The sequence below is a fragment of the Microbispora rosea genome (assembly GCF_900156315.1).
Taxonomy (GTDB): Bacteria; Actinomycetota; Actinomycetes; order Streptosporangiales; family Streptosporangiaceae; genus Microbispora; species Microbispora rosea.
In genome coordinates this window covers 171897-228954 of sequence record NZ_FTNI01000008.1, presented here as the reverse complement: position 1 = coordinate 228954, position 57058 = coordinate 171897, and the positions used below count along the sequence as shown (strand labels likewise).

Here is a 57058-nt window from a genome sequence, read left to right as displayed (position 1 = left end):
ATGGCGTCGTCGTTGCCCGGGATCGGGTAGTCGACCTCGTCCGGGTCGCAGTTGGTGTCCAGGATCGCGACGACCGGGATGCCGAGCTTCTTGGCCTCGTTGATCGCGATGTGCTCCTTCTTGGTGTCCACGACCCAGACCGCGCTCGGGACGCGGGCCATGTCACGGATACCGCCGAGGGTGCGCTCCAGCTTCTCCTTCTCGCGGCGGCGCATCAGGAGCTCCTTCTTGGTGAGCCCGGAGCCGGCCACGTTGTCGAAGTCGAGCTCCTCGAGCTCCTTCAGCCGCTGGAGCCTCTTGTGCACGGTGGAGAAGTTGGTGAGCATGCCGCCCAGCCAGCGCTGGTTCACGTACGGCATGCCGACGCGCGACGCCTGCTCGACGATCGACTCCTGCGCCTGCTTCTTCGTGCCGATGAACATGATGGTGCCGCCGTGCGCGACGGTCTCCTTCACGAAGTCGTAGGCACGGTCGATGAACGACAGCGACTTCTGCAGGTCGATGATGTAGATGCCGTTGCGCTCGGTGAAGATGAAGCGCTTCATCTTCGGGTTCCACCGGCGCGTCTGGTGGCCGAAGTGGACGCCGCTCTCCAGCAGCTGCCGCATGGTTACGACAGGGGCCATGGTGATGGTCCTCCATGGTCGTGTGCCCTCGGGCACGGTCTCGGTTGGTCACGCGGGCGTCTTGCCCGCGCCCTGACGCCCCGGGCCGCTTTCGCCGGACGTGGTCCGGACCGAGAAGGCGGCTCGTGAGTGGGCGTGCGAATTCGGCCCGCCTAGCAGGCCGTCGAACAGTCTACCCGGATCCGCCCCTTCAGTTGACCCTTGCCGGATCAGCACGCCGCCACACCACCACGCCCACCGCCGGACACCCCGCCTTCGAGAGCCGCCCCACCCAGCTGCGGGGAGGCGCCGGCCAGCGCCTCCTGCGCGGCACCCGCCTTCGAGAGCCGCCCCACCCAGCACCCCATCGAGCTCCCCCCATGCAGCGCCCCGCCCAGCGCCGCGGTCAGGAGCGAGCACCGCAACAGCAGGGCCCGACCGGCGGCGGCCGTCAGGAGGACGGAGCCCACGCCGCGGGGTGCTCCCCCTGGCGGGGAGGCGGGCTCGTCCAGCGCGGACGCGTCCCGTCGATGGCGCCGGGCGGCGTGACATAGGTGAGCGTGCCGAAGGGACTGTCCATCGTCGCCAGCAGATCCTCCACCCGGGGCTGCGGCACCCCCGCCCCATCGATCCTGCCGAGGTCGTCGAGCCAGGCGGCGGTCCTCGCCAACGACACCTCGACGTGCCAGGAGCCGCCCTCGGCCACCCGCCGCAGCAGCGCCGCGACCGCGCCTAATGCGGCCAGGTAGCCGGTGCCGTGATCCAGGGCCTGTGCGGGCAGCGGGCTCGGCCGCAGCCCGTCGCCGTTCTCGTGCGCGATCCCGCACGCCATCTGGACGAGGCTGTCGAATCCCCTCCTCGAGGCCCACGGCCCGCGCGCGCCATAGGCGGAGATGTCGACGCAGACGATGCCGGGCCGCAGGGCGGCGAGGTCGTCCGGCCCGAAGCCCTTGGCCCGCAGGGCCCCGGGCCGGTAAGCCTGGACGACCACGTCGGCCTGACGGACCAGCTCCCTTAGCCTGTCCGCCTCCGAACGCAGGTCGATGCGGCACGACCGCTTGCCGAACGCGGTCTCCACCACGAGCCCCGGCACCTCGGGCAGATGCGCGGCGCCCACACGCAGCACGTCCGCGCCGTACGCCGCGAGTGCCCGCGCGGCCACCGGCCCGGCGATCACGCGGGTCAGGTCGAGCACCCGCACACCACCGAGAGGCCTCTCGATCCCGGCCGGAAGCCCAGTCCCGAGGTCGCCGAGCACGCCGCCCCTACCGGACAGCCGGGAGACGCCGACGAGCGGAAGGCCGGCCAGCGCCCGCGCCTGGGGGTGCGCGAGCCATTCGGCCCTGCTCCGCATCGCCGCCGCGCACCCCCCCTCGCGGATCACCGCGTCCTCGATCTCCACCGCCGTACGGCCGGCGCACGCCCTGCCGACGTCCTCCTTGCCCGAGCCGGGCGGCAGCCCGAGCGCGCGCACGGCGGCATCACGGTGATGGTCGAAGTTGCAGTGGAGCCGGATCCAGCCGTCCGAGGTGCGGTAGTCCCCCGACAACTCGGCCCAGACGTCCATGGCCTTCCCGTCGGTGCGGAAATGCCTCTCGCTCTGGAAGGCCACGGCGGCGTGCCGGACATCGATCGTCACGTCCGGATCGCCGTACGCCCCGCGAACCGGTTGCCGGCCGCCGGACCCTTCCTCGTCGCTCCTCCCGATGCGGCCGGCGTACGCCGCGACGGCGGCGGTCAAGGCGCCGGCCGCGGCCGCGGCCATCGTGCCGAGGGGGAAGACGGACGGCAGGACGGGGTCCTCGCCGACGACCCGGACCTCGGGCAGGGCGATTCCGACGCCCGCGCCCAACTCCCTGATCAGTTTCGCGGTCACTGCCGGCTCCTCACTGCCGATGCCCTGCGGCGCCCGATGCCCGGCCGCGTGCTCCGCAACGGCAGAGCCGTCTTCCGGGAACCGGGGAAAGTATCCATGCCGGTCGCAGTCGGCTCGCGGCCGACCTCCCCCCAGCCCCGGCTGTGGACCCCGGTTGTGGACGACGAGAGCCTTGTTCGCAGTCGTGCGAGCAGGCCGGCGACACGCCACGCGAGGGCCCCGCCGGATGGGCCGTGACGACGCATGCTGCCGTTCATTCGCGCGCGGCAGGCCGCAGCCGCCACCCTCGGTCCACGTTCTCGACGAATCCCGCGGCGGCCAGAGCGCCGAGGCAGGCGAGCGCCGTCCCGATGTCCACCCCGGCGGCGACGGCGATGACGGCGGGGCCGGTGGCGCCGCGTGCGGGGATCGCTTCGAGCACACGTCTGGTCTCGTCGTTCAGCCCGTCGCGAGGCCGGACGGGCCCGCGTTGCTCCGGTGCGAGATCGTCACCGATGGAGCCGACCAACTCGACGATCTCCTCAGCCGAGGTGACGCAGACGGCCTTGCCCTGGCGGATCAGGACGTGGCAGCCCGCGGAGACCTCCGTGGTGATCGGACCGGGCACGGCCATCAGCTGCCGGTTCAGGCCCCAGGCATGCGTCGCCGTGTTGAGCGCACCGCTGCGCGCGGCCGCCTGCACGACGACGGTCCCCCGGGACAGAGCGGCGATCACCCGGTTGCGGATGAGGAACCGCAGCCGGGTGGGGTGCGCCCCCGGCGGCCACTCGCTGATCACCACGCCCTGCCGGCGCACGGCGCCGAACAGGTCCTCGTGCGCGCTTGGGTAACACACGTCCGTCCCGCAGGCGAGCACGACGACCGTCGGCGTTCCGGACGCCAGCGCGCCCCGGTGGGCGGCGCCGTCGATCCCGTAGGCGCCACCGCTGATCACCGTCCACCCTCTTCCGCCGAGACTCATGGCGAACTCGGCCGCCACCGTCGTGCCGTACGCGGTCGCGGCCCTGGCCCCGACGACGGAGACCGAGCGCAGACAGGAGAAGCGCAGGTTCGCCTGTCCGTCCACCCACAGTCCGAACGGCCGTGCCTGCCCGAGGTCGTCGAGCTGCGTGGGCCATTCGACGTCGCCCGGGACGACGAGCCGGGCTCCTCGCCGCATGCCTTGCTCCAGGTCGCACGCAGGGTCCGTGTATCGGGCCGCCCAGGCCGCCGCATGCCGGCCGAGATCCAGGTGGCGCCTGGAAGCCTCGGCGCGCTCCTTCTCGTCACGGGCGAAGTCAGGGTCGAGCACGCCGCGCCTCGCCTGCTCCATCGCGCCGACCGGACCAAAGCGGGCGATCAGCCGGCTCATCACCGCGTCGCCCGCCTCGGCCATCCGCATGATCGCCACCCGGGCCAGCCGGTCCGCCCTTCCCGGACCGGTCGCGTCACCGGTCGCGCCGCCGACCTCCCCGTTCGCGCCCTCGGCGTCCCCGATGGGGGTCGAGGTGCCCGCTGCCTGCGAGATGGCATCGCGGGCCGGCGCGTCGCCGCCGGTGGAGAACTCAGTCGTTTCCATCAGTCCACTCCGAGCCACAGTGCGAGGGCGGCCGACGTCTCGGCCTGATCCGGACGATCCTTGAAAGAGAGATCCGCGAGTGTCCAGGAGACCAGCAGGACAGATTTTTAGCGGATGTCCTCGAAACCCGGCCGGAGGACGCCGTAGAGGCACGAACTTGTGTCGGACGGAGAGGGTAGCTTGGCGAGCAATCGTCTCCCCGCGAACAGGGTTGGTTGCCCATGGAACAAGAGCTCAGAGCGCGTCTTGGCGAACTGTCTGACGACGCCAGGAAGATCAGCGAACACGCGCGCCAAGCCCTCGAACATCTCGACCGTGGTGAACTCAAGGCCGTCTCGCAAGTGATCGCGGTCATGCACCACAAGATCAGTGCCGTGAGCAGCGACCGGGAAGGCGTCCTCAAGTTGCTTGAGGAGCACGGCGTCCGGCCCGGAGACTGACCGCCACGAGTGCCCCCGTCTGAAGATCGGCGGGGGCACTCGCATGTCCGGCGCCCGCCCGCGCTCGTGACCGCGCGTATGTGACGCAGAGTGCAAGGCTCAAGGCTCAAGGCTCACGCCGTGCGGAATACGCCATGCACGCAGGCGCGCACGCGCGCGCGTAGGCAAGATCCAATTGACTCTCAAGACTCAGGCAAGGCTCACGGTCCGTTGTCACTCAACGTGACGAAGACGGCCCCCGGACCCGCCGAGAGGACCCTTACCGGAGCAGGGTGCCGGTCAAGATCACTCGCTCAGGGCTTCCTGTAGAACTTCGATCATGCTTCCGCGCCGCTGACGATCAGAGCCCACACGTCCATCGTGTGCCGATAGAGCCCGCGCGCCGTCTCGTGGACCTTGACCGCGCTCCGGTGTCGATCCGTCCGGCGAATCACGTACGACCCACCTTCGAGACAGAGCTCATATTCGACCGCGCCGCGTGTGACGATCTCCCGAACCTTCGAGCGCGTCCCGTGGGAGTTGTACGGCCTCCACTCAAGCGCCACGCTCTTCGGCCTTCCGCCTCAAGCGGATCCATCGCGGATCACGCACGTGGGGGCTCCGGCACCGGGGACAGGGGAACGGGCACGAGAACATCGCGCCGCACGAGCCGCATGTGTTGATCAGGATCACCGGCCGTCGCGGGACCTCCGGCGCGCTCACTGGCCGTGGCTCCACGCCCGGCGATATGAGGCGATCACCCGCACGCCGCACGCCATGGCTTCGAGTTCGATCCACGATCGCGCGATGATCTCGTTACCGGTCGGCTTGTGCTTCCCGTGCCACCGGCCGTCAGGGTCACGCCGGACGTCGAACTCTGGGATGTCCGGGGCTTGCTCAGTGCTCTCCGGCATGGCGGTGACCGCGTGCCGTCCCTCGTGGGGTACCTCGTCAGTGGTTGCCATGGGGTCAAGGGTAGGGATAGCGCGCTAGGTGCGCTAGGTGCGTCGCTATCGCCTGCCTGAGCTGTAGTCCTTAGCGTGACACCGTGGCAAAGATCGAAACTGACCCTCCGGCGTGGCGGAAGGTCCACGCGGAGATGAGTCGCCGGATCCGCTCCGGAGAGCTCAAGGTCGGAGAGCGCGTTCCGTCGCTCGTGGCTCTGACGGCTGAATTCGGGATCGCGAGCGCGACCGGCATGAAAGTCATGCGCCAGCTTCGAGAGGACGGCTTGATCCGGACAGAGCCGGGAGTCGGCTCGAAGGTCGCCGATCCGGAGGACTGGGAGCCGGAAGAGGCTCCCTAGCGCGCCTAGCGCGCTCTGTAGGCCACGCTGACGGCCGTTCGGGTGACTCCCCCTCCCTCCGGAAGGCTCCGGAGCTCTCAGAGCCACTGAGACGGCTTAGACCCCCTGCCGGATGTCATCTATCCGACCGGCCGGAGATCCTCGATTACATCGGCGCGGACGACCCCCTTCCTTCCGGGAGATCGCAACCGATCGGAAGCAGACATGCGAGAGCCCTCCGGGGACGACTACCGGAGGGCTCTCGTGCCGCCTCTCGCGCCATCGGACGCGGTCGGCACTTCTGGAAGTGGTCTGAGGCTACGCCGGACGTGACGAGACCCCCGGCCGGGACACGGGAGTGACGGACCGACCGGGGGTCTCACCTCACCCCCACGAGAGGACGCTGTCACGGTACGGCGACGCCGGAGCACATCGCGACCGGAAGACGGCCGGACACGACGAAGCCCCCGGGACCCTCTCCGGGGGCTTCGCGATCGTCGGGGCTCTTGCAAGATTCCCCGGGGATCATGAGCGGGATAACCCGCGTCCACGGTACGGCGACGCCGGACGGCATCGCGACCAGAAGACCTATCGCGCGTGCTCCCAACATGTGGCCTGCCGTGAGCACTTCGGGCAGGTCTCCCACCGCGCCCGAACGCGGGAGACCTCCCGGATCTCGCGGCCGGTCGGAGCCGACAGGACCGGAGCCGTGAACGCGAAGGCGTGCTCCGCACGGACGGCCCGGGGGTCCGCTGGCACCGGTACGGCACTGATCTCCGCGAGGTCGTAGAACGCCGTCTTGTTGATCTGCTCAGGGTTGAGACCCCGCCAATCGCCGACCGGCGAGCCGTCCGCCGTGACGAAGTCGAAGCCGACCGACAGGGCGTTGAGGAAGCCTCCGCGATACTTCCGCTCCACGTCCGCCGCGAAGGGGTCGGCTGGATCGAACGTGATCCGCGCGATGAGCCCCTCCGCCTCCATGCTCACGTCGGCCCGGCCGATCGGGGGTCGATGATCGTCGTGCATCCACAGCACGACCGGGTTACGCCGGAAGTTGTCCAGCCGCCACCCGGAGCGCCGGAGGCTGAATCCGTAGCGGTTGGTCCCCTCCGCCGACGCGACGAACCGAAGCGGGTCCCCGGACGTGCCGGGAGCCGACAGACGCGCGAACGTGAGCCCGCGCCGGTCCGCAGAGACGGCCGGAGGGGGAAGCGTCATCGCGGACAGGACCACGTCCGCCGCGTGTCTCGTGATCTGGGTCATCTGTCCTTCGTCTCCCATCCGTTGGTCTTCACGAGAGCCGCGTCCGGCGTGTAACCGCGATCGGTCCACGAGCGATAGATCCGCTCGCTGCGCTCGTTCTCCGCCCGCTCCGCCTGTGCGTCTCGCGCCGCCTTCGCCATGTCCCCGGCCCGCTTGCGAGCCCGCTCGCGCTGCCAGTGCGCTTCCACCTCGCGGACCACGCGCGCCGCGTCCTGGACCGTGACCACGTGCTGGCCTGACCAGTCCGTGGTCACGGTGACGCCGTACCGCTCGCGCTGCGCCCACAGAGAGCCCGCTGTGAGGTTGAGCCGCCGTTCTACCTCCCGGCACGGGATCATCCCGGGCTCCGTGGCGTAAGGGACCTTCGGGTCTGCCTTCGTGTAACCGATCATGGTGTGTCGTCCTCTCATCGTCCGTAGATGTACGGAAGGCTGTTGAACTGTGCGGAGGTGGGGTCTCCCAGGGCTCGCGCGAGCGCCCGGGAAGGGTGACGGGTGCCGGACGGGAGGGGGAGCCCCTGACTCCGGAGCGCCCGGTGGACGAGCCGGAGGACGTCACCGGGGCCGGTGATCTCGCCGTGCTCCGTGGGGTGGTCGAGGATCTCCCACAACCACGGGCCGTCGATCTCGTCCCGCGTGATCTCGATGTCCAGCTCTCCGGCGCGGATCAGCACGCGGTCAACCTCGCGTACCGTCATGCCGTCGTGTGGGTCGAGTTGCCCGCGATCGTGGACGATCACGTCACTCACTCCGGTCTCCGTCCGCCGTGCCGCTTGTGCGACCTCTGTGATCGTCATGGTCACGTGATCACCTCTCTGATCGTCGTGGTCAGTGTGCGCTCTTCGATGCTGGTCAAGCGAACGGAAACAGCCGGACGCGATGAGATCGGCTGACGCTTACGTGTCACCTCGTGTCGCTCACGCTCGCCGGAGGTCGCGAGGGGGGATATGAGGTCAAAAGTCACAACGATCATGGCCTAGTTCATCGACCCCCAATCCTGCCTTCCATACCTGGCACCAAACGGACGGCATTTTTGGAGAGCTTGATCTTTTTTGTGGTCACGTCCGGCCACGTCCCGGCCGGAAGCCGCGTTATGACCCGGCTCACGGCGAGGTCGGCCGGGATGGCTTCCGCTTCCGCTCTTTCGAGCGTCGCCGATGCTCCCGGATGCTCTCCGGGTGATCTTCGGCCCATCGGCGGACGAACTCCCGCTGACGCTCCGGGTGATCCATGACCACGGGCGAGCCCGCTCCCGTTCGCGCTCCCGGTACGCCTCTCAGAGTTCACACGGGCACTTCGCGCGTGCCAACGTGTGAGCGCCGTGCCATGGCTTCGGTCCTGGCATGGGGACTCCGTTCCATCGGTGGTGCCGTACCGGCACGGGACAAAGTCCGGCGTGCCAGTACGGAACGTGCGAGCGATCACTTCGTGTGGGTTCCGTTCCATGACGGGAGCGGGATTGGTACGGAGACCGGCCGGAGCGTCTCCGGCGTGCCACTGGCACGGAACGCCGTCGTGAGGCTCCGGAGGGAGCTCGTCAGGCGTGCCACTTCGCTCCGCTGATCGCGTGCCATCCGGAGACCGGTCTCCGCGTGCTCTCGCGCTGCTCTGACCTCGCTGACGCTCATGCGTCACCCCATCCGGTACAGGGTGACGAGCGCGATCACGAGCCCGGCAAGGATCGCAGGTCGCCACCAGTAGGCCGTTAGCCACAGCCACGCGAGAGCCGGAGCACGGAGCGGCGTGATGACCCTCACCCATCGGTCCTGAATCGGACATCCGGTCTCCGGGGGCCGGAGCGCCAGGTAATCCGGCGTGCCGTTCGCGTGCCACGTGCCACCGGAGCCGATGTACGGCGCGAAGTCATCCGGCTCGTCGTAAGGCCGGATCGCTGCGGGTGCCACTTTGGTACGTGACCCCGTGTCATGCTGGGGACCGGGGACCGGGCGGCTACGATCCGCCCGGTCCATCTTGGTACGGAACATGATCACTCTCCTTTGCTGTGTTGGTACGGATGGCTCCGGCCGGTACGTCTGGCACGTGCCGGAGCCGGTTGGTACGTCTGTCGTTCACGTACGGGGGTCGGTGGGGTCGTCTCCGGCGCGGAGGGTCGCGTCCCGCCACGGCGGAGCTGGGACGCCGGATCACGGGGAGCTCTTCGCGGGTCATGATCCGGCTCCGGACTCGCCGTACTCGAAGCGAGCCGATCGCGCGGCGGTAAGCGCGTCGCAGTAGGGGTCACACCCACGGGACGTAGACCAGTAGTGATCACCGGTACACCACGCCCACGCTTCGTGGAGAGGTGAGGTGACCCACTCGTCCTCTTGGAGGGTCCATGCCGTGGGGGTGTCGAATGCGACGCTCGCGAGGGGGACCGGGATATCCCCACCGAGGATGATCATGTCCCCGCCGTGCTTCTGGCAGGCTCGCGCGACTTCGGCGCACCGGTCGAGAGCGCGAGGAGTGGGATCGGCACCCTTGACCTCGATGATCAGGCGGTAATCCGGTATCCGGAAGTCCGGGAGGTACGGTCCGGCCGCCGTCATGAAGCCCTTCGGCTCGTACTCCCACCGGATGCCCTGGTGATCGAAGAACACAGCCCATCGGGCTTCGAGCCGGGACCGGAAGCGGCACCCGGCATACCGGGTCTCGATTGCTGTGATGGTCATGATCACTTCTCCTCTGGTGATGGGGTGGGGCGGCTAGTTGATCTTGGCTCTGATGGGGTTGTGGGGGTGTTTCTCGGCTGTGTGGAGTGTGTGGAGAACCCTTAAAGGGTTCTCCACACTCCACACTCCGCGTGGAGGACTGTGGAGTGATCTTCTCTCCACACCCTCCATATGCTTTGACCTGGGGGAATGTGCCCCTCCGCGTGTGGAGTGGAGTGAGCGTGGAGTGATCTTCCTCCACACTCTGGAAAACCAAGATCACTCCACACTCTGACCGCGATCATTCGGACCCCTCCCCGTCCGCGCCCGGAGCGGCGTCGGCAGGCTTCGGCCCTAGGTGCCAGTGCTGCGCAGTCCCCTTGCCGGGGGTGGTGTGGATCTTCCCCGCGCTGATCAGGTGGTTGGAGGCTTCCTTGAACTCCGGCCCGGGGAGCCCGGCCGCCGCCCTGATATCCCGGGTGACCGCTCCCGGCTTGTCCGTGATCGCTTTCATGATCGCGTCTCGTGCGGCGGAAGTCTTGACATCCTTCCGGCTGACCGTCCCCCCGAAGGGGTCTCCGTCGATCGAGAGCCTCCGGTCCCGGGAGTCGAAGGCGAGCATGGCCTCTGGCCCGTAGACGTCCCGGCCGAAGGCGGAGAAGAACACCGACCGGCCGCCGTCCGGGTTGTCACCCCATGCCATCTTCCATTCCGCGTCCGGCCAGTCACCCAGCTTCGACGCTCCCCGGCTCCGCTCCCCGTTGTGACCCATGTGGTGCGTGATCAGCAGTTCCGAGAGCCCGCCGTCCATGGCGAGCTGATCGAACGCGGCGAGAACGCGGCTCACTTCGCTGTTGCTGTTCTCGTCCGCGTCATGCGCGCTCAACACCGGGTTGAAGGGGTCCACGATCGCGACCTGAGCGTTCACCGCTCGGAGCTGTGCCGCCCAGTGCTCCCGGATCTTGGGGTCCAGGATCTTGAACGCCCCTAGCCGTCCCCGGAGCGGTACGGCGTGGACGCGGTCCACGTTGCGGACTCCGGCGTCCTTGAGCCACCCCCGGAGCTGCATCGTGGACATCTCCAGATCGAAGACCACGACGGACTCCCCTTCCGCGAGGGGGGTCACCTCGTACTGACCGAGGAACGGCGAACCGTCCACGATCGACCGGACGAAGTTGATCATCATGGTCGTCTTGCCGGTCTTCTTTGCCGCCGCGAGAATCACGCGATGCCCGATCACGAGTAGGTCCCTGATCCGGTACTTGACCGGCTCGTCCGGCATGGCCAGAAGATCGGCGAGAGAGAGCAGTGGAGGAAGCTCGACCGGAGCCGCTTCGCCGGACTCTTCCGCGAGCTCCCGGAGGGCTTCGCGCCGGTTCGCCTCTTCCTGCTTGAAGAACTCCTTCGATCGCGGGGCGCGGGACGTCGAGCCGTTGACCATTGCCGTGGCGTTGGCCCGGTGCTCGTCACACAGTCCCGTGCCGTCCGCCGTCCCGGTGCAACCGGGACGGACGCACATGTCCTCCCATGTCGTCTCGCTCACGCTGCCGCTCCCAGCATCACGCGGGCGAATCGCTGACGGCTGATCCACTTCTTTCCGCCGAACACGTCACGGAGCGAGCCGTGGAGCTGCAACGGCAGAGAGTCAGCGTTGTTGGAGAACGTCGGGCACCCGTAGACGTGGAGAGTAATCGCGTTGTCCCGGTGAGGGCTGGGGTCCACCCACAGCTCACAGTCCCCGATGATCGGGATCTTCCGTACGAGTGCGCGGGGGTCCTTCCCGTCCGGCACCCTCACCCGTCCGCGCCGGTCCACCTCGTAGCCCAGCCGCTCGAACAGACGACGTGTCGCCTTACGGCACTCGCCGTAGCCCTGGAGCTCGTAGCCGATCACCCGGAGCATGTCGCGGGCTCGATCGTCTTCGAGGGGGCTGTACGTCTCCGGCCGGTACTGAGCCCACGCGGCATAGAGCGCGTCGAACGCCTCCGGGATCGCGTGGCACTTCGAGAGATAGCCGTCATAGACCGCGAGATCCCCGGAAGCGGGGAAATCGGGGTCATGCGCCGCGTCATAGGCGAGGTGACCAACCGGGCTCGATTCGTTCTCGCGCTCGATCAGCCATTCCCGGAAGCTTTGACTTGCAGGCAAGGAATGGACCGACTTATCCTGAAAGTGAGCTGAGTTCGTGTTCCCGGGAGAGCCGCCCCTTGAGCAAGGGCGGCTTTTCTGTGTCTCGCTCATCGGTCCGCGCCACCTCGAAGCAGGTTGGCGAGCCGGTCCCGCTGCTCCGGCCGGAGCGGAGGCGCTTCGGCCACGATCGATCGGATGTAATCGGCGATCTTCACTTCCGCGAGCTCGCGCCGGAGCTCCGTCGTGTCCGTGTTCGGGTGGTGCCTGGTAGCCGCGCCGATCTGGGCTCGAAGCCGAAGGCGCTCAGGACTGGCGTTCGCCATGATGCAGACTCCGTGTCTCGGATCTGCGGTGCCGCCTCCGGTGGTGAGCCGGATTCCGCTGAAACGGCGCTCATGGCGTACGTGGGGAGTCCCCCGAAGGTGCGGGAAACCATCCCGCTTGCCGAACCTTCGTGATCCACGTTATGCCACTGCAATTGGCATAACAAACGGGAAATGGTGACGGGTTACTTACTTGTCCTGCTGGCAAATCAGGCTGGATTCATGACGCTTAAACGTCAGCACCCGGACAACAGAGAAAGCCCCCGGGAAACCGGGGGCTTTCTCTGTGACGCTTAAGCGTCACTTCCATTCAATGCGGACCGTCTCCGGCCGGAAGACGCTGACGCCCCGGCCCGGGGAGTCAAGCCGGACGATCATCAGTGTGTCGATCACGAGCCGTTGCCGCGCGGTCCCCAGCGTCTCCCAGACGGCAGCCACGTCATCGGCCTTGACCAATGGTCCGAGAACGTCCACACGCCCCGCGTCGGCTAGCTGGCTCTCGATCACGTTGAGCTTCATCGTGAGCCGCTCATTGGCCGTCCGCATCTGGGACTTCGTCAGCGTGCCGTCCGCGTAATCAATCGCGAGGTTTTCCAGCCGCTCCCGGAGCGCCACTGCTTCGGCTCTCAGCGCGCCCGTGTCCGGCCGCTTCCGGTCGATCAAGAGCTCTGCCGCATCCGGCTGTGACAGGCGCTCGATCACCACGCGAGAGACGAAGTCCTCGATCGGGAGCGCCTTCCGATGGACGTGCCGGACGGAGGGGTCCGCCTTACCTCCCGGACTCTTCGTGTACCCGCCACAGCGGTACATCGGGTAGGTACTGAATGCACCCCCGGCATGCACGGTCGCGTCACAGCCTCCGCACCGGCCGATCGCGGTGAGGAGACGCCTGGCCCCGCGAGGGGTCGTCATCGCTGCCCGCTTCTCGAAGATGTCCTGAGCCGCGCGCCAGGTCTCCTCACTCACGACGGCAGGCCAGACGGCCCGGCCGACGATCTCTCCGCTGTGAGCGCGAAGTCCGGCGTATCGGGGATTGGCGAGGACGTGCCGGACACTGCCCCACTTCCACTCCCGGGACTGGCCAGAGAAACCCCGCGCGTTCCACTCTCGGGCGATCTCCGCGAGCGGGACGCCAGAAAGCACGGAGTCAAAGCCCCACCGGACCGCGTCGGCTTCCTCCGGGACGATCGTGACTCCGTCCGGCTGATACCCGAAGGGCTTCCGGCCGGACACCCATCGGCCATCTTGTGCCGCTTGCAGCATCGCGCGCCGCTGACGGTCGCTCTTCTGGTCGATCTCGTGACGCGCCACGCCGGACAGGACGTCAGCCACGAGCCGACCGGCCGGGGTCGAGAGGTCGATGTCCGCACCTCTGACGAAGGCGAGCGTCACGCCGTGCTTCTGGCACGTCTCGATCAGGCGGAGCCCGTCCCGCCGGTTGCGCTCCAGACGTGTCCAGTCCCATGCGATCACGGCTTGCGCTTCGCCGCGCTCAAGCGCCTGTAGGAGCGCCTCGAAGCCCTCCCGGGGCTTCCGGCCTGCCGCGCTCCGGTCGTTGTCCGTCAGCGTCCTGACGGCCGTCCAGCCACGCAGCTTGGCGAGTTGCTCCGCGTCCTCACGCTGCCGAGTGACCCCCAGCTCTTCGCCGGTCCGGTCCATACTCTGACGGGTGTAGATGATCACTCTTCGGTCATCCGTGCTTGCCATGTAGTCAAGGATGAACGTCCGCTAAAAGTATGTCTAGGCCACGCGGAGCACACGATCCAGACCGCGTGCGCTGAGCGTGCCCACGTCGAGACCTCGATGGAGCGGGGCCATCGCGGCGTCGGGCAGGCGGAAGTCACGGTGCAACACAGATGACGACACCTCCGCGTTGGTGCGCCAAGGAGTGCCGGCCAACCGTCTGGCGGCCCGTTCGCGCGCCAGTCTCACCCGCTCGGCCACGGTCGCGCTGGTCTCCATGAAGTGCCGGTCCGCGAGCAACTCGGCGCGGGTGGCCCGGCCGATCTTCACCTTCACGTCGACGCGATCCAGCAGCGGCCCGGAGAGCCGGTCGAGATACCGGCGCCGGCCCGCGGGGGTGCACTTGCAGGGGTGCCCGACCGTTCCCTGCAGACCGCACGGACACGGATTGGCCGCCATGACGAGCATGAACCGGGCGGGGAAGGTGACCGCGCCGACGGCTCGCGCGATGGTCACCGTGCCCGACTCGAGGGGTTGCCGCAGGGAGTCGAGCACGGTCGTCGCGAACTCCGGTGCCTCGTCGAGGAAGAGCACGCCTCGGTGTGCCAGCGACACCGCTCCGGGTCTCACGACGCCTCCGCTCCCGCCGCCCACGACGGCCGCCATCGTGGCGCTGTGATGCGGGGCCATGAAAGGCGGCCGGGTGAGCAGCGGACGCCCCGGCGGCAGCGTTCCCGCCACCGAGTGGATGGCCGACACCTCCAGGGCCTTCTCCTGGTCCAGTCGGGGCAGAAGGGTCGGCAGGCGCTCGGCGAGCATGGTCTTGCCGCTCCCCGGCGGGCCCAGCATCCAGAGGTTGTGCCCTCCGGCGGCGCACACCTCCAATGCCTTGCGGCCCATCGGCTGCCCGGCCACGTCGCACAGGTCCGGTCCCGGCACCCCCCGGTCGCCGGCGTACGGGCCTGCCGGACGCGGTGCGTCCACGACGCGACGAGCGTCACCGCCACGCTCGGCGTAAGCGCCATGGCCGGCCTGCCCGCCCTGCCCGGCCTGCCCGGCCTGCCGGCCACACTCGCCGCGCTCGGCCTGTTCATCGTGCTCGGCCTGTTCGCGGGGCTCGCCGTGCTCGGTGTGCTCTATGTGCCCGCTGTGTCCGGCGTGCTCGGCATCCTGGGCGAGCGAGGCGGCGTCGTCCACCACCGGAAGCCGGTGCAGGTCGCCCGAGCGCAGCCACCCGACCAACTCGCCGAGAGTGGCGACGGGAACCACGGTGAGATCGGGCACGAGAGCGGCCTCGGCGGCGTTGAGCGCGGGCACCACGACCGTGCGCACGCCCGCCTCCGCGGCGGCGAGCGCGGCCGGCAGCACGCCTCTGATCGGCCGGACCCGCCCGTCGAGACCGAGCTCGCCGACGAACATCGGCGCCGCGATCCGCTGCGCGGGGACGGCGCCGGCCGCACCGAGCACCGCGATCGCGATGGCCAAGTCGAAGATCGATCCTCGCTTGGGCAAGGTGGCCGGGAACAGGCTCACGGTGACCCGTGCGTCGGGCCAGGCGAACCTGCTGTTGATCAGCGCGGATCGCACGCGGCCCCGCGCTTCGCTGATCGCGGTGTCGAGAAGCCCGATGAAGTGCGTTCCGGCGATGCCGGGGCCCACATCGGCCTCGACCTCCACGAGGCGTCCGGTGACGCCCACGAGGCCGACGCAATGGGTCCGGGCGACGGGCATCTCAGACCACCCCGCGTTCGTGCCTGAGCGAGAAGTCGCCCGCGAACCGCTCGATGGCGATCACGTCGATCCGTATGGTGTCGAAACGCTCCGTGTGCGTGGTGAGCCACTTGACGGCCAGCGTCCGCAGGCGCAGCAGTTTCTCCCCGGTCACCGCCTCGAAGGCGGTGCCGTGGCTGCGCCCGGAGCGGGTCTTCACCTCCACGATCACCAGCGCGTCGCCGTCGCGGGCGACGATGTCGATCTCGCCCTCCGCGCAGCGCCAGTTGCGGTCGAGTATTCGAATGCCCTTCGCCGTCAGAAAGGTCACGGCGAGTTGTTCACCCTGTCTGCCCAGCCGATCTTTCGCCGCCATGGGACCACCTCCGCCGCAGACATTCGCCGAAGCGGCCCCCGGCCCGTGCCGCCGAACCTCTTTCTGTGGATAAGTCCGCCGCATCATTCGACGGCTGTGGACGGACGAGGGAGATCGCAGAAACGGGCCTGATGAGGTGCACACCGCGCTGGTAGCCGGATCGCCACGCCGTCCCGCCGGCAAAGGGCCCGTACGCCGGGCGGTACGGCGTGCGCCCCCCGCCCGGGCGCCGTCCCGTGAGTGCCACCACACCCCCCGGGCGGCCCGGCCTACCGGAATGAGACCGCGTGCCGGAATGAGACCGGTGGGTAGCATGCGGATCGTGGCAGCGGGCGAAGAGCGGGAAGCCGGGGAGTTCGGCGCCGTCCTTGAGCAGTTCGAGCGGCATCTGCGTCTCGAACGGGACCTTTCGCCCCACACGCTGAGGGCGTATCTCGGCGACGTTTCCTCGCTGTTCGCGCACATGAAGGCCGCCGGGCACGACGACCTGTCCGGTCTTGACGTCGTCGTCCTGCGCGACTGGCTGGGGGACCAGCACCAGGCCGGACGATCGAGGGCGACGCTCGCCCGCCGGTCCGCCTGCGCCCGCGTCTTCACCGCCTTCTGCCATCGGCGCGGATGGCTGGCGAGCGACCCCGGGCTGCTCCTCGGCACGGCGAAGGTAGAACGCCGGCTGCCGAAGGTGCTGGACCAGGCCGAGGCCGAGGCCGTCCTGTCCGCGCAGGGGCCGGGCGACGCCAGGGACCTGCGCGATCGGGCGATGCTGGAGCTGCTGTACGCGACCGGCATGCGGGTGGGCGAGTTGTGCGGCCTCGACGTGGACGACGTGGACCGGGATCGCCGGACGGTCCGCGTGCTGGGCAAGGGACGCAAGGAGCGGACTGTCCCCTTCGGGCTGCCCGCCCTGCACGCTCTGGACGCGTGGTGCGTGCGCGGCAGGCCCCTGTGGATCCGCGAAGGAAGCGGCCCCGCGCTGTTCCTCGGCGTGCGGGGAGGCCGGATCGACCAGGGCACCGTCCGGCGTGTGGTGCACGCCCACCTGGCCCAGGTCGAGGGAACCCCCGACATGGGCCCGCACGGGCTGCGTCACACCGCCGCCACCCATCTCCTCGAAGGCGGGGCCGACCTGCGATCCGTGCAGGAGATGCTCGGGCACGCCTCACTGGCCACCACGCAGATCTACACGCACGTGTCCATCGAGCGGCTGCGGGCCGCCTATCGCCAGGCCCATCCCCGCGCCTGAGCACCGCGGCCCCGGCCCGGGCTTCGCCACGAGCCTCACGGTCGTCGTGACGCCCGGCGGGCTTCGCCGGCGGCCCAGCGCGGCAGAAGACGGACCTGCCCCCGGCCGAACAGCAGGAGCGGGTCCAGGTAGAGACGTCCGCGCAGGAGCCCCCAGTGCAGGCAGGGGGCGGTGCAGTGAGCGGCGGCGTCCTCCTCGACGACGCCGATGACCTGACCGGCCGCGACGGCGTCACCAGGCCTGACCAGGGCTCGGACCGGCAGATAGGTGGTGCGCAGGCCGTCGGGGTGCGAGATCGTCACGACTCCCCGGCCTGCGACCCGCTCCGCCAGGCCGACCGTTCCCGGTCCTGCGGCCACGACCTTCTCCCCGGGCCGCGCGGCCAGGTCCACGCCCCGGTGACCGGCCAGCCACCGCTGTGGGGGCGGATCGAAGCGCCTCATCGGACGTGCGGGCCCGGAAAGCGGCCAGCGCCAGCCGGACGCCTCCCCAGGCGGCCCCATCGGGCCCGGTCCGGCCGTCCCTGCCCCCGCGGATCGTGATGCCCGCGTCGGCGACGCCCCCGTCGGCGTCGTCTCCGCGGGCCGGGACGCCTCCGCCGACGACGGGTGCGCGGACCGGGGCCCACTCCCCGTCGCGTACGGCTCCACGGAGCTTCTGGCGGCCACGGGCCGGACCGCGCCGGATGGCCGGCCGGGAGCCGCGGTCAGCAGGACCAGCAGGACCAGTACGAGCACGTACGCGACGAGACGCATGCCACGACGATGCGCCCCGAAGGCTCGCGCCGAGCGGCCGAACGCCGTTCTGGGGACAGACCGCGCACGATCAGCTCGAGAAGCCCTCCTTGGGCATCTCGAGGTCGGGCTTGGCCAGTTCCTCGACGTTGACGTCCTTGAAGGTCACCACCCGCACGTTCTTCACGAAGCGGGCCGGGCGATACATGTCCCAGACCCAGGCGTCCTGCATCTTCACGTCGAAGAAGACATCGCCGTTCTCGGCGGTGCGGACGTCGAGATCGACGGAGTTCGTCAGATAGAAGCGCCGCTCGGTCTCGACCACGTAGGTGAACAGGCCGACCACATCGCGGTACTCCCGGTAGAGCTGCAGCTCCATCTCGGTCTCGTACTTTTCGAGATCTTCCGCGCTCATCCCGGTCCTCCTCTTCCACTCCCCGTCGGGATCCCACCGTCGAGGCCGACCCGTTCAGACGACACCGGTTCCAACCTCATTCTCGCGCATGTCCTCATCCTGCCCCGTCCACAGGCCCCCGGCCGGGATCCTTGTCCCACGAGTCACCCTGGCCACCGTCACGAACGAGAACCGATGGTGCGGACTCGGCCCGTGCCGCGCCAGCGCCCGCCGATGACCGGGAGTCACGTAGCCCTTGTGCAGAGCGAAGCCGTACTGCGGGTAGACCTCGTCGAGGCCGTGCATCAGCCGGTCCCTCGTCACCTTCGCCACGATCGAGGCCGCCGCCATGCACGCGGCGACCTGGTCGCCCTTCCACACGGCCAGCGACGGCGCGGGCAGCCCCGCCACCGGGAAGCCGTCCACGAGGACGTAACCGGGGACGAGCCCCAGCCCGGCGACGGCCCGCCGCATTCCCGCGACGTTGCACTTGTGCAGGCCGCGCGAGTCGATCTCCTCGGGCGGGATCACGACCACGCTCACGGCCCGGGCGGTCGCCGTGATCCGCTCGTAGAGACGCTCGCGCACGGCCTCGGTCAGAAGCTTGGAGTCGCTCAGCCCGTCGATCTCCCGCCCCAGCACGACCGCGGCGACGACCAGCGGTCCGGCGCAGGCGCCGCGACCGGCCTCGTCCACCCCGGCGACCGGCGTGAACCCCCGCCGGGCCAGGGCCCGCTCGTAGCCGTAGAGTCCGGAGTCCCGTCGTACGACACTCGGGCGCGGGCGATAGGCAGCTGTCATGACGACAAGCAGATTACGCCCCATTCGGGACCGGCGATACGGCCGGAACCACCGCCGACAGCAAAGCCGCAGGTGAGATCAGCGTACGGCGGAGAAAGTGCCGGGCCGGGAAAGCAGCGAGATCCGGTTCAGCGGCCAGTAGCGCAGGAACGCCCGCCCGGTCACGTCGTCCTCGGAGATCGTGCCCTCGTGCCCGTCGTCGGTGTAGAAGCGGGAGTCCGCCGAGTTGTTCCGGTGGTCGCCCATCAGCCACAGGCGCCCCTTGGGGACCGTCACGTCGAATTTAAGGTCGGAGGGCTTGGCCCCCGGGTAGAGGTACTTGCCCTCCTCGTCCAGCGGCGTCCCGTTCACGGTGATGCGGCGCTTGGCGTCGCAGCACTTCACGTGGTCGCCGCCCACCCCGATCACCCGCTTGATCGTGTCCTCGCCGTTCCAGCCCTTGAAGACCACGATGTCGCCGCGCTCCACCGGCCCGAGCTTGTACGCGAGCTTGTTGACCACCACGTAGTCGTTCACCAGGAGCGTGTTCTGCATCGACTCCGACGGAATCCAGAACGACTGCAGCAGGAAGGTGTGGACCAGCAGGGCGACGACGACCCCGCCGAGCACGTACATGAGGGTCTCGAGAAAACCGGAGCGCTTCCTCTTCGCGGGCCGGCCCTTCTTCCCACCGGCGGCCGGCGCGTTCTCGCCCGCCTCGCCCGCCTGGCCCCCGGCCGCCGCCTCCGACGGCTCCACCGGTACCTCCGGTTCCGCCGGCTCTCCGGGGACGCGGTCCGCGGACTCGACCGGCCCCGCGGTGCCTAAGCGACCCTCGTCGGACTCTCCCACGGCTGCCTCCTCCGGCTCTGTCACGTCCTACCGTCGCCTCACCAGCCGCCGGCGCAGGGCCACCAGCGGCACGGCCCCCGCGAAGCCCGCGACGAAGGGTGCGGCCCCGAGGGCCGCCTGGAGCGCCGGCTGCGTGAACGTCTCCGGAATCGGCAGGATCTTGGCCCGGTTGAACGGCCAGACGATGACGAACGCGCGGCCGATCACCTTGTCGGCCGGAATGGTGCCGCCGCCCGGGTCACCCATGTGCAGACGAGAGTCCCAGGACACCGAGCGGTGGTCGCCCATCACCCACAGGCGGTCCGGCGGGACGGTGACCTCGAACTCGCGCCCGGACGGCTCGTCGCCGGGATACAGGTACGACTTCTCGTTCAGCGGCACGCCGTTCACCGTGACCCGGCCCTGCTCGTCGCAGCATTTGACCTTGTCGCCCGGCACGCCGATGACCCGCTTGATGTAGTCCTTCTCCCCCGGCACGACCCCGAACGCGGTGCCGAGCCAGCGCAGCCCGGCCGCGATGGGGTTGGACGGCTCCTCGAGCTGCACCTCGGGGTCCCAGGAGTCCACGCCGGAGAACACCACGATGTCGCCGCGCTCGATGTCGCGTACGTGGTAGACCAGCTTGTTCACCAGCACCCGGTCGTTGATGAGGAGCGTGTCCTCCATCGACTCGGACGGGATGTAGAACGCCTGGACCACGAAAGACTTGATCAGCAGGGCCAGAGCGAGGGCGACCACGATCAGGACGGGCAACTCCCGCCAGAACGAGCCTTTCTTCTTCCCGTCCTCGGCGTTCTGCTTGACGTCTTCGGCGACCACGTCCACCCCGTCCTCGGCGGGGCGGCGCGTGCCCGGCCCCTGTCCCTCGCTAGCCATCGCTGCTGAGCCTAGATGATGTCCGCGACGGCGAGCGCCGGGGACACCGCATCACCGGCAAAAAGAAAGTGGCCCGCGCCTGGGGCACGGACCACGATCTCCAAAGCCTTACTTGGCGGCCGGCTGCGCCTCGCGCTTCTCGCGGATGCGCGCGGCCTTTCCGCGCAGGTCGCGCATGTAGTACAGCTTGGCCCGGCGGACGTCGCCGCGGGTCACCACGGTGATCTTCTCGATCACGGGGCTGTGAACCGGGAAGGTGCGCTCGACGCCGACGCCGTAGCTGACCTTGCGGACCGTGAACGTCTCACGGATGCCACCGCCCTGGCGGCGCAGGACGAAGCCCTTGAACACCTGGATGCGGGACCGGTTGCCCTCGACGACGCGGACGTGGACCTCCAGCGTGTCACCCGGGCGGAAAGCCGGTACGTCGCTGCGAAGGGCAGCCTTCTCGATCTCCTGGATCTGCGTGTGCATGGCGGCGGTTCCTCATTGACAGGGGCACGCGGAGGTCCACCCGGCCGGCCCGAGGGCCCGGCGACGAGGGGGACACGCGTGCTTGGCTTGATACGTCTTGTCTGCGTTCAGCCGGGCGCACCCGGCCATGCCGAAGTAGGCAGCAGCGATTCAGTCTGCCATATCTTCGGGCCCCGCGCGAAACGCGCTGTGAACCTCGGGGGGAAACCCGGTGGGAGACGCGGCGGCGGGACGGCGTTCATCGACACGTTCCTCGAACTCCTCGATGACGCGCCGGTCGTGCTTGTCGAGGCCGTCACGGTCGAGCCTGGCGACCAGTTCGGGCCTCCGGTCCAGGGTGCGGCGCAGCGCCTCGTCGCGCCGCCAGCGGGCGATCCTGCCGTGATGTCCCGACAGCAGGACCTCCGGCACCTCGTGCCCCCGCCACACGGGCGGCTTGGTGTAGACGGGGCCTTCCAGCAGATTGGCCATGGCCCCCGGCGCGAAGGAGTCGTCGGCGACGGAGCGCGCGTTGCCGAGGACCCCCGGCAGCAGCCTCCCCACGGCCTCGACCATCACCAGGACGGCCGCCTCTCCCCCGGCTAAGACGTAGTCGCCGATGCTCACCTCGTCGGCGCGCAGACGCTCGCCGTACTCGGCGACGACGCGGGAGTCGATGCCCTCGTAACGCGCCGGGGCGAACAGCAGCCACGGCTCCTCGGCGTACTCCAGCGCCACTTCCTGGGTGAACGGCCGGCCGCTAGGCGTGGGGACGACCAGCCGGGGCAGCGCGTCCGCCCCGCGGGCCGCGCGTCCGCCCTCGATCACCGCGTCGACGGCCTCGCCCCAGACCTCCGGCTTCATCACCATGCCGGGGCCCCCGCCGTACGGCGTGTCGTCCACGGTCTTGTGGACGTCGTGCGTCCAGTCGCGCAGTTGGTGAAGGTGGATGTCGAGGATGCCGCGCTCGCGGGCCTTGCCCATGAGGGAGACGTCGAGCGGGGCGAAGTACTCCGGGAAGATCGAGATGATGTCGACGCGCATCGGCGGCCCCCTACTCCGCCTCGGCGTCGAGCAGGCCGGGTGGGGCGTCGACGACGAGAATCCCCTTGCCCAGGTCGATCTCGGGCACGAGCGCCTTGACGAACGGAACGTACGCCTCGTCGCGGGAGGGACGGGCAACCACCAGCAGGTCCTGCCCGTGGTGGAGGACGTCGCTGACCTCGCCGACCCGCTCGCCCTCGGTGGTGACCACCGTCAGGCCGATCAGCTCGTGGTCGTGGAACTCGTCGGGGTCCTCGATCGGCGGCAGGTCCGCGGAGTCCACGACGAGCAGCGTGTCGCGCAACGCCTCCGCGGCCTCCCTGCCCTCCACACCGGCCAGGGTCAGCAGCAGGATCCCCTTGTGCCACCGGGCCCGCTCCACCGTCAGCGGACCGGCCGAGGCCGGGTCGGTGACCAGCGTCGCCCCCGGAGCGAAGCGCAGATCGGGCTCGTCGGTGCGCACCTCGACCGTGACCTCGCCCCGCACACCGTGCGGGCGGCCGATCCTGCCCACGACTAGCTGCACTTGTCGCCTACCTCCGCTACCGCTGCAACGCGACTTCTACACGACTTGATCGCCACGGTTCGAACGTCGCCGCCCGAACCGGTCTGTCACTGCGAACCACCTGGAACAGACCGGTTCGAGCCCGGAAAACACGCCGGGGGACCCCGTTGCGGGGCCCCCCGGACGCGTCGTTCGGCTCAGCGCGCCTCTTCCAGGTCGACCAGGTCGATCCGCACGTACTTGCCGTTCGACAACGCGTTGAGCACAGTGCGCAACGCCTTCGCCGTACGGCCGCCACGGCCGATGACCTTGCCGAGGTCGTCGGGGTGTACCCGGACCTCGAGAACGCGCCCGGTGCGGATGCGCCGTGCGCGGACCCGGACGTCGTCCGGATGCTCGACGATGCCCTTGACCAGGTGCTCGAGGGCCTCCTCGAGCACCTCAGGCCTCGCCTTCCGGCTTCTCCTCCGCGGCCGGGGCCTCGGTGGTCTCTTCGGCCTTCACGGTCTTCTTGGCCTTCTTCGGCGTGGTGGCGGCGGCGCCGGTGTCACCCGCCAGCGACTCCTTGGCGGCCGCCTCGTACGCCGCGTGCCGGTCCGGCTTGGGCTCGGCGACCAGGAGCGGCGTGGTGGGGGCGGGCTCGCCCTTGAACTTCTGCCAGTCGCCGGTCAGCTTGAAGATCTTCAGGACCGGGTCGGTCGGCTGCGCGCCGACGCCCAGCCAGTACTGCACCCGCTCGGAGTTCACCTCGATGCGCGAGGGGTTCTCCTTCGGGTGGTACAGGCCGATCTCCTCGATGGCACGGCCGTCCCGCTTGCTCCGGGCGTCGGCGACGACGATGCGGTACTGCGGGTTGCGGATCATGCCGAGCCGCTTGAGCTTGATCTTGACTGCCACGGGTGTGGTCTCTCCTGCATTAGAGCGTGGGTGAGCGGTGTCTCATCGAGTGGGGCACGATGGGAGCCCGCCCGAGGGACAGGCGCGACCGGCGGGGGTGAGAGGGCACCCGCCAGGTCACGATGTTCCAGCCTGACATTCTGCCAGATGATTCCCCATGCTCCGCAAAGGACGGTCCCTTCGCCGCCCTGATTTCGGCACGGATGCACCCATGCCTGCGGAAGGGGCGTGCGAACTGATCGCGCGAACAGGCCGTCCAATGGTCATGCGAATGACGGACACAACCCTCACGGCCGGAGCGGCGGTTCTCGCCCTGCTGGCCGCGGGCTGCGGCACGGTCACGACGCCCTCCGCGGCCTCCGCTCCCCCGGCCAGGACGACGACCGCGCACACGACGGCACCGCACACGACGACCGCGCACACGACGGCAGCGTCCGCCGCGGACACGGGACGGGCCACCGCCGCGGGCGCCGCGTCCGCCCGGTACGGCGCCGCGGCGCGAACCACAGCCGCACGAACCACGGCCACTCAAACCACGGGCGCCGCCCCCCAACGGTGCCGTACGACCGGCCTGCGGGCCCGCGTGGGACGGCAGGACCCGGGAGCCGGCAACCGCTACGCGCCGCTCGTGCTGACCAACACGTCGGGCAAGACCTGCTGGGTGTACGGCTTCGTCGGGCTCGTCCTCATCGACGGCCGGGGTGACGTGCTGCGCACGCGCACCCGCCGCGAGAGCGTCACCCCGCACCGGGTCACGCTGCGTCCCGGGGCGAGCGCGCACGCCCGGCTCCACTGGACCGTGGTGCCGAGCGGGCACGAGACCCGGTGCCCCGCCTCGGCCCGGCTGATGATCATCCCGCCGGACGAGGTGGCGCATCTGGAGGTCCCGTTCAGCACGACGGTGTGCGACGACGGCAGGATCGACGCCAGACCCATGGCCCCCGGCGCCGGCCTCTGACACGAGACGCCGGCCTCCGGCACAGGACAGGACACCGCGCGCGCCTCTGACAGGACCGCACCGCCGCCCGCCGGCAACCGGCGGGCGGGCGCGTGGGCGGGTCAGTTCTGGCCGGGCAGCTTCAGCTTCGACGGGTCGAAGCCGGGCGGCAGCTCCATGCCGGGGGGCAGCTGGCCGCCGCCGAGGTTGCCGAGCAGGCCCTTGGGCAGCTTCGGAGCGTCCGAGGACGACGCGTTCGCGCCGGCCTTGCCGAGCGCGGCCTTGCGCGGGTCGCCGCTGACACGACGGCCCTTCTTGGGCTTCTGCGCCTTCTGCTTGCGTCCACCGGGCATGCCCGGGATGCCCATGCCCTGGGTCATCCGCTTCATCATCTTCTGCGCCTCGAAGAAGCGGACCACCAGGTTGCTCACCTCGGTGACCGTGACGCCCGAGCCGTTGGCGATGCGCGCCCGGCGCGAGCCGTTGATGATCTTCGGGTCCTGGCGCTCGCCTGGCGTCATGGAACGGATGATCGCCGCGATGCGGTCCAGGTCGCGGTCGTCGACCTGGTTGAGCTGCTCGCGCATCTGCCCCATGCCCGGCATCATGCCGAGCAGGTTCTTGATGGGCCCCATGCGGCGCACCATCATCATCTGCTCGAGGAAGTCCTCCAGCGTGAAGCCGTCCCCGGAGACGAGCTTGCCCGCCATCTTGGCGGCCTCCTGCTCGTCGAACGTCTTCTGCGCCTGCTCGATCAGGGTGAGGATGTCACCCATGTCGAGGATCCGGCCCGCCATGCGGTCGGGGTGGAAGGCGTCGAAGTCCTCGAGCTTCTCACCGGTGCTGGCGAACATGATCGGCCGGCCGGTGACGTGCCGCACCGACAGGGCGGCGCCGCCGCGGGCGTCGCCGTCGAGCTTGGTCAGCACCACGCCGTCGAAGCCGACGCCGTCCATGAACGCGCCGGCTGTGCTCACCGCGTCCTGGCCGATCATCGCGTCGAGCACGAACAGGACCTCGTCGGGCGTGACCGCGTCGCGGATGTCGGCGGCCTGCTTCATCAGCTCCTGGTCGATGCCGAGGCGGCCGGCGGTGTCGACGATGACCACGTCGTGCTGCTGGCGGCGCGCGTGGTCCACCGACTGCCGGGCCACCGCGACCGGGTCGCCCACGCCGTTGCCCGGCTCGGGGGCGTACACGGCCACACCGGCGCGCTCGGCCATGACGGCGAGCTGCTGCACCGCGTTGGGCCGCTGGAGGTCGCAGGCGACGAGCAGTGGGGCGTGCCCCTGGTCGCGCAGCCACTTGGCGAGCTTGCCGGCCAGGGTCGTCTTGCCGGAGCCCTGGAGACCGGCCAGCATGATCACGGTCGGCGGGTTCTTGGCGTAGCGCAGCCGCCGCGTCTCGCCGCCCAGCACCTCGATGAGCTCGTCGTTGACGATCTTCACGACCTGCTGCGCGGGGTTGAGCGCCTGGGAGACCTCGGCGCCGCGGGCCCGCTCCTTGATCCGGGCCACGAAGTCCTTCACGACCGGCAGCGCGACGTCCGCCTCGAGCAACGCGATGCGGATCTCGCGGCAGGTCGCGTCGATGTCGGCGTCGGAAAGCCTGCCTTTGGACCGAAGGGAGGAGAAGACCGAAGTCAGCCGGTCGGAAAGCGTCTCGAACACGTGTTTGGCCAGCCTCGAAGCGAGTGGACGGGTCGGTGAACCATCAGTCTCCCCAGACTATCCGCCCGCACGCCCTTCACGCCCGTGCCGCGGGGGCGAGATCGCCGGTCCGGCCCGTTCCCGGTCCTCACCGGACCGCGCTCACGTGGGACGTGAGCGCGTGTTCGACCAGCGTGATCAGGGTGCTCTTGACCGACTCGCGGTCGCGGGCGTCGGTGCGGACGATCGGAACCTGGGGCGACAGCGTCAGGGCCTCGCGCAGTTCGCCCTCTCCGTGGGTGTACTCCCCGTCGAAGCCGTTGACGCCGACGACGAACGGCAGACGCGCCTCCTCGAAGTAGTCCACCGCCGGGAAACTGTCCGCCAACCGCCGGGTGTCGACCAGCACCACCGCACCGATCGCCCCCCGCACCAGGTCATCCCACATGAACCAGAACCGATGCTGACCCGGCGTACCGAACAAATACAAAATCAGATCCCGGTCCAGCGACACCCGCCCGAAATCCATCGCCACCGTCGTGGTCGTCTTGTGCGGCACCAACCCCACATCGTCCACACCCGCCGAGGCATCCGTCATCACCGCCTCGGTCGTCAACGGCACGATCTCCGACACCGCCCCCACGAAGGTCGTCTTCCCCACACCGAAGCCCCCCGCAACGACGATCTTCGTCGAGGTCAACCCCCGGCTAGAGCCTGCGAAGTCCACTGAGCACCCTTTCCAGCAAGTTCAGATCCGGCTTACCGGCCTCCAACTGCGGCTGATGCACATGCACCAGCCCCTCCGCCGCCATGTCCGCGATGACCACACGGACAACACCCAGCGGAATCCGCAGCAACGCCGACACCTCAGCCACCGACCGCACCTGACGGCACAGCGTGCTGATCGCCTGGCGCTCCGGGGTGAGCGTGGAGAGGTCCTGATGCATCACCGTGGCGGAGGACACGAGTGCCTCCATGGCGAGTTGGAGCCGTGGTGCCGTGCGCCCGCCGGTGACGGCGTACGGCCGCACCAGCGAGCTCTGCTCCGTCGGCGCCGGCGTCGGGACGCGGTTCGTGCCTCCGTACTGCCGGTGGGCGTCATCCACCGGCGGATAGGCCTCGTTGTTCCAGCCGCCGCCTGCCACAGCGTCCTCCTGACCTTTTCGCTCTCGCTCCGGAAACCGGCGGCCGTCCCGGCCGCCCGCTCAGGGCGTCTTCCCCGATCTGTCCTCCACCGCGTGCCTCACTTCGCGGAGTCTTCCGTCACCGCGGGTGGGACGCCTGGAGCTCGGCGCGAACCGCGGGGGTCAGCACCTGACCCGCCCGCTCGACCAGCAACGTCATCTGATAGGCCACCAGACCCAGATCGGAGTCGGCAGCCGCCAGCACCGCCAGACAGGACCCGTCACTGATCGACATGATCAGCAACAACCCCCGCTGCATCTCCACCACCGTCTGCGTCACCGGGCCACCCTCGAACACCCGCGACGCACCCTGCGTCAAACTGATCAACCCGGCCGCCACCGCCGCCAGCTGATCCGCCCGGTCCTTCGGGAACCCGTCCGAGAACGCCAGAGGCAACCCGTCGGCCGACACCACCACGGTGTGCGCCACACCCGGCACGTTGTTCACGAAGTCCGTGATCAACCAGTTGATGCCGCGTGCGGCCTGGCTCATTTCCCTCATCAGTCCTCCTTCTCACTGTCCTGGGCATCGGGCGTGCCCAGGGGCGCCGCCCCGGGATATGCCTGGTCCTCCCCGGCCTCCCCGCGGGCGACCGCCCGGCCCTGCCGGATGCCCTGCTGGAAGCTGGAGAGTCTGCTGCGCACCCGCTCGGGCGAGAGCACGGGCGGGGGCGGCGGCGGGGCGGCCGCCGCTGCCGCGGCGGGCTCCGCGGAAGGGGTGGGAGCCGTGGCCGAGCCGGGCACCAGGTTGGCCTTGGGCACCCGCTTGGGCAGGCCGGACGAGGTGACCCCACCCAGAGCCGGCTCGCTGGCCGCCTTGGCCGCCTGCCAGCCGACGTCCGCCGGGGACGACCAGGTCCTGGTGTCCGCGGCGGGCTCGTCGTCCGACTCGCTCTTGTCCGCCGGGAGGTCGACCTTCTTGAACCAGTCCGACTCGACCGCGGCGAAGATCGGGAGGAACTCCTCCTCCGACTCCAGCGGCGAGGTCCGCACCACCGGCAGCGGGCCGGTGTTGTCGTCGCCTTCGAATGGGCCGCGAGCGGTCCGTCCGGGCCAGCCCGCGCCGTCGTCCTGCGGGGTGCCGGGCCAGGAGCCGCCTCCCGGAGGAGGCAGGTGGCCGGGCCAGGGCGTGTCCACGGGGGCCTCGCCGACGTGGCCCCGGCTGAACGGGTTGGTGTCGAAGGGGCTGGAGTCGAACGGTCCCGAGTCGAAGTTCGTGGTCTCGAACGGGTCCCGCTCGGGCGCCGTCCTCTCGGTCGGCGTCTTGTCGAAGGCCGCACGGTCGAACGGCCCGGACTCGAACGGGCTGCGGGCGAACGGATCGGGCTGCCCGCCCTGACCGAAGCCGCCGGTGTCGAAGGGGTTGCGGGCGAAGGGGTCGGACGGCTCGCCCGGCCGCCCCGCACCGCCGGCCTCGAACGGGTTGCGCGCGAACGGGTCGGCGTCGGCGCCGCGGCCCTGCGGCGGCTCGAAGGGGTTGCGGGCGAACGGGTCGGGGTCGAAGTCGACGGTCTCCCGCGGGAAGGACTCGAAGGGCCCACGCTCGAAGGGGTCCCCGCCGGGGGTGCCGACGCCGGGCGCGTCCGCGCCGAACACCGGGGTGCGCGGCGGGTTCTCGAACGGCGTCGGGCTGGCGAGGGCCGGCGCGTTGCCGAACATGGGAGCGCCGAACTGCGGCCCGGCTCCGACCGCCGGCATCGGGCTGGTCAGCTCGGGCTGCGGCATGCCCGGCACGCCGGGGAACGCCGGACCGGCGTTGGCCAGCAGCGCCTCGGGCAGCAGCACCATGGCCGTCAGGCCGCCCGTGTCCTGCTGGCGCAGCTGCACGCGGATGCCGTGACGCAGCGCCAGACGGCCGACCACGAACAGGCCCATGCGGCGGGACACCGACACGTCCACGACCGGCGGGTTGGCGAGCCGGTAGTTGGTCTGGGCCAGCTCCTCGGGCGTCATGCCGATGCCCTGGTCGCTCACGGAGATGATCAGGCCGCCGCCGTCGATGCGGTTGCTCGACACCGTGACCTTCGTGTCGCGGGGCGAGAAGGAGATGGCGTTCTCCACCAGCTCGGCCACGAGGTGGACGACGTCGTTGACCGACTGGCCGACGACCGACGCTCCGCCCGGCACCTGGATGTCGACGCGCTCGTAGCCCTCGACCTCCGACAGCGAGGCGCGCACGACGTCGACGATGGGCACCGGCTGGCCCCAGCGGCGTGCGGGCTCCTGCCCGGCGAGAACCAGAAGGTTCTCACTGTTGCGGCGCATGCGGGTCGCCAGGTGGTCGAGCTTGAACAGGTTCCCGAGCCGCTGCTCGTCCTGCTCGCCCTGCTCCAGACCGTCGATCAGGGACAGCTGGCGCTCCACCAGCGTCTGGGTGCGCCGCGACAGGTTGACGAACATCGCGTTGACGTTGCTGCGCAGCCGGGCCTCGTCGCCCGCCAGCCGGATGGCCTCACGGTGGACCTCGTCGAAGGCCCGCGCGACTTCACCGATCTCGTCGCGGCCGACCACCTGGATCGGGGCGATGGGCGGGACCTCGGCGGCGTCGCCGGCCTCCCGCAGCTTCTGGACCGTGTCGGGGAGGCGGCTGCCGGCGATCTCCAGCGCCTCACTGCGCAGCCGCCGCAGCGGGCGTACGAGCGAGCGGGCGACGCCGGTGGTGACGAGCAGAACCGCGATCAGCAGGAGGGCGACGGCGACGGCCACGATGATGGCCCGCTGCTGCTCGTCGTCCTTGAGCGTCTGGCTCCGCGCCACGATGGAGGACGTCAGCTTGGCCTCGACGGTGCGCATCCGGTTGATGGGCTGCGACATCGCGTCGTACCAGAGGCGGGTGTCGTCGCGCACCGACAGGTCGAAGCCCTTGAGCGGGAAGCCCGCGTTGGCGCGGTCGAGCACCAGCGTGCGGATGAACTCCGCCTGGTCGACCTTGCCGCCGGTGACCGTGTTGTCGTAGTCGGTGCGTTCCTCGGGGGTGGCGCCCTTGCGGAAGGCGCGCAGCTCGCTCTCCTCCGCGGACACGGCGCCGAGGAAGTTCTGCAGCTGGGCCTGCTCGAAGCGGCCGTTGGGCAGCACCGTGGTCAGCAGGCCGCGCTGCACGGAGGCGTTCTCCTTCACACGGGCGAGCGCGGCCAGCGTGACGGACGAGGCGGCGAGCCGGTCGTCCTGCGTGCTCTTGGCCAGCTCGTCCTGCAAGGCCAGCAGAGTATCGATGACGAGGGTGTACTGGTCGAGCACGGCGCTCGGTTGCAGGTTCCCCTGCATGGCCTGGCTCCGCAGGACCTCCACACCGTCGAGCTTGCCGATGATGTGGTCGATCTCGTCGGAGGCGCGGCTGCCCACCTTCGTCCTGACCTCGTTGGCCAGGTTCCGGACGGCGGTGGCCGCCTTGTTGGTGAGAAGGGTCTGCGCCTTGACCGCGGCGGACGCCTTCGCCGGGTGGCCGAGCGTCGCGTTCCAGGCGGCGCGGTCGCGTTCCGACTGCAGCTCGTGGGTGAGGCCCGCAACCTTGTCGACAAGCCGCGCCAGGTCGCTGATCTGCTGATACTCAGCCGCCGTGGTGACGGAGGTGACAACCCGCAGGCCGCCAAGCAGCAGCGCCGCCGCGGTGGGGATGAGGATCAGCGCGACAAGCCTGGAGCGCACGCGCCAGTTGCGCAGGAGAAAACGACTTCCCTCGTCGGGCTCCTGCTCAGCCGGAACCCCGGTCCCGGGGCTCTCGTCGGTCCGGGGGTCTTGTGTCCTCACAGGCTTTGCAACCTCTCGCAGTATGTGCGCACAGGGGGAGTGTCTCAGCACGGATGTGGCTGGCGTGACGTGCGAGACGTCCTGCAGGCGAGGGTAATTGCAGCACACCGACACCAGGGAGGCCAACCGAACACCCGTGCACAAATAGCCTAGACAGGCATGTAGATGATGTTATTTGGTTAAATATCGGGTCAGCATCAATACCGAATTCTGCCCTGCCAGGTAGCCGCCGGTCCTGGGGACGGGACCACCGAAGGCAAAGGTTGCGGCTCCGGCGTCGTGCTCCGGCCGGACGCCGCGAGGGCGGCACCCTGCGGGGTACCGCCCTCGCCGGCCCCGTCCGCAGGGCACGGTCTGTCCGGAACACGCTCTGTCCCGCGTTCAGTACTGTTTGCCGTACGCGGCCCGGACGGTCAGCACGTATTCGACCAGGCTGATGAGCGTGGACTTGACGGCTTCCCGCGAGCGCGCGTCCGTACGGACGACGGGGACGTGCGGAGGCAGCGACAGCGCCTCACGGACCTCCTCCTCCGAGTGGAGGAACTGCCCCTCCCAGCCGTTCATCGCGACGAGGAAGGGGAGCTGCGCCTCCTCGAAGTAGTCGATGGCCGGGAAGCAGTCGGCGAGCCTGCGGCTGTCGACGAGCACGACCGCACCGATGGCGCCGCGGACGAGGTCGTCCCACATGAACCAGAAGCGGTGCTGGCCCGGCGTACCGAACAGGTAGAGGATGAGGTCCTGGTCGAGCGAGAGCCGGCCGAAGTCCATGGCGACCGTGGTGGTCGTCTTGTTCGGCGTGAGCCCGAGGTCGTCGATGCCCGCGCTGGCGTCGGTCATCACGGCCTCGGTCGTCAGCGGCAGGATCTCGGAGACGGCACCGACGAAGGTCGTCTTCCCGACGCCGAACCCACCCGCCACGACGATCTTCGTCGAGGTAAGACCACGGCTAGAGCCTGCGTAGTCCACTGAGCACCCTTTCGAGCAGGTTGAGGTCTGGCTGTCCCTGGTTCAGCTGCGGCATGTGCAGGCGGACCAGACCCTCGTCGGCCATGTCGGCGATGAGCACACGGGCCACGCCGAGCGGAACCCGGAGCAGTGCCGAGATCTCCGCGACCGATCGTACGGAACGACAGAGCATCATGATCGATTCCTGCTCTGGGCTGAGCAGAGAATAATCATTGCTCTTCAAGGTCACCGATGATACGAGGGTTTCCATCGCCATGTGGTAACGCGGCTCGGATCGGCCACCGGTGACGGCGTACGGACGGAACAGAGGCTCGTCCTCTGTCCCGTCACGATCACGCACGGCCCTCTCCCCTTGTCATCGCTGCGACGTCTGCAGCTCGGCGCGCAGCGCCGGAGTGAGCACCTGGCCTGCCCGCTCGACGAGCAGGGTCATCTGGTAGGCCACCAGGCCCATGTCGCAGTCAGGTGCGGCGAGAACGGCCAGGCAGGAGCCGTCGCTGATCGCCATCACGAGCAGCAGTCCCCGCTGCATCTCGACGACGGTCTGCGTCACCGAGCCCCCCTCGAACACCCGCGAGGCGCCGAGGGTGAGGCTGAGCAGGCCGGCGGCGACCGCCGCGAGCTGGTCGGCGCGGTCAGGCGGAAAGCCGTCCGATTGGGCCAGCCGCAGGCCGTCCGACGACACCACCACCGCGTGCGCCACGCCAGGCGTGCTGCCGACGAACTCGGTGATCAGCCAGTCGAACCTGCGTGCTTCCACGCTCAGCTCAGTCACGAGCCCTCCTCCTCTTTACCCGACCCTTCGGCGAGACCTCCGGCCGTTTGGGCCCGGCCTCGCCTTACACCCTGCTGGAAGCTGGACAGGCGGCTGCGCACCGCATCGGCCGAGACCGGGGGGCGCGGGGCCGCGGGGGGACTGTCCGCGCCCACCGAGCCGGGCACCAGGTTGGCCTTCGGCGTCCGCTTCGGCAAGCCCGCCGCGGTCACGCCGCCCAGCAGGGGGTCACGGGCGCTCGCCGCGGCCTGGAAGCCGCTGTCGGCCCGAGACCGCCATCCGGAGGGGTTCCCGCCCTGCGCCTGCGGGGCGGGAACGGGCCCCGGGGCGGGGGCGGAACGCGGCACCCTCGCGATCTCCCCGGTGCGCTCTCCGGGCTTCTCGTCGGCCGTCTCGCCGGGCTTCTCCGCGTCCGCGCCGGTCCGCGCCATGGGCGCGGCCTGCGGGCCGGTGTCGGAGGGACGCCGGAACCACGCCGACTCGACCGAGGCGAAAATCGGCAGGAACTCCTCGCCCTGCTCCAGCGGCGACTCCTCCACCGACGGCAGCGGCCCCGTCGACGACGCGACGTCCGCGGCCGCTCCCGGAGACGCCGCGCCGGGGAACGCGTTCGGCCCGGTGCTCGACGGGGAGAAGGCCGTCGGTCCGGTGCTCGACGGCGAGAACGCGGTCGGCCCGGTGCTCGACGGCGAGAAAGCCGTCGGCCCGGTGCTGGACAGCGAGTCCGACGGCGAGAAGGCCGTCGGCCCGGTGCTCGACGGGGAACTCGGCTGGGGGAACGCCGTCGGTCCGGTGCTCGTCGGAGAGAAGGCCGTGGGGCCCGTGGACGCTCCGCGCTGCGGAAGTCCCGTCGGCCCGGTGGGCAGCGACGGCCACGAGTGCTCCGAGCGGTCGTCGCCGCTCCCGCCCGCTGCCCCGCTCTGGAACCCGTTCTGCGATTCGCTCTGCGAGCCGCTCTGGGAGAACGCTCCTGGCCACGACGGCCCCGGCTGCTCGCCGAACGCCGGGCGGCGCGCGTCGCCCTCCGGCGCCCTTCCGGCCCGGTCCGGCATCGGATGCGGCCCCGAGTGCTCGCCGAACGCGCTCTCCCCGTAGGTGTTCTCCACGGGCGGCGCGTCCGCCGTCGGCGCACCGAACGCGGCGAACCCGCCGGTGCCGTTGCCACCGGCGCCGGCGCCGCTGAGCCCGACTCCGCCGGGACCGTTCCCGCCGGCCGCAGAGGGCCTGCGGGTCCCGACGCCGCCCGCCGCGCCGTTGCCGGGGCTCCAGGGTTCGAACGAACCGCCCCCCGGCGCGACGGGACCGAGCGGGTCCGGCTCGGCGAACGCCTGCCGGGCCGGCAGGCCGGCCGCCGTCTGCCCGGCGGGTACGGAGGGACGCGGCATCACGGGCTGGTCGGCGTTGGAGATGAGCTGGGCGGGGAACAGCACCATCGCGATGACGCCCGCGCCGTCGCCCCGGCGCAGCTGCACGCGGATGCCGTGACGCAGCGCGAGGCGGCCGACCACGAACAGACCCATCCGCCGGGACACCGAGACGTCGATCGTGGGCGGCTCGGCGAGACGGCGGTTGATCTCCGCGAGCTCCTCCGGCGACATGCCGATGCCCGCGTCGGTGACGCCGAGCATCACGGCGCCGCCCTCGACGGGGCTGCTGGAGACGACCACCTTGGTGTTGCGCGGCGAGAAGGCGATGGCGTTCTCGACCAGCTCCGCGAGCAGGTGGACGACGTCGTTCGCGGCGTGACCGGCGATCGCGATCGTCCGGGGAATCCGGACGACGACCCGCTCGTAGTCCTCGACCTCCGACAGCGAGGCGCGGACCACGTCGACCAGCCGGGCGGGCTGGCTCCGCTTGCGCGGCGGCTCGTGACCGGCGAGGACCAGGAGGTTCTCACTGTTGCGGCGCATGCGCGTGGCCAGGTGGTCCAGCTTGAAGAGGTCGGCCAGACGCCGGCCGTCCTCCTCGCCCCGCTCCAGGCCGTCGATCAGCGAGATCTGCCGCTCCACCAGCGTCTGCGTACGGCGGGAGAGGTTCACGAACATCGCGTTGACGTTGGCGCGCAGGCGGGACTCCTCGGCGGCCAGGCGCACGGCCTGCATGTGGACCTCGTCGAAGGCCTGCGCCACCTCGCCGATCTCGTCGCTGCTGTCGACCGGGATCGGCTGCACGTGGGACTCGCGCTCGGGGTCCTCGGACTCGCGCATCTGCCGGACGATCTCCGGCAGCCGCCGCCCTGCGATGTCGAGCGCCTCCACCCGCAGGCGGCGCAGCGGCCGCACCATCGACCGCGCGATGAGCACGGTGGTGACGAGCACGAGCACGAGCAGTGCGAGGATCAGGCCGCCGGCGATGAGGGCGTTGCGCTGCTCGACCGACTGCAGGTCGCGGGCGCGGCTTTGCACCAGCCCCGACACGTGACCCTCGACGGCCGCCATCTGCTCGATCGCCTTGGTGCTGTCCTGGAACCACTGCTGGGCCGTCCTGTCCCTGCCCCGGTAGCGGCTGAGGGACTGGTTCTGCAGGCCGAGCGTGAGCGCCCACGACTTGGTCAGCTCGCTGTTGACCACGTCCTTGTCGCCGAGAAGGGTGACCAGGCGGCTCGCCTCGGTCGCCGGGGCCTCGGTGTAGAACGTCGCCAGGTCGCTCTGCTGGCGCGACTGGGAGGCCAGGAAGTCCTGCAGCTCGAACGTGGTGAAGACCTGGTTGCGCTCCAGCAGCTCACGCGTGAGGGTGGCCCGCTGCAGCGCCGCCTCCTCCTTGGCGTGGGCGAGACCGCTGAGAGCGCGGAGGTTGCCGACGATCGCAGCGTTGTCGTCGTTGTTGCCCAGTTCGTCCTGCAGGCGCAGGACGTTGGCGATCACGGCGCTGTAGTCCTCCGGCGCACCGTTCTTGCGGATGCCCGCGAGGCTGGAGATCCGGCTCGACAGCTGCTGGGCCTGCTCCACCGCACGCGTGCCGTAGTCCTCGTTGATGTTCTTGAGGTCGGCCTTCACCTGCTCGAGGAGCGGGTCGACCGCCGCGCGCTGCTGGGCGCGGGTCACGACGGTCTCCCCGTCGATGTTGAACTTGCGGCTGCTGTTGCCGCCCCAGACGAACAGGTCGCGTTCGAGAGCCAGCTGCTCGGCCAGATCCCGCAGGTGCACCGAGTATTCCGCCGCCGACCTGGTCCGCTGGTAGGCCGTCAGGCTGTCGATCGAACCCACGACGCGGACGCCGGCGAGGAGCACTGCCACGATCGTCGGGGCGACGATCAGCGCGGTCAGACGTGTAGGCACTCTCCAGTTGCGCGGCGAGAGACGACTCCGCCGCCTGCGGTTATCGGTATTCGACTGCTCCATGCTCACCGGCCCCGCCATCGTTCGGCCTGCCTTCACGCGTCTGGACAGCATGAAGTGACACAGCTGTATAAGCGGGGACAATTCGACCACAAGGTCACGATGGTGAGCGGCCCTACCCCTGCCGCAGCACCCCAATTGTTACCAAGAGGTGAGGATCGTTACCCACCTCATCTGAGTGCCGCGAGCACGTGCTCTCGCACCTGGATCCGCTGCTGCTCATCAAGAATGGGACGGCCTGTGCGATCCGCCACATAGAAGACATCCACCGCTTCTGCGCCCAGAGTCTCCACACGCGCGGCACGTACGTCAAGACCGCAGTCGCCGAACGCGCGGCCGATCCGCCACAGCAGCCCGGGTCTGTCGTGCGCCCGCACCTCCACCACGCTCGCCGTGAGCGAGGCGTCGTCCACCAGGGTGACCCGGGGCGGCGCGACCGGAACCCGGGACGGGCGCATCGACCTCGCCCGCCGGGCCAGGCGCTGCTCGATGTCGAGCCGTCCGGCCAGGACGAGGCGCAGATCGGCCTCCAGCGTCGCCGGGTCGGGCGGCGTGCCGTACTCGGGGACGACGACGAACTCGATGACCGCCGTCGACCCCGCGGACGCGGCGGAGGCGGAGCGTACGGCCATGCGGTGCGCCGCGAGCACCCCCGCCGCCCGCCACAGCAGGCCCGGCCGGTCGGGCGCGACCACGGTGACCGCGCTCCCGTTCACGCGCACTGCGCCGCCGCCGTGCCGGGCGAGCGCCGCCTGCTCGGGAGAAAGGGCCGGCGCGGGCGCCGGCGGCGTGCCGGACAGCACCGACCGCACCCGCCGGACAAGGTCGGAGACCAGGGACGCCTTCCAGGAGTTCCACGCGGCCGGGCCGGTGGCGTTGCCGTCGGCCACCGCCAGCGCGGACAGCAGTTCGAGCACCTCCCGGGACCCGACGGCCTCGGCGACCCTGGAGATGGTGACCGGGTCGTCCAGGTCGCGCCGGGTGGCGGTCTCCGGCAGCAGCAGGTGGTGGCGCACCACGGTCGCGAGGATCTCCACGTCCGCCGGTGGCAGGCCCATGCGGGTGCCGATGTCCCTGGCGACGATCTCCCCTGTGGTGGAGTGGTCGCCCGGCCAGCCCTTGCCGACGTCGTGCAGCAGCGCCGAGATCAGCAGCAGGTCGGGGCGGGACACCTCGCGGGTGAAGGCCGCGGCCCCGGCCGCGGTCTCGATGAGGTGCCGGTCGACGGTGTAGCGATGGACGGGGTTGCGCTGGGGGCGGTGCCGTACGCGCTCCCAGTCGGGGATGAGCTTCACGAGCACACCGGCCTGGTCGAGCTCCTCCCAGACCGGCACGGCCGCGCGCCCCGCGCCGAGCAGGGCGACCAGCGCGCCGCGCGCCTCCGGAGGCCACGGCACGGGCAGCGGCGGCGACTGCGCGGCGAGCGCGCTGACCGTCGCGGGCGCGAGCGGCAGCCCGGCCTCGGCGGCGGCTGCGGCCGCGCGCAGCACGAGTGTGGGGTCGGTGCGCGGGTTGACTCCTCGGGCCAGCACGACCTCGCCGCCGTGCTCCACCACGCCGTCGGCCAGCGGCCTGCGGCCCCGGGGGGCGGGGCCGGTGAGCAGCCGGTCGACCGTCCGCCAGGTGGCGTCGAAGGCGTGGGAGATGGTCCGGCCCGCCTCGGCCAGGCGGCGCATCAGCGCCTCGGCGTCCAGCAGGCCCAGCGTGCCCGCGACCGCGTCCTGCTCCTGGAGCACCAGGCGGTCGGTGCCGCGCGCGGTGACGAGGTGCAGCCCGTGCCTGATGTCCAGCAGCAGCTCGTACGCCTCCCGGACCCGCGGGCCGGGGGCCGAGGCGACCCAGGCGGCCGCCACGGCCTGCATCGCCTGCACGTCCCGCAGCCCGCCCCTGGCGTCCTTGAGGTCGGGTTCGAGCAGGAAGGCCAGCTCGCCGCCGGACTCGGCGCGCTTGTCGGCCGACGCGCGCAGCTCGGCCAGCCTGCGCCGGGAGTCCGCCCGCCACTCGGCGAGCACGGCCTCCCGCACGGCCCTGGTCAGCTCGGGGTCCCCCACCACGTGCCGCGCCTGGATCAGGCCCAGCACGGCCTTGAGGTCCTCCCTCGCGACCTTCACCGCCTCGTCCACCGTACGGACCGAGTGGTCGAGGCCGATCCCGGAGTCCCAGATGGGATACCAGATGCGGTCGGCGATCCTCGCCACCTCGTCGCGGCCGTCGTGCAGCAGGACGAGGTCGAGGTCGCTGCCCGGGGCGAGCTCGCCCCGCCCCAGGCTGCCGACCGCGACCAGGGCGACCCCGCTGATCCCGTTGGGCGCGGCCACGCCCTGCCCGATACCACTGGGACCGGCCCCCTGGGATGCGGCGGGGCCGCGCTCGTCGGAGAGGCCGCCCTTCCCTCCCGATCCCCCCTCCCGCGCGTACGGCCGCGTGGCCGCCGTGCGGAACAGATCGGTGAGCCATCTGTCGATGTCCGCGGCCCGGTCCTTGCGGACCGCGGTGAACGAGCGCGCCTCCCCTCTCATCATCCGGTTACAGCGCCTCCGGCCCGCGCTCCCCGGTGCGGACCCGGACGACCGTGTCCACGGGGACCGACCAGACCTTGCCGTCGCCGATCTTGCCGGTCTGGGCCGCCTTGACGATGACGTCGATGACGTCCTCGGCGTCGTCCTCCTCGGCGAGAACCTCGACCCGGACCTTGGGCACCAGGTCGACCTGGTACTCGGCGCCGCGGTAGACCTCGGTGTGGCCGCGCTGACGGCCGTAGCCGCTGGCCTCCGAGACCGTCATGCCCTTGATTCCGAACTGCTCCAGGGCGGCCTTCACGTCGTCCAGTTTGAACGGCTTGATGACTGCGGTGATGAGTTTCATGCGTCGACCTTCTTCGCAGACGCGGGCACGGGCCCGTTGACTGAGGCCACTCCCGAGGAGTGGACGGTGCCGAGGTCGTACCCGGTCTCGGCGTGGGTCGTGATGTCGATGCCGGCGACCTCGTTCTCCTGGTTGATCCGGAAGCCCATCGTCTTGTCGATGATCTTTCCGATCACATAGGCCATGATGAAGGAGTAGAGGCCCACCGCGACAGGACCGAGGGCCTGCACGCCGAGCTGGGAGATCGGGCCGCCGTAGAGGAGGCCCTCGTTCTGTCCGTCCGCGAAGGGGTAGCGGGCGATGATGCCGAGCGAGACCGCGCCGATCGCGCCGCCGACCAGGTGCACGCCCACCACGTCGAGCGAGTCGTCGAAGCCGAGGCGGTACTTCAGGCCGACCGCGTACGCGCAGACCGCACCGGCGATGAGGCCGAGCACGAGCGCCGCCCACGGGTCGACGAAACCACAGGCGGGGGTGATGGCGACGAGGCCGGCGACGGCGCCGGAGGCGACGCCGAGGGTGGTGGAGTGGCCGTCGCGCAGCTTCTCCACCAGGATCCAGGCGCCGGCGGCGGCGGCCGTGGCGACCTGGGTGTTCATGAAGGCGAGGCCGGCGGTGCCGTCGACGGCGAGCTCGGAGCCGGCGTTGAAGCCGAACCAGCCGAACCACAGCAGGCCCACGCCGAGCAGGACCAGGGTCAGGTTGTGCGGCCGCATCGGGTCCTTGCGCCACCCGGTGCGCTTGCCGAGCACCAGCGCCAGCGCGAGACCGGCGGCACCGGCGTTCACGTGGACGACCGTGCCTCCGGCGAAGTCCTCGATGCCGAGACCGGCCAGCCAGCCGCCGCCCCAGACCCAGTGGGCCACGGGGAAGTAGACGAGCGTCGCCCAGGCGAGGCCGAAGACGACCCACGCGCCGAACTTCGCCCGGTCGGCGATGGCGCCGCTGATGAGGGCCACGGTGATGATCGCGAAGGTGAGCTGGAAGGCTGAGAACACCAGGTTCGGCATACCGGTGCCGTCGTCCTTGGTGGCCGTGTCGATGAGGCTCTGCAGCCCCAGGGCGTCCCCGCCGCCGATGAGCTTGTTGACGAAGTTGTCCCCGTCGCCGAAGGCGTCGAAGGCCAGCGAGTGGCCGTACAAGACCCAGGCGAGGGTGACGGTGATGATGCTGACGAACGACATCATCATCATGTTCAGGACGCTCTTCGCCCTGGTCATGCCCCCGTAGAAGAACGCGAGCCCGGGCGTCATCAGCAGCACCAGAGCGGTTGCTGTGATCATCCAGGCGGTGGTGCCGGTATCGATCTTCACCGACGCGGCCCTCCTTACATTTGGCGTGTGGCCGTTATCACTCCCGCAGTGACTTCCTCCCGGGCGACCTTGGCCGGCTGGCGCACTGACGTTGGCGACAGCGTGTTCTTCCGCCGTTTCAGCCCACGACCATGTGTGTTTCACATGTGTGAAACTCGCCACCACCGTGTTTCGGGCCGGTTTCGGACGTGCTCAGAGAGACGAAACGCGCACCCGGAACGGATGCGCATCGTCGGCCCTCCAATCGGGCCGACGGGACGGCCGCGAAGCGGCCGAGGGCCGCGTTCTATGCGTGCCCGTCCACGTTCGACGCCGCGGCGACGACCGATGAGACGCCTCCCCCGCCCCTGACCGATCCGCCGTCCTCGGCGCCGGACGCCCTGCTCACAGCAGTTCTCTGGCCGATTCGTAGACCTTGCCCAGCGCGGTCATCAGCTGGCGGAGCTCGGTCTCGGTGAGACCGGCGGTGATCTTGTCCTCCAGGCCGCGGCGCTCGGCCTCGACCGGCTCCCGAAGCGCTCGGCCCGCGTCGGTCAGCCAGAGCCGCACGAGCCTGCTGTCATGTTCGTCGCGGCGGCGGACGAGCAGACCGGTGGCGCTCATCCGGGTGGCCATTTTGACGACGGTGGGCGTGGTGACGTGCAACGCGGCCGCGATCTCACCGGGCGTGCTGCCGTCGCGCTCCCACAGGGCGGCCAGCAGGTGATCCTGCCCCTGATGCAGGCCGTGGCGGCGCATGGCCGTCTCGGCCAGCGCACGCAGCGCCTTCGTCGTTTTGCTGTGCAGGTCCAGGAACTCGGCCACCGCCACCTCCGGACGACAGATCGATTGACGGCTAATCATTTACCGGCTAACGTTCCGCCTCGTACGCCAATCGCTAGACGGCAAACGATTAGGAGTGTCATGCTACTGGTCACCGGAGCCACCGGCAGAATCGGCCGTGAGCTGGTCCGCGAGCTCGACGCGAGGAACGCGGAGTTTCGCATCCTCGTCCGCGACCCCGCCCGCGCGGCCGACTTGCCCGCAAGCGCCGAGCGCGTGCTCGGCGACCTGGACGAGCCCTCGACGCTCGCCCCCACCTTCGACGGCGTCGACCGGGTCTTCCTGCTCACCCCGGGCATCGGCGTGGACCAGGCCGCGAACGCCGTCGCCGCCGCGCGCATCGCCGGAGTGCGCCACATCGTGCTGTTGTCGTCCATCTGGGTCTTCGGAGATCCGGTGCCCGCCATGGGCCGCTGGCACCACGAGCGCGAGCGGCTGCTGCGGGCATCCGGCATACCGGCCACGATCCTGCGTCCCGGCGGTTTCATGACCAATGTCCTGGAATGGGGGCCGTCCATCAGGGAGGAGGGGGTCGTCCTCGACGCGATCGGGCCGGGCCGGTCCGCGCCGATCGATCCGGCCGACATCGCGGCCGTCGCCGCCCTCGTGCTGACCGAGAACGGCCATGAAGGCCAGACCTACACCCTCACCGGTGACGAGACATTCACCATCGCCGAGCAGGTCGCGATCATCGCCGCCACCATCGGCCGCCGCATAGAGGTCCGAGCGGCGACCACCCCCGAGGAGATCGTCCGGTCCCGCTACCCCGACGGCGCGCCGAAGCCCCTTGCCGACGCGATCCTCGAAGCCGCGGCGCTCATGCGCGCGGACACGGCCGGAGTCCGCACCGGAACCGTGCACCACCTGCTCGGCCGCCGCCCCCGGACCTTCTCCGACTGGTGCGCCCGGAACGCTCACGCGCTGAGGCTCGGCGGCGAAGCCGAGTAGAGGAGGCCGGCAGGCGGGGCGCACCCCCTCTTCGCATGACGAACCGACGGCGCCCACGGACGACCGCGGACGCCGGCCTTCGTCACCCGGGCGAGACCCCGGCCGAGGGCGGACCTCCGGTCAGGCGGCGCTGGCCATCTTGCGCAGCCGCACCAGCGCGTCGCGCTCGATGCGCCGGGCGCGGTCACGGCCGATGCCGTAGCGCTCCCCCACCTCGGTGAGGGTGTGCTCGCGGCCGTCCACCAGGCCGTACCGCCAGCGCAGCATCTCGCGCATCTGGCCCTCCAGGCCGGTCAGCCACTGCTCCAGGCGCTCCTTCTCCAGGGTGGCCATGGCCTGCTGCTCGGGGTCCGCCCAGGTCTCGTCGGCGATCATGTCACCGAGCTCGGTCTCGTCCTCGTCGCCCACACCGAGCTGGAGGGAGACCGGGTCGGAGGCCCAGCGGCGCAGCTCCTGCACCCGCTCGATCGGCAGGTCGAGCACCTCGGCGAGGTCGGCGTCGGTCGGCTCGGCGTCGAACTCCGCCAGCATGTCCCTGCGCACCCGCATGAGCCGCGTCATCTGCTCGCCCGCGTGGGTGGGCAGCCGCACCGGCCGCGCCTGCTCGTGGATCGAGCGGCCCACCGACTGCCGGATCCACCAGGTGGCGTAGGTGGAGAACTTGTACCCCCGGCGGTAGTCGAACTTCTCCACGGCGCGGACCAGCCCGAGATTGCCCTCCTGCACCAGGTCGATCAGCGGCATCCCCCGTCCGGAGTACTTCCTCGCGACCGCGACCACGAGACGCAGGTTGGCCTGGATGAACTCGTCCTTCGCCCGCCGCCCCGAGATCGCGATGCGCTCCAGCTCCTCGTCGGTCGCGTTCGCGATCTTCGGCTCGGGCCGCCCGCTGTCGAGCAACTGCTCGGCGAACAACCCCGCCTCGATGCGCTTGGCCAGCTCGACCTCCTGCTCCGCGGTCAGCAAGGGAACGCGGCCGATTTCGGCCAGATACGTCCCCAGCAGATCCCGGTCAGAGATGTGCTGCTCCTGCGTCCGATTCCCCGTCGCCATCCGATGGCACCTCGTTCCGCCGCCGCGATATGCAATATGTGAGCCGGGAGCCGGACGTGTCCGCCCCGCTCGGCACGGTCCCCGGCTTCCTGCTTCTGACCCGGACAACGGCCGGTCCATGGCAAAGATTCCCCAAACGGATACGACCGAGGAATGGTTTCCTTTTCCTCCTCAAGGAGGATGTGATGCCGGGAAAAAAGGCGTTTACCCAGGTTACGAGGGCCTAAACGAGGCGGCGCCCCATCCGCCACACCTGCGCGACCAGCGGCACTCCGGGCCGGTACGCGAGGTGGACGTACGACGGCGCCTCCAGGATGACGAGGTCCGCGCGGGCGCCGGCGCACAGGGTGCCCACGTCGGTGCGCCGAAGCGCCCGCGCGCCGCCCCGGGTGGCGGCCCGCACGGCCTCCAGCGGCGTCATGCCCATCTCGCGTACGGCCAGGGCGACGCAGAACGGCATCGAGGTGGTGAACGAGGAGCCCGGGTTGCAGTCGGTCGCCAGGGCCACCGTGACGCCCGCGTCGAGCAGCCGCCGCGCGTCGGGGTAGGGCGACCTGGTGGAGAACTCCGCGCCCGGCAGCAGGGTGGCGACCACCCCGGCGGCGGCGAGCGCGTCCACGTCGGCGTCGGTGAGATGGGTGCAGTGGTCGGCGGATGCCGCCCCCATCTCGCAGGCCAGCCGCACACCCGGCCCCGGTCCGAGCTGGTTGGCGTGGACCCTGAGCTGCAGCCCGGCCTTGCGGCCCGCCGCGAGCACCTCCCTGCTGTGCTCCTCGCCGAACGCGCCGCGCTCGCAGAACACGTCGGCCCACTTGGCGTACGGCGCGCACGCCTCCAGCATCGGGCCGGTCACGAGCCGGACGTAGTCGTCTGCGCTCGTCTCCGGCGGGACGACGTGCGCCCCGAGGAACGTGGTCTCCTCGGTGAACTGGCGGGCGATCTCCAGGCTGCGGCGCTCGTCCTCCACGGTGAGGCCGTAGCCACTCTTGATCTCGAACGTCGTCGTGCCCTGCATGGTCATCTCGGAGACCAGCATCGCGGTGGTGGACACCAGCTCGGGGATGGTGGCCCGGCGGGTGGCGGCGACGGTCGAGCGGATGCCGCCCGCGGTGTAGGGCCGCCCGGCCATCCGCGCGGCGAACTCCTCGGTGCGGTCGCCGGCGAACACCAGGTGCGCGTGGCTGTCCACGAACCCCGGGACGACGGCGCGTCCCTCCACGTCGACCCGCTCGTCGGCGGGCGGGGCGTCGGCGGACCGGCCCATCCAACGGATCACGCCGTTCTCCGCGACCAGCGCGGCGTCCTCGATCTCCTCCCGCTCGGGGTCCGCCGTGTACAGCGATCCGATCCCCGTGAAAACGACTGATGTCATGCCGCTCGGCCCCACGTTTCCTGATCCTCGCCACCCCGCGAACTGCGCAAACCTCACCGGTTCAGCGGGGCGAGCGCCTCAACCAGCAGCGCGCCGACGTCGCCGAGCACGTGCCGCCCGTCCTCCACGATCCGCCGCCCGCTCGCGACCACCGAGTGCACGTCGGCGGCGGTGGCGGCGAACACCACCGACTCCACCGCCGACGCCTTGGTCGCTCCGGCCGTACGGACCGAGTCGATCCGGACGGAGACGAGGTCGGCCCAGGCCCCGGGCACCAGGCACCCGGCGTCGGGGAAACCCAGCGACGCCTGCCCCGCGGCGGTCGCGGCGTGCAGGAGCTGCGCGGCGGGCCAGTGCCCGCGCTCGCCGGTGACCAGCCGCTCGTCCATCTCCACCGCCCTGGCCTCCTCGAACAGGTCGATGACCGCCTGGCTGTCGGTGCCGAGCGTGACGGGCGATCCTGCATCGAGAAGCCTGCGGGCGGGGCCGACGCCGTCGGCGAGGTCGCGTTCTGTGGTGGGACACATGCACACGTGGGTGGTCGAGCCGCCGAGCAGCGCCACGTCCACGTCGGACAGGTGGGTGGCGTGCACCGCGGTCGAGCGCGGCCCCAGCGCGCCGTGTTCGTGCAGCACCTGGACGGGCGTCGCCGAGTAGACCTCGACGCACGCCTCGTTCTCGGCCCGCTGCTCCGACACGTGCGCGTGCAGCGGCCCGGTGTGCCGGTGGGCGAAGTCGACGACCACGTGCATCTGCTCGGGCGGCACCGCGCGCACGGAGTGGATGGCCGCGCCGATCTCCACGTCCTCCTCGCCCTCGTGCGCCCGGGCGAGGTCGTCGGCCCTGGCCGCCCATCGCTCGGCGTCCCCGTCGCCGAAGCGCAGCTGGGTGCCGGTGAGGGCGTCGCCGATGCCGCCGGTCAGATAGCAGGTGTCGAGCAGGGTGATGCGCAGCCCGGCCCTCCTGGCCGCCTCGACCAGCGCGTGACCCATCGCGTTCGGATCGGCGTACGGCCTGCCCCCGGGCCCGTGGTGCAGGTAGTGGAACTCGGCCACGGCGGTGATCCCGGCGAGCGCCATCTCGGCGTACGTCGCGGTGGCCAGGGCGAGGTAGCGGTCCGGATCGAGCGCCTCGGCGACCGCGTACATCCGCTCGCGCCAGGTCCAGAAGCTGCCGCGGCCGGTCTGGGTGTGGCCGCGCAGGGCGCGGTGGAAGGCGTGCGAATGACAGTTGGCCAGGCCGGGCAGCGTGAGCCCGGCCAGCCGCACGGCTCCGGGGGGAGGCGGCGCCTCGGGCCTGATCTCGACGATGCGGCGGCCCTCGACGCCGACGACCACGCTCTCCACGATCTCGCCGGGCGGCAGCCACGCCATCTCGCACCAGTAGGTCACGTGCACCGGTCCTCCAGATGGGCGGCGTGGCGGTGATGCCACTGTAATGAACGTCCGTCCCCCGCGCCTCGCGCGGCCGTCAGCGGGTGGGTCCCCCAGCCGGCCGCACGGTGATCTCGGTGACGTGCGCGTCGGGCGTGGCCGTCACCGCGGCCAGCACGGCCCGCGCCACCGATTCCGCCTCCAGGTACTTTCCCGGCTCGTACGGCCCCTCCTCCTGGGCGCGGACGTCCCTCTGCATGTCCGTGTCCACCCGTCCGGGGAAGATCGTCGTGACGCGCACGCCGTGGGCGTTCTCCTCCTCGCGCAGCACGTCGGCGTAGGCGCGCAGGGCGAACTTGCTGGCGGCGTAGGCGCCCCAGTTGGGGTTGGCCCGCTGCCCGGCGCCGGAGTTGATCAGCACGACGTGCCCGTGGGCCGCGCGCAGCGCGGGCAGCAGCAGCCGGGTCAGCTCGGCGACCGCGATGACGTTGACCTCCATCGTCCGCCGCCACACCTCGGCGGGGACGTCGGCGAGGTGACCGAGCCTGGCGATGCCCGCGCTGTGGACCAGCAGGTCGAGCCGGTCGATCCCCTCCACGTCGGCGGGGGTGATCTCGGTGAGCTCCACCGCCCAGGGACGGGCGGACGGCAGTTCCGCGCACAGCGCGTCGAGCGCAGTGCCGTCCCGGCCGCCCAGGAAGAGGTCGTACTCGGGGGCGAGGGCACGGGCGATCGCCGCCCCCACACCCCGCGAGGCGCCGGTGATCAGAGCCGTGGGTCGCATGGACCTCACCTTAGAGCGCCGCCCGGATCTTGCCGCACACCGCGTGCCGGGTTTCCGGGCGACCGGGTGGCGGCGGGCGTGTCACCGCTGCGGGCGCAGGGTCTCGGGCGTGGGGCGCTCCAGGGTCAGGGCGTAGCGGTGGTGCGGGTAGCGGTGGTCGGCCGGGCGCACCCGCACCTCACCGGCGGCGGCCTCCAGGATCACGCAGCGGTACCACGCGCCGTCTTCGAGGAACTCCCACTGCCCGGCGAGCACGTCGAGCCCGGCACGGCGCACCTCCTCCTCGGCCCGCTCGTACGGCCCGGCCGCACCGATGGGATAGCCGAAGACGGTCAGCGGCTCCCACCCCTCACCGGCCCGCTGTACGTACCCGAGCAGGGCGCCGTCGTCGTCCCTGCGGATCTCGTGTCTGTCGTTCACGGTTGACCACGATACTCAAGTTTGTATACAAATTTGAATATGTCATCGACGCGGGTGCTGATCCTGGGCGTGCTGCTCGACGGGCCGCTGCACGGCTACGAGGTACGCAAGAAGCTCGAACTGTGGGGCGCCCAGCACTGGGCCAACGTCGCCTTCGGCTCGATCTACCACGCCCTCGGGAAGATGGCCGAGGAGGGCCTGCTCGAAGTGGTCGGCGACGGACGGCCCTCCGGGCGAGGGCGAACCGTCTACGCCATCACGCCCGAGGGACGGGCCGAGTTCGACCGGCGGCTGCGCGAGCACTGGTCGGCGATCATGCCGATCGTCGACCCGTTCCAGGTCGCGCTGACGTTCATGGACCGGCTGTCCAAGGCCGACCTGCTGGCCGTCGTACGGGAGAGGGCCGAGCGGCTGCGCGCGGGGTTCGCGAGCTTCGAGCGGGCCCGTGACGCCAAGCGCGCGGCGGACGCCCCGCGGCACGTGGACGAGTGCCTGGCGTTGAGCGCGGCCGAATACCGCGCCCAGCTGGAGTGGCTGGAGCAGGCCGTCGAGCGCGTCGAGCGCGGCGACATCCCATGAACCGAGGAGCCCGAGATGATCATTGACGCACGGGGATTACGCAAGACCTACCGCCCCCGCGGGCGCCGCGGCGCCGCGCCGGTGGAGGCCGTACGAGGAGTCGACCTCCAGGTCGCCGCAGGCGAGATCGTCGGCGTGCTCGGTCCCAACGGCGCCGGGAAGACCACGACGATCCGCATGCTGGCGACGCTGGTCGCGCCCACCGGCGGCACCGCGACGGTGGCCGGGCACGACCTGCTGACCTCCCCCGAGCAGGTGCGGCGCCGCATCGGGTACGTCGGCCAGGCCGGCGGGGTCGACGAGAACAACACGGCCCGGGCCAATCTCCGGCTCGCCGCCCGGGTCGACGGCCTGACGGCGGCCGAGGCAGCGGCGCGCACGGAGGAGTTGCTGGCCGCCTTCGACCTGACGGGTCCGGCCGACCGGCCGGCCCGCACCCTGTCCGGCGGCCAGAAGCGGCGCGTCGCGATCGCGCTCGGCCTGGTCCACCGGCCGCCGCTGCTGTTCCTCGACGAGCCCACGACCGGGCTCGACCCGCAGAACCGGGCCAACCTCTGGGAGCAGATCAAGACGCTGCGCGACGGCGGGACGAGCGTGCTGCTCAGCACTCACTACCTGGACGAGGCCGACGCGCTGTGCGACCGCCTGGTCATCGTCGACCACGGGGTCGTCGTCGCGGCCGGCACACCCGCCGAGCTGAAACGCGAGGTCGCCGGGGATGTCGTGTCCCTGCGCGTGCCCGGAACGGACGAGGCGGCGCGAGTGCTGGACGGCCTGCCGTACACGAGAGAGGTCAGGGCCGACCGCGGCCTGCTGCGCGTCTACCTGGACGACGGCGAGCGGGCGCTGCCGCACCTGCTGGCCGCGCTGGCCGGGCAGGGCCTGGCCCTGGAGTCCGTGGCGCTCGACCGGGCCACGCTCGACGACGTCTTCCTGCACAAGACCGGCCGCTCGCTCCGCGACGCCGCCTGAACCCCGCTCGCAGAAAGCCGCTCACAGAAACCCGGAGCCATGCTGAAACACACCGGCCTGTTCCTGGCCTACGAGTTGCGCAACACCGCGCGCAACCCGCTCTGGCCGCTGTTCGGCCTCCTCCAGCCCGTCCTCTATCTGCTGCTGTTCGCCCCGCTGCTGGCCAACACCATGCCCGGCGTGCCGGACGAGCGGACGCTCGCCATGTTCACCCCCGGCGTGATGGTGATGATCGCGCTGTTCGGCTCGCTGTTCGTGGGCTTCGGCATGATCGCCGAGATCCGCACCGGAGTGCTCGAACGGCTCGCCGCGAGCCCGGCGAGCCGCCCGGCCATCGTCCTCGGCCGGACACTGCGCGACATGATCGTGCTGGTGGCGCAGGCCGTGCTGATCATCGTGGTGGCGCTGCTCATGGGCATGCGGCCCAGCCTGCCGGGCGTCGCCCTGATGCTCCTGCTCATGGCCCTGACCGGCCTGTTCGCCTCCGGCCTGTCGTACGGCCTGGCCCTGGCCGTGCGGGACGAGAACGGAATGTCGCAGATCCTGCAGTTCTTCGCGCTGCCGCTGATCCTGTTCACCGGCATCCTGCTGCCGATGTCGCTCGCCCCGCCGTGGATGCGGACGGTGGCCCAGGTCAACCCGCTCTACCACGCGGTCGAGGCCGGGCGGGCGCTGTTCGCCGGCGACCTCGCGGGCGGCCACGTCGTGCTCGCGTTCGCCTTGATGGCGGTGCTCGCGGTGCCCGCCCTGGCCTGGTCGGTCCGCTCCATGCGCCACCTCGCCGGCTAACCGTTCTTGAGGAAGGCCAGCAGGTCGTCGTTCAGGGCGTCCTTGTGGGTCACGAACAGCCCGTGCCCGCCCGTGGGGTACTCCTTGTAGACCGCCCCGGGCACGAGGGCGGCCGTACGACGGCCGGTCACCTCGACCCGCGCCGACATGTCGGCCGCGCCGTGCACGACGAGCGCCGGAACGGTGATCGCGCGCAGCCCGTCCCGGTGGTCGGCGTGGTAGAGCGCCTCGAACACGCGCGACGTCGCCCACGGCGAGGCCGACAGGCACTGCGCGAGCGTCCAGTCGACCAGCGCCGGGGAGACGTCGTTGCCGAGGTGCGTGGCGAACCACACCTGCGCCTGCCGGGTGAACCACTTCGGCCGGTCGGTCGCGAACTGGGCGAGCGTCGCCCGCAGCGCCTCCTCGGGGGCGCCCTCCGGGTTGTCCGCGGTCCGCTTGAGGAACGGCAGGACGGCGGAGACGAACGCGACCCTGGCCACGCGCTCCTCGCCGTGCCTGGCCAGGTAGCGGGCGACCTCGGCGCCCCCGGCCGAGTGGCCGACCAGGGTCACGCGGCGCAGGCCGAGGTGCTCGATCAGGGCGGCCACGTCGTCCGCCAGACTGTCCAGGTCGTAACCCGTGGAGGGACGGTCGGAGCGGCCGTGCCCGCGCCGGTCCAGCGTCACGCAGCGGTAGCCGCGCTCGACGAAGAACGGAAGCTGGTACTCCCACATGTCGCTGTGCAGCACCCAGCTCGCCAGGAAAAGAATCGGCTCGCCCTGTCCGTAGTCCTCATAGGCCAGCCGCGTGCCGTCGAAGGTCTCGAAGAACATGTCCACTCCCGCTGTCTCGGATCGACAACCGGAGTCTGGCCGGGCGAGCTCAGAAGATCGATTACGTGGGAGGTAAGCGGCGGGGCGCCCCGGCCTGACCGGCCGGAGCGCCCCGCCTCCGACCCGGGTCACCGGACGCGCCCGCACGCGCGATGGCACCGGAGACCGGGCGGTGGTGAAGGAGAGGTTACGCACCACCGACCTTCCCGGTCATCGGTCGAAAGAAGCTGTGGCCCGGTGTAAGGGCTGCTCACGGCTTCGCCATCGGCGTCTGCGGAGATCGTCGGCCCACCGGTCAGGACGAGACGAGGAACTGCGTGGCGGCGAGCTCGCGATAGAGCTCGTCGGCCGCGACCAGCTCGTCGTGGGTGCCCCAGGCCCGCACGCGACCGGCCTCCATCACCACGATCCGGTCGGCGCCGGTCACGGTGGACAGGCGGTGGGCGATCACCAGGACCGTCGTCTCGCGCGCCACCTCCGCCACGACCTCCCGCAGCCGCAACTCGTTGACCGCGTCGAGCTGGGAGGTCGCCTCGTCGAGCAGCAGCAGCCGGGGCCTGCGCAGCAGCGCCCTGGCGATGGCGACCCGCTGCCGCTCGCCGCCCGACAGCAGGACGCCGCGATGGCCGACCGGCGTCTCCAGTCCCTCGGGCAGCCGCTCGACCAGGTCGTCCAGGCGCGTACGGGCGAGTGCCTGAGCGATCTCCTCGCCGGTCGCGCCGGGCGCGCCGAAGACGAGGTTCTCCCGCAACGTCCCCGCGAGCACGGGCGCGTCCTGCTCGACGTAGCCGAGCATCGCCCGCAGCTCGCCGAGCGGCCAGTCGCGGATGTCCCGCCCGCCGACGGTGATCGATCCCTCCTGCGGCTCGTAGAACCGCTCGATGAGACCGAAGACCGTCGACTTGCCCGCACCCGAAGGGCCGACCAGCGCGGTCATGCCGCCGGCGGGCACCTCGAACGTCACACCCTGGTGGACCACCGGCCGGTCCTCGCCATAGCGGAAGACGACCCCGGAGAACGTCACCCCGACGGGCTCGCCTCGCGTCCGCGTCACGGGGGCGGCGGCAGGCTCGGTGGGCAGCGCGGCGATCTCCTGGATGCGGGTCACCGCGGCCAGGCCGTTCTGGATCTGCGTGAGGCTCTGGACGATCTGGCCGATCGGGGAGACCAGGTAGAAGAGGTACATGAGGAACGCGATCAGGGCGGAGATCTCCATCTCCCCCGCCGCCACCCGTGCGCCGCCGACCCCCAGCACCGCGAGGAACGCGAGCTGGATCGACATCCACGCGCCGATCCCGGCCAGCGACGTCCATGCCGCGGCGGCCACACCCCGGTCACGCGCCTCGGCGGCCGCCGCGCCCACCGCCGCGATCTCCCGCGCCTCCGCCCCGCCGGCCTTGACCGTACGGAACGCCTGGAGGGCGCGGTCGAGCACCGAGCCCATCTCACCGAGCGCCTCCTGCGCCTGCAGGGAGGCGCGGCGGATGCGCGGGGCGATGACCACGCCCAGGAGCCCGACCAGCGCGACGACGGCGAGCGTGACGACCAGCAGCAGGCCGTCCATGATCGCCATCATCACGGCGGCGCCCAGGAACGTGAAGACGGAGCCGACCAGCGAGGCCAGCGCGTCCGTGCAGACGGCGCGCAGCAGCGTGGTGTCGGAGCCGACCCGCGACAGCAGGTCGCCGGGCTTGAGCCGGTCCACGTCGGAGACCCTGAGCCGCAGGATGCGGTCCACCAGGCCGCGGCGCGAGTCGAGCACGATCGTCTCGCCCATCCGCTCCAGCAGGAACCGCCCGGCCGCGGAGATCAACGCGCCGGCCAGGACCGCGAGCGACAGCCCGAGCACCGGGCCCACCAGCGCGCCGCCCTCGCCGAACGTGTCGATCACCCGCTTGGCCATGACCGGCATGGCGAGCCCGGTGAGACTGCCGACGAGGCTCAGCAGGCCGCCCAGCAGGAGCACCCGCCGGTGCGGGCGCACCTGGCCGAACAGCAGCCGCCAGGAGGCGCGCTCCCCCAGGGACGCCTTCGTCCTCGGCCCTGGCCGGCCACCGCCGGGGCCGTCGCCGTCCATCCCCATGGAGCCCCCTACGCGCGAACCCGGCGTGCGATCTTCCGGAGACCCTAATTCACCGGAAACGCCGGTGCGCGCGGGGTTTTCGACCTCTGGGATCAGTCCACGCCGGGGACGTCGAGGTCGAACTCGGCGTCGCCGTCGTCGACGCGGCGCAGCTTGATGTCCTCGGCCCAGGCGTACGCGAAGCGGCGGACGTCGGCGACGCCCTCCTCGTCCAGGCCGCCGAACGCCTCGTCGGCCAGCAGGTCGACGGTCTCCAGCCGCTCGACCAGGTCCTCCACCCGCCACTCGTCGTCGTAGCGCGCGCCGAGCTGTTCGAGCAGGCGGAAGGAGTACAGGCCGGACACCGCGGCCACGTCGGCGAAGTCGCGCGGCAGGCCGCGGTCCTGCAGGGCGCGGACCTTGAGTCCCACGGCGTCGTCCAGGCCGAGCACCCGGCAGGGGCCGATGTCGGCGGGCCGGTCCCGCAGCGGCTCGCGGAGCAGGGCGACCTCGCACGACTGGCCGGTGATCTCGTCGGTGACGACGACGCGGCCGATGCGGGCGCCGGCCTCGCACACCTCGGCCGACAGGCCGGTGCTTCCGAACGCCTCGGCCAGCGCCTGGCCGGCCTCCGCCAGCGGGGCCTCGCCGCCGGTGGCGAAGGTGAGGTCGTCGACCGGCCTCGACGTGCATCCGTGCGCCAGCAGCGCGTAGCCGCCGGCGAGCAGCAGGCCGTACCGGTCGAGGACCGGCCGCGCGTCCTCGATGAGGCGCAGGTGGAACGGGGGCGCCGGGAAGGCGGAAGACGCGGTCACCACCTCAGTATCACCCGCGCACGCACCGTGATCATCCCTCATCCGGATACCCCGTAGGCCAGGCGGATCCGCCGGGTGGTGTCCATGATCGCGTACCAGGTGAGGCACAGGTCGGCCTCGGCCTCCTCGCTGCGTGCCTCCGCCGCCATGAGCCGATCCCCTGTCAGCAGCGCCGCCTCCCGTTTGAGCTGCGCCGCCATCCGTTGGAACACGAACCGCTCCCGAGACTCCACTACCGCCCCTCCCCGCCCCCCAACAGCTCTGACATGGGATGAAATACCCACAGAACCGGCCGAAATGCTCTTTGAGCGCTCAACACACGTCCCGGTAAGGCGTTCCTGGCAGGTAACGCGCCCATTCCTCCCTGGTCAGGGTCCGCCCGGCCCGCGCGCACACCTGCCGCGCCACGAGATCCCCGTCCACGGGCATCTCGAACAGGTCCCCGATCTGGTCGGCGACGTACAGGCGCGTGCCGTCGGCGCCGAACGCCGAGGTCAGGCCGAGGTCGGAGAGCAGCGGGACGGCTCCGCCCAGCCGCCGCCCGGCGCGCACGTCCCACAGCTGCACCGTCCCGCGCTCGCTCACCGTGGCGAGGACGTCTCCCCCGGGCGAGAAGGCCAGTGCGTCGATCTGCTCCATCGTCCCGTGCAGCGTGGGCGGCACGGGGGACGGACCCCTGGTGTCCCAGAGGAAGATCCGGCCCGTGATGCCGCCCACGGCGATCAGGTCGCCGGTGGGACTGACGGCGAAGGACTCGGAGGGGATGAACGCCTTGCCCTGCTGCCTGCCGGTGGCCGCGTCCAGGATCCGTCCATCGGTGCAGACGATCGTCCGCCCGTCGGCGCCGAAGGCGATGTCGCCGGTCTGCCGGTCGAGAGGAATGTCAAGGACCAGGTGGCCGGTGCGCGCGTCCCACTCGAGGAGCCGGCTCCCCCGCGTTTCCGGACCGTTGTCCGCCTGCCCGAGCGTGGCCGCGAAGAGCCTGCCGTCCGGGCTGAAGGCGTGGCCCTCCACCAGGAGGCCGCGCGGCGCCCGGTAGCTCCACAGCGGCCGGCGCCCGGCGACGTCCCAGGCGCGCAGCCGCTCGAGCGTGTCGTCGCCGATCACCATGGTCCGGCCCGTACGGTCGAAGATCGCGTCTCCCCAGTCGGCCGTTCCCGGTAGCGACCCGGCCGGTCGCCGCCGGGACACGTCCCACAGCTCCAGGGGGCCGGACTCCTCCGGTTCGATCGCCAGCCAGCGGCCCTCCGGGCTCAGCCAGGTGCGGAAGATCCGGCCTGGCGGGCGGACCGGATCGGCCCGCGGCCGGATGTCCAGGCTGACCACGGCCTCCTCCAGGAGGAAGCGCAGGGTGTGCCCGTCGGAGTCGAGGCGGACGTCCGCCACGTCGTCCTCGGCCCGGTAGGTGAACACCTGCCGGTGGTCGCGCACCCGCCAGACCCTGATGGACCGGTCGGCGAACCCCGCCAGGTAGCGCCCGTCGGCGCTGAATCGCAGGCCGGCGTTCACGGCGTTGGCGGGCTCGTCGGCCCCGCTCTCGGTCCAAGGCCAGTCGTCGTCCCCCGCCTCGGTGATCCGCCGGCCCGTCGCGGCCGAGACGAGGGTGATCTGCCGGCCCCCGCAGGCCATCAGCGCGCCGTCCCGGCTGAAGGCGACGGCCCCCAGCCGTCCGGGACAGGCTCCCCGGAACCTCGGGTCGCGGTCCGGGCCGGGCAGCCGCCGCACGCCGAAGCCGCCGTCCGGGTCGAGCAGCGCGGCGATCCGTCCCGAGCGCGGCAGGACCGGCAGCTCTCCGGGCCAGCCGCCCTCAATCGCCCGGCCGTACGTCCGGCCGTTCGCGAGGTCCCAGACGAAGCCGTTCGTGTCCTCCAGCACGGCGACCTTCGACTCGTCGTCCGTGAACTGGATCTCTCCTCCGGCTCGCGCGCCGGGAACGGCGAGCTCGGCCCGGACCCGGCCGGTGCCCAGGTCCCACACCATCGCCTTCGTCGAGGTGATCATCGCGACGGACCTGCCGCTCGGGCTGAGCGACACGCCGAGCAGGGGGTCGGAGCGCAGGCCCGGCACCGGGATCCGCCGGAGCAGGCGCCGGCCCCGCACGTCGTGAAGGCTGATGCCGTCGTCCGACACGGTGACGACGGTGCGCCCGTCCCGGCTCAACGCCTGCAGCCCGCCGCCCGGCGGGCGGTAAACCGCGATCTCCGGCTGATAGAGCGAGGACATGAGGCTGGAGCGGGCCTCGGCGCCGCCGTCGAGGCGCCAGGCGGCCACGCTGAGCAGCATGGCGGCGGTGGGGTCGGTGGTGCGCAGGGTCCCGGCGCGCAGCGCCGCCTCCCGGCCGTTGGCCCGGTCGCGCTGCGCGGAGATCTGGTCACGCTGGGCGGCGATCCGGCTGCCCTGGTAGGCCGCGAGGCCGCCGCCCGCCAGCGACAGCACGAGCAGCACGGCCAGGGCCGCGGTGAGCAGGCGGCGACGGCGGGCTCGCCGCCGAGTCAGCGCGGCCGACGCGTCGAGGAACTCGCGCTCCAGGACGTTGAGGGCGAGGTGACGGCGACCGGTGACAGCCCAGCCCACGGCCGCGTCCAGGCGGCCGCCCTGCAGCAGGTCGGCCTGGCGGCGACCGGTCGCGGCCCACTGCCGGGCCCTGAGGCGGATCTCCGCGTGGACCGGCAGGCCGTCCCACTCGTCGTCCAGCCAGGCCCGCAGCCGGGGCCAGGCCCGCAGCAGCGCCGGCCGGGCCAGGCCCACCTCGCCGTCCCGCCGCGACAGCACATAGGCGAACAACCGCAGCACCTCGCCCGAACCGGGCGGCAACTCATCCTCGCCCACCCTGCGCGTCGCGAGCTCACCCTCCGGACCCACCGCGACCAGCCGCAAGAAGATCTGCGGCACCAGATCACGCCCCGCGGGGCCGAGCGTGTCATACGCGTCCTCGGCCAGCGCGCCCAGCGCCGGGTCGGGATCGCCCTGCCCGTGCACCGCCCGCGCCGCCCGGCTGCCCTCCGCCAGCAAGTGCGCGGTGTCCACCCGGCCGCCCCCGCTGATCAGCGCCAACAGCAGGTCGCGGGCGGACGGGCGGGCAGACGGTTCCTTGACCAGCGCCGCGCCGACCAGCGGCCGCAGCGACGCGGGCAGCACCGACAGGTCGGGATCGGCCGACAGCACCCGGTGCATCACCCCGCCCAGGCTCTCCGCACGGAACGGATCCTCACCCGTGGCGGCGAACAGCACGATCCCGCCCCAGGCGAACACATCGGCGGCCGGCCCCGCACGCTGCCCGGTGAACACCTCCGGCGCCATGTACGTCGGCGTCCCGGCCACCAGCCCCGTGCTGGTCAGCGACATCTCCAACGTCCTGGCGACGCCGAAATCGATCACCCGGGGGCCGTCCGGGCCGAGCAGCACGTTGTCGGGCTTGAGGTCACGATGCACGACCCCCGCCTCATGGATCGCCGTCAGCGCCGTGGCGATCGCGGTCGCCAGCCGATGCAGGCCGTCCCCGGCGAAGACCTGCCCCTCCTGCACAGCCCGGCGCAGACTCCGCCCCTCGACATACTCACTGACGATGAACGGCCGGGGCCCGTCCAACTCGGCGGCGATGACCGGCGCCGTGCAAAACGTCGCCACCAGCCGGGCCGCCGCGGCCTCCCGCCCGAACCGCTCCCGAAGCTCCGGATCCACCGCGGCGTCGCCGTGCAGCACCTTCACCGCCACCCGGCGCCCCTGGCTGTCGTACGCCTCGTACACGACGCCCTGGCCGCCGGAGCCGAGCCGCCCCGACAGCCAGTAACCGCCCAGCCGCTCCGGATCCTCCGGCAGCAGCGTCC

The 57058-nt window shown here is 70.8% G+C and carries 56 protein-coding genes (2 of these 56 only partly in view); 8 read left to right on the top strand and 48 right to left on the bottom strand.

The window, feature by feature from the left end; translation table 11 throughout:
• The 4 genes from rpsB to dprA all read right to left on the bottom strand — a co-directional run.
• Nucleotides 1-626, bottom strand: partial view of a 30S ribosomal protein S2 gene (gene rpsB / locus BXA11_RS14390; RefSeq protein WP_076434920.1) — the 5' portion only. 283 nt of this gene lie to the left of the window's left edge; 626 of the gene's 909 nt are visible here — the first part of the coding sequence; it begins with the start codon at nt 624-626; its stop codon lies off the left edge, out of view.
• A 209-nt stretch (nt 627-835) separates the two neighbouring features.
• Nucleotides 836-1075, bottom strand: a complete 240-nt coding sequence (locus BXA11_RS14385) for a hypothetical protein (protein ID WP_076434919.1) — start codon at nt 1073-1075, stop codon at nt 836-838.
• Complete coding sequence (locus BXA11_RS14380) at nt 1057-2481, bottom strand: CoA transferase (protein ID WP_076434918.1); 1425 nt, start codon at nt 2479-2481, stop codon at nt 1057-1059. The genes BXA11_RS14385 and BXA11_RS14380 overlap by 19 nt, the downstream gene beginning before the upstream one ends.
• Before the next feature lie 253 nt (nt 2482-2734).
• Entirely contained in the window at nt 2735-4039 is a 1305-nt protein-coding gene (gene dprA / locus BXA11_RS14375) for a DNA-processing protein DprA (protein WP_083744227.1), read from the bottom strand.
• Nucleotides 4040-4260: 221 nt separating this feature from the next.
• Here dprA and BXA11_RS42085 point away from each other — a divergent pair, with 221 nt between their 5' ends.
• Complete coding sequence (locus BXA11_RS42085) at nt 4261-4479, top strand: hypothetical protein (protein WP_143734262.1); 219 nt, start codon at nt 4261-4263, stop codon at nt 4477-4479.
• Between the two features lie 698 nt (nt 4480-5177).
• On the opposite strand, the gene BXA11_RS14360 is transcribed toward BXA11_RS42085, so the two are convergent.
• A complete protein-coding gene (locus tag BXA11_RS14360; protein WP_076434915.1) occupies nt 5178-5423 on the bottom strand; it encodes a hypothetical protein in 246 nt (81 codons plus the stop codon).
• Nucleotides 5424-5506: 83 nt separating this feature from the next.
• Between BXA11_RS14360 and BXA11_RS14355 the strand changes: the two genes are divergently transcribed.
• Nucleotides 5507-5764, top strand: a complete 258-nt coding sequence (locus BXA11_RS14355; protein WP_076434914.1) for a GntR family transcriptional regulator — start codon at nt 5507-5509, stop codon at nt 5762-5764.
• 567 nt (nt 5765-6331) lie between these two features.
• On the opposite strand, the gene BXA11_RS14350 is transcribed toward BXA11_RS14355, so the two are convergent.
• From BXA11_RS14350 to BXA11_RS14295, 10 genes are all read right to left on the bottom strand, one after another.
• The gene (locus BXA11_RS14350) at nt 6332-7006 is read right to left on the bottom strand and encodes an HK97 family phage prohead protease (protein ID WP_076434913.1); all 675 of its coding nucleotides are present in this window, start codon (nt 7004-7006) and stop codon (nt 6332-6334) included.
• Nucleotides 7003-7398, bottom strand: a complete 396-nt coding sequence (locus tag BXA11_RS14345) for a hypothetical protein (RefSeq protein WP_076434912.1) — start codon at nt 7396-7398, stop codon at nt 7003-7005. The genes BXA11_RS14350 and BXA11_RS14345 overlap by 4 nt, the downstream gene beginning before the upstream one ends.
• A gap of 14 nt (nt 7399-7412) precedes the next feature.
• Nucleotides 7413-7754: a hypothetical protein gene (locus tag BXA11_RS14340; protein WP_143734261.1), complete on the bottom strand. Its 342-nt coding sequence runs from the start codon at nt 7752-7754 to the stop codon at nt 7413-7415.
• Nucleotides 7755-8636: 882 nt separating this feature from the next.
• The gene (locus BXA11_RS14335; protein WP_143734260.1) at nt 8637-8990 is read right to left on the bottom strand and encodes a hypothetical protein; all 354 of its coding nucleotides are present in this window, start codon (nt 8988-8990) and stop codon (nt 8637-8639) included.
• Between the two features lie 180 nt (nt 8991-9170).
• Nucleotides 9171-9674 (bottom strand): PDDEXK family nuclease, encoded by a 504-nt coding sequence (locus BXA11_RS14330; protein WP_143734259.1) that lies wholly within the window; start codon nt 9672-9674, stop codon nt 9171-9173.
• Between the two features lie 280 nt (nt 9675-9954).
• Entirely contained in the window at nt 9955-11196 is a 1242-nt protein-coding gene (locus BXA11_RS14325) for an ATP-binding protein (protein ID WP_083744225.1), read from the bottom strand.
• Nucleotides 11193-11894, bottom strand: a complete 702-nt coding sequence (locus tag BXA11_RS14320; protein WP_083744224.1) for a YozE family protein — start codon at nt 11892-11894, stop codon at nt 11193-11195. Before BXA11_RS14320 ends, BXA11_RS14325 begins: the two co-directional genes overlap by 4 nt.
• Nucleotides 11895-12406: 512 nt before the next feature.
• The gene (locus tag BXA11_RS14310) at nt 12407-13813 is read right to left on the bottom strand and encodes a recombinase family protein (RefSeq protein ID WP_083744223.1); all 1407 of its coding nucleotides are present in this window, start codon (nt 13811-13813) and stop codon (nt 12407-12409) included.
• A gap of 33 nt (nt 13814-13846) precedes the next feature.
• A complete protein-coding gene (locus tag BXA11_RS44545; RefSeq protein WP_239105259.1) occupies nt 13847-15520 on the bottom strand; it encodes a YifB family Mg chelatase-like AAA ATPase in 1674 nt (557 codons plus the stop codon).
• Between the two features lies 1 nt (nt 15521).
• Nucleotides 15522-15875: a YraN family protein gene (locus BXA11_RS14295; protein WP_076434904.1), complete on the bottom strand. Its 354-nt coding sequence runs from the start codon at nt 15873-15875 to the stop codon at nt 15522-15524.
• 313 nt (nt 15876-16188) lie between these two features.
• On the opposite strand from BXA11_RS14295, the gene BXA11_RS14290 reads away from it, so the two are divergent.
• Entirely contained in the window at nt 16189-17118 is a 930-nt protein-coding gene (locus tag BXA11_RS14290) for a tyrosine recombinase XerC (protein ID WP_076434903.1), read from the top strand.
• Between the two features lie 35 nt (nt 17119-17153).
• On the opposite strand, the gene BXA11_RS45345 is transcribed toward BXA11_RS14290, so the two are convergent.
• The 10 genes from BXA11_RS45345 to rpsP form a co-directional block, all read right to left on the bottom strand.
• Nucleotides 17154-17873 carry a M23 family metallopeptidase gene (locus tag BXA11_RS45345; protein WP_083744221.1) on the bottom strand — a complete coding sequence of 240 codons (720 nt, stop codon included), beginning with the start codon at nt 17871-17873 and terminating at the stop codon, nt 17154-17156.
• 70 nt (nt 17874-17943) lie between these two features.
• Nucleotides 17944-18267: a DUF2469 domain-containing protein gene (locus BXA11_RS14280; RefSeq protein WP_030511723.1), complete on the bottom strand. Its 324-nt coding sequence runs from the start codon at nt 18265-18267 to the stop codon at nt 17944-17946.
• A gap of 54 nt (nt 18268-18321) precedes the next feature.
• The gene (locus tag BXA11_RS14275) at nt 18322-19047 is read right to left on the bottom strand and encodes a ribonuclease HII (protein WP_030511724.1); all 726 of its coding nucleotides are present in this window, start codon (nt 19045-19047) and stop codon (nt 18322-18324) included.
• A 78-nt stretch (nt 19048-19125) separates the two neighbouring features.
• Complete coding sequence (gene lepB, locus BXA11_RS14270; RefSeq protein ID WP_239105261.1) at nt 19126-19878, bottom strand: signal peptidase I; 753 nt, start codon at nt 19876-19878, stop codon at nt 19126-19128.
• A gap of 27 nt (nt 19879-19905) precedes the next feature.
• On the bottom strand, nt 19906-20754 hold the full coding sequence (lepB, locus tag BXA11_RS14265) for a signal peptidase I (RefSeq protein ID WP_076434902.1): 849 nt from the start codon (nt 20752-20754) through the stop codon (nt 19906-19908).
• Nucleotides 20755-20862: 108 nt separating this feature from the next.
• Nucleotides 20863-21228: a 50S ribosomal protein L19 gene (gene rplS / locus BXA11_RS14260; RefSeq protein WP_030511727.1), complete on the bottom strand. Its 366-nt coding sequence runs from the start codon at nt 21226-21228 to the stop codon at nt 20863-20865.
• A 150-nt stretch (nt 21229-21378) separates the two neighbouring features.
• The gene (trmD, locus tag BXA11_RS14255) at nt 21379-22251 is read right to left on the bottom strand and encodes a tRNA (guanosine(37)-N1)-methyltransferase TrmD (RefSeq protein WP_083744220.1); all 873 of its coding nucleotides are present in this window, start codon (nt 22249-22251) and stop codon (nt 21379-21381) included.
• A 10-nt stretch (nt 22252-22261) separates the two neighbouring features.
• Nucleotides 22262-22777, bottom strand: a complete 516-nt coding sequence (gene rimM / locus BXA11_RS14250) for a ribosome maturation factor RimM (RefSeq protein ID WP_030511729.1) — start codon at nt 22775-22777, stop codon at nt 22262-22264.
• Nucleotides 22778-22953: 176 nt separating this feature from the next.
• Entirely contained in the window at nt 22954-23196 is a 243-nt protein-coding gene (locus BXA11_RS14245) for an RNA-binding protein (protein WP_030511730.1), read from the bottom strand.
• 1 nt (nt 23197) lies between these two features.
• Nucleotides 23198-23653, bottom strand: coding sequence for a 30S ribosomal protein S16 (rpsP, locus tag BXA11_RS14240; RefSeq protein ID WP_030511731.1), 456 nt, complete (start codon nt 23651-23653; stop codon nt 23198-23200).
• A gap of 271 nt (nt 23654-23924) precedes the next feature.
• Between rpsP and BXA11_RS14235 the strand changes: the two genes are divergently transcribed.
• Complete coding sequence (locus tag BXA11_RS14235; protein ID WP_143734257.1) at nt 23925-24611, top strand: DUF4232 domain-containing protein; 687 nt, start codon at nt 23925-23927, stop codon at nt 24609-24611.
• Nucleotides 24612-24712: 101 nt separating this feature from the next.
• Here the strand turns inward: BXA11_RS14235 and ffh are convergent, their stop codons facing one another.
• From ffh to BXA11_RS14170, 13 genes are all read right to left on the bottom strand, one after another.
• Nucleotides 24713-26260 (bottom strand): signal recognition particle protein, encoded by a 1548-nt coding sequence (gene ffh, locus BXA11_RS14230; RefSeq protein ID WP_076434900.1) that lies wholly within the window; start codon nt 26258-26260, stop codon nt 24713-24715.
• 127 nt (nt 26261-26387) lie between these two features.
• On the bottom strand, nt 26388-26939 hold the full coding sequence (locus tag BXA11_RS14225) for a GTP-binding protein (protein WP_076434899.1): 552 nt from the start codon (nt 26937-26939) through the stop codon (nt 26388-26390).
• Between the two features lie 7 nt (nt 26940-26946).
• Complete coding sequence (locus BXA11_RS14220) at nt 26947-27384, bottom strand: DUF742 domain-containing protein (RefSeq protein WP_083744218.1); 438 nt, start codon at nt 27382-27384, stop codon at nt 26947-26949.
• 118 nt (nt 27385-27502) lie between these two features.
• On the bottom strand, nt 27503-27925 hold the full coding sequence (locus BXA11_RS14215; RefSeq protein ID WP_076434898.1) for a roadblock/LC7 domain-containing protein: 423 nt from the start codon (nt 27923-27925) through the stop codon (nt 27503-27505).
• Nucleotides 27925-31170 carry a sensor histidine kinase gene (locus BXA11_RS42080; protein WP_208865565.1) on the bottom strand — a complete coding sequence of 1082 codons (3246 nt, stop codon included), beginning with the start codon at nt 31168-31170 and terminating at the stop codon, nt 27925-27927. Before BXA11_RS42080 ends, BXA11_RS14215 begins: the two co-directional genes overlap by 1 nt.
• A gap of 381 nt (nt 31171-31551) precedes the next feature.
• Nucleotides 31552-32088, bottom strand: a complete 537-nt coding sequence (locus tag BXA11_RS14205; RefSeq protein ID WP_197042833.1) for a GTP-binding protein — start codon at nt 32086-32088, stop codon at nt 31552-31554.
• A 28-nt stretch (nt 32089-32116) separates the two neighbouring features.
• Entirely contained in the window at nt 32117-32476 is a 360-nt protein-coding gene (locus tag BXA11_RS14200) for a DUF742 domain-containing protein (protein ID WP_030510865.1), read from the bottom strand.
• A gap of 15 nt (nt 32477-32491) precedes the next feature.
• Nucleotides 32492-32911 carry a roadblock/LC7 domain-containing protein gene (locus BXA11_RS14195; protein WP_076434896.1) on the bottom strand — a complete coding sequence of 140 codons (420 nt, stop codon included), beginning with the start codon at nt 32909-32911 and terminating at the stop codon, nt 32492-32494.
• Nucleotides 32908-36189, bottom strand: coding sequence for a sensor histidine kinase (locus BXA11_RS14190; RefSeq protein WP_076434895.1), 3282 nt, complete (start codon nt 36187-36189; stop codon nt 32908-32910). The genes BXA11_RS14195 and BXA11_RS14190 overlap by 4 nt, the downstream gene beginning before the upstream one ends.
• Before the next feature lie 230 nt (nt 36190-36419).
• Nucleotides 36420-38771, bottom strand: a complete 2352-nt coding sequence (locus BXA11_RS14185) for a [protein-PII] uridylyltransferase (RefSeq protein WP_231514091.1) — start codon at nt 38769-38771, stop codon at nt 36420-36422.
• Nucleotides 38772-38775: 4 nt separating this feature from the next.
• Nucleotides 38776-39114, bottom strand: a complete 339-nt coding sequence (locus BXA11_RS14180; RefSeq protein ID WP_030510869.1) for a P-II family nitrogen regulator — start codon at nt 39112-39114, stop codon at nt 38776-38778.
• Nucleotides 39111-40427 carry an ammonium transporter gene (locus tag BXA11_RS14175; protein ID WP_076434894.1) on the bottom strand — a complete coding sequence of 439 codons (1317 nt, stop codon included), beginning with the start codon at nt 40425-40427 and terminating at the stop codon, nt 39111-39113. The genes BXA11_RS14180 and BXA11_RS14175 overlap by 4 nt, the downstream gene beginning before the upstream one ends.
• A gap of 384 nt (nt 40428-40811) precedes the next feature.
• A complete protein-coding gene (locus BXA11_RS14170; RefSeq protein WP_030510871.1) occupies nt 40812-41231 on the bottom strand; it encodes a MarR family winged helix-turn-helix transcriptional regulator in 420 nt (139 codons plus the stop codon).
• Nucleotides 41232-41330: 99 nt separating this feature from the next.
• On the opposite strand from BXA11_RS14170, the gene BXA11_RS14165 reads away from it, so the two are divergent.
• The gene (locus BXA11_RS14165; protein ID WP_076434893.1) at nt 41331-42197 is read left to right on the top strand and encodes an SDR family oxidoreductase; all 867 of its coding nucleotides are present in this window, start codon (nt 41331-41333) and stop codon (nt 42195-42197) included.
• A gap of 120 nt (nt 42198-42317) precedes the next feature.
• Here BXA11_RS14165 and BXA11_RS14160 read toward each other — a convergent pair whose 3' ends face one another.
• The 5 genes from BXA11_RS14160 to BXA11_RS14140 form a co-directional block, all read right to left on the bottom strand.
• On the bottom strand, nt 42318-43250 hold the full coding sequence (locus BXA11_RS14160) for a sigma-70 family RNA polymerase sigma factor (RefSeq protein ID WP_030510873.1): 933 nt from the start codon (nt 43248-43250) through the stop codon (nt 42318-42320).
• 223 nt (nt 43251-43473) lie between these two features.
• Nucleotides 43474-44622 carry an imidazolonepropionase gene (gene hutI / locus BXA11_RS14155; protein WP_076434892.1) on the bottom strand — a complete coding sequence of 383 codons (1149 nt, stop codon included), beginning with the start codon at nt 44620-44622 and terminating at the stop codon, nt 43474-43476.
• 53 nt (nt 44623-44675) lie between these two features.
• Nucleotides 44676-46019, bottom strand: a complete 1344-nt coding sequence (locus BXA11_RS14150) for a formimidoylglutamate deiminase (RefSeq protein WP_076434891.1) — start codon at nt 46017-46019, stop codon at nt 44676-44678.
• A gap of 73 nt (nt 46020-46092) precedes the next feature.
• Nucleotides 46093-46779, bottom strand: a complete 687-nt coding sequence (locus BXA11_RS14145; RefSeq protein WP_030510876.1) for an SDR family oxidoreductase — start codon at nt 46777-46779, stop codon at nt 46093-46095.
• Between the two features lie 81 nt (nt 46780-46860).
• Nucleotides 46861-47199, bottom strand: coding sequence for a hypothetical protein (locus tag BXA11_RS14140; RefSeq protein ID WP_076434890.1), 339 nt, complete (start codon nt 47197-47199; stop codon nt 46861-46863).
• Between the two features lie 39 nt (nt 47200-47238).
• Between BXA11_RS14140 and BXA11_RS14135 the strand changes: the two genes are divergently transcribed.
• From BXA11_RS14135 to BXA11_RS14125, 3 genes are read left to right on the top strand one after another with little or no spacing between them, the layout of a single operon-like run.
• Nucleotides 47239-47778, top strand: coding sequence for a PadR family transcriptional regulator (locus BXA11_RS14135; protein ID WP_051762325.1), 540 nt, complete (start codon nt 47239-47241; stop codon nt 47776-47778).
• Between the two features lie 15 nt (nt 47779-47793).
• A complete protein-coding gene (locus BXA11_RS14130; protein ID WP_204053670.1) occupies nt 47794-48750 on the top strand; it encodes an ABC transporter ATP-binding protein in 957 nt (318 codons plus the stop codon).
• Between the two features lie 39 nt (nt 48751-48789).
• Complete coding sequence (locus BXA11_RS14125) at nt 48790-49539, top strand: ABC transporter permease (RefSeq protein ID WP_076434889.1); 750 nt, start codon at nt 48790-48792, stop codon at nt 49537-49539.
• Here the strand turns inward: BXA11_RS14125 and BXA11_RS14120 are convergent.
• The 5 genes from BXA11_RS14120 to BXA11_RS14100 form a co-directional block, all read right to left on the bottom strand.
• The gene (locus BXA11_RS14120) at nt 49536-50354 is read right to left on the bottom strand and encodes an alpha/beta fold hydrolase (RefSeq protein WP_076434888.1); all 819 of its coding nucleotides are present in this window, start codon (nt 50352-50354) and stop codon (nt 49536-49538) included. The genes BXA11_RS14125 and BXA11_RS14120 overlap by 4 nt on opposite strands.
• A gap of 295 nt (nt 50355-50649) precedes the next feature.
• The gene (locus BXA11_RS14115) at nt 50650-52437 is read right to left on the bottom strand and encodes an ABC transporter ATP-binding protein (protein ID WP_081903872.1); all 1788 of its coding nucleotides are present in this window, start codon (nt 52435-52437) and stop codon (nt 50650-50652) included.
• A 92-nt stretch (nt 52438-52529) separates the two neighbouring features.
• A complete protein-coding gene (locus BXA11_RS14110) occupies nt 52530-53231 on the bottom strand; it encodes a hypothetical protein (protein WP_076434969.1) in 702 nt (233 codons plus the stop codon).
• Between the two features lie 38 nt (nt 53232-53269).
• Nucleotides 53270-53443 carry a hypothetical protein gene (locus BXA11_RS43115; RefSeq protein ID WP_156081130.1) on the bottom strand — a complete coding sequence of 58 codons (174 nt, stop codon included), beginning with the start codon at nt 53441-53443 and terminating at the stop codon, nt 53270-53272.
• Between the two features lie 100 nt (nt 53444-53543).
• A protein-coding gene (locus tag BXA11_RS14100; RefSeq protein ID WP_076434887.1) for a WD40 repeat domain-containing serine/threonine protein kinase crosses the window boundary here: on the bottom strand, nt 53544-57058 show its 3' portion. The gene runs 7 nt beyond the window's last position; the window shows 3515 of its 3522 coding nt (coding positions 8-3522); the start codon falls outside the window, past its right edge — the gene reads right to left on this strand; its stop codon occupies nt 53544-53546.

What these genes read in the sequence shown, in the direction of transcription:
- dprA (WP_083744227.1), bottom strand. Translation starts at nt 4,039, where the DNA reads ATGGAAACGACTGAGTTCTCCACCGGCGGCGACGCGCCGGCCCGCGAT.
- BXA11_RS42085 (WP_143734262.1), top strand. Translation starts at nt 4,261, where the DNA reads ATGGAACAAGAGCTCAGAGCGCGTCTTGGCGAACTGTCTGACGACGCC.
- BXA11_RS14360 (WP_076434915.1), bottom strand. Translation starts at nt 5,423, where the DNA reads ATGGCAACCACTGACGAGGTACCCCACGAGGGACGGCACGCGGTCACC.
- BXA11_RS14350 (WP_076434913.1), bottom strand. Translation starts at nt 7,006, where the DNA reads ATGACCCAGATCACGAGACACGCGGCGGACGTGGTCCTGTCCGCGATG.
- BXA11_RS14345 (WP_076434912.1), bottom strand. Translation starts at nt 7,398, where the DNA reads ATGATCGGTTACACGAAGGCAGACCCGAAGGTCCCTTACGCCACGGAG.
- BXA11_RS14335 (WP_143734260.1), bottom strand. Translation starts at nt 8,990, where the DNA reads ATGTTCCGTACCAAGATGGACCGGGCGGATCGTAGCCGCCCGGTCCCC.
- BXA11_RS14330 (WP_143734259.1), bottom strand. Translation starts at nt 9,674, where the DNA reads ATGACCATCACAGCAATCGAGACCCGGTATGCCGGGTGCCGCTTCCGG.
- BXA11_RS14320 (WP_083744224.1), bottom strand. Translation starts at nt 11,894, where the DNA reads ATGAGCGAGACACAGAAAAGCCGCCCTTGCTCAAGGGGCGGCTCTCCC.
- BXA11_RS14310 (WP_083744223.1), bottom strand. Translation starts at nt 13,813, where the DNA reads ATGGCAAGCACGGATGACCGAAGAGTGATCATCTACACCCGTCAGAGT.
- BXA11_RS44545 (WP_239105259.1), bottom strand. Translation starts at nt 15,520, where the DNA reads ATGCCCGTCGCCCGGACCCATTGCGTCGGCCTCGTGGGCGTCACCGGA.
- BXA11_RS14295 (WP_076434904.1), bottom strand. Translation starts at nt 15,875, where the DNA reads ATGGCGGCGAAAGATCGGCTGGGCAGACAGGGTGAACAACTCGCCGTG.
- BXA11_RS14290 (WP_076434903.1), top strand. Translation starts at nt 16,189, where the DNA reads ATGCGGATCGTGGCAGCGGGCGAAGAGCGGGAAGCCGGGGAGTTCGGC.
- BXA11_RS45345 (WP_083744221.1), bottom strand. Translation starts at nt 17,873, where the DNA reads ATGCGTCTCGTCGCGTACGTGCTCGTACTGGTCCTGCTGGTCCTGCTG.
- BXA11_RS14280 (WP_030511723.1), bottom strand. Translation starts at nt 18,267, where the DNA reads ATGAGCGCGGAAGATCTCGAAAAGTACGAGACCGAGATGGAGCTGCAG.
- BXA11_RS14275 (WP_030511724.1), bottom strand. Translation starts at nt 19,047, where the DNA reads ATGACAGCTGCCTATCGCCCGCGCCCGAGTGTCGTACGACGGGACTCC.
- lepB (WP_076434902.1), bottom strand. Translation starts at nt 20,754, where the DNA reads ATGGCTAGCGAGGGACAGGGGCCGGGCACGCGCCGCCCCGCCGAGGAC.
- rplS (WP_030511727.1), bottom strand. Translation starts at nt 21,228, where the DNA reads ATGCACACGCAGATCCAGGAGATCGAGAAGGCTGCCCTTCGCAGCGAC.
- trmD (WP_083744220.1), bottom strand. Translation starts at nt 22,251, where the DNA reads ATGCGCGTCGACATCATCTCGATCTTCCCGGAGTACTTCGCCCCGCTC.
- BXA11_RS14235 (WP_143734257.1), top strand. Translation starts at nt 23,925, where the DNA reads ATGACGGACACAACCCTCACGGCCGGAGCGGCGGTTCTCGCCCTGCTG.
- BXA11_RS14215 (WP_076434898.1), bottom strand. Translation starts at nt 27,925, where the DNA reads ATGAGGGAAATGAGCCAGGCCGCACGCGGCATCAACTGGTTGATCACG.
- BXA11_RS14185 (WP_231514091.1), bottom strand. Translation starts at nt 38,771, where the DNA reads ATGATGAGAGGGGAGGCGCGCTCGTTCACCGCGGTCCGCAAGGACCGG.
- BXA11_RS14180 (WP_030510869.1), bottom strand. Translation starts at nt 39,114, where the DNA reads ATGAAACTCATCACCGCAGTCATCAAGCCGTTCAAACTGGACGACGTG.
- BXA11_RS14165 (WP_076434893.1), top strand. Translation starts at nt 41,331, where the DNA reads ATGCTACTGGTCACCGGAGCCACCGGCAGAATCGGCCGTGAGCTGGTC.
- BXA11_RS14160 (WP_030510873.1), bottom strand. Translation starts at nt 43,250, where the DNA reads ATGGCGACGGGGAATCGGACGCAGGAGCAGCACATCTCTGACCGGGAT.
- hutI (WP_076434892.1), bottom strand. Translation starts at nt 44,622, where the DNA reads ATGACATCAGTCGTTTTCACGGGGATCGGATCGCTGTACACGGCGGAC.
- BXA11_RS14145 (WP_030510876.1), bottom strand. Translation starts at nt 46,779, where the DNA reads ATGCGACCCACGGCTCTGATCACCGGCGCCTCGCGGGGTGTGGGGGCG.
- BXA11_RS14135 (WP_051762325.1), top strand. Translation starts at nt 47,239, where the DNA reads ATGTCATCGACGCGGGTGCTGATCCTGGGCGTGCTGCTCGACGGGCCG.
- BXA11_RS14130 (WP_204053670.1), top strand. Translation starts at nt 47,794, where the DNA reads ATGATCATTGACGCACGGGGATTACGCAAGACCTACCGCCCCCGCGGG.
- BXA11_RS14125 (WP_076434889.1), top strand. Translation starts at nt 48,790, where the DNA reads ATGCTGAAACACACCGGCCTGTTCCTGGCCTACGAGTTGCGCAACACC.
- BXA11_RS14120 (WP_076434888.1), bottom strand. Translation starts at nt 50,354, where the DNA reads ATGTTCTTCGAGACCTTCGACGGCACGCGGCTGGCCTATGAGGACTAC.
- BXA11_RS14115 (WP_081903872.1), bottom strand. Translation starts at nt 52,437, where the DNA reads ATGGGGATGGACGGCGACGGCCCCGGCGGTGGCCGGCCAGGGCCGAGG.